The organism is Providencia rustigianii DSM 4541, assembly GCF_000156395.1.
Classification (GTDB): Bacteria; Pseudomonadota; Gammaproteobacteria; order Enterobacterales; family Enterobacteriaceae; genus Providencia; species Providencia rustigianii.
Genome location: NZ_GG703820.1, coordinates 173,827 through 231,497, shown reverse-complemented (window position 1 = coordinate 231,497; position 57,671 = coordinate 173,827). Strand labels below are relative to the sequence as shown.

General features: G+C 41.9%; 50 protein-coding genes (2 of these 50 only partly in view). 27 read left to right on the top strand and 23 right to left on the bottom strand.

What is annotated here, in order from left to right:
- On the bottom strand, positions 1-668 hold the 5' portion of the coding sequence (gene rdgC / locus PROVRUST_RS15395; RefSeq protein ID WP_006815800.1) for a recombination-associated protein RdgC. 238 nt of this gene lie to the left of the window's left edge; 668 of the gene's 906 nt are visible here — the first part of the coding sequence; its start codon is at positions 666-668; its stop codon lies beyond the left edge, outside the window.
- Between the two features lie 176 nt (positions 669-844).
- On the opposite strand from rdgC, the gene mak reads away from it, so the two are divergent.
- Both mak and PROVRUST_RS15385 read left to right on the top strand, forming a co-directional pair.
- Complete coding sequence (mak, locus tag PROVRUST_RS15390) at positions 845-1,741, top strand: fructokinase (RefSeq protein WP_006815799.1); 897 nt, start codon at positions 845-847, stop codon at positions 1,739-1,741.
- A gap of 717 nt (positions 1,742-2,458) precedes the next feature.
- Entirely contained in the window at positions 2,459-4,411 is a 1,953-nt protein-coding gene (locus PROVRUST_RS15385; RefSeq protein WP_039855612.1) for a bifunctional 2',3'-cyclic-nucleotide 2'-phosphodiesterase/3'-nucleotidase, read from the top strand.
- Between the two features lie 236 nt (positions 4,412-4,647).
- On the opposite strand, the gene PROVRUST_RS15380 is transcribed toward PROVRUST_RS15385, so the two are convergent.
- The 4 genes from PROVRUST_RS15380 to sbcD all read right to left on the bottom strand — a co-directional run bounded on the left by PROVRUST_RS15380 (position 4,648) and on the right by sbcD (position 11,084).
- Entirely contained in the window at positions 4,648-4,947 is a 300-nt protein-coding gene (locus tag PROVRUST_RS15380; RefSeq protein ID WP_006815797.1) for a hypothetical protein, read from the bottom strand.
- 446 nt (positions 4,948-5,393) lie between these two features.
- Entirely contained in the window at positions 5,394-5,993 is a 600-nt protein-coding gene (locus PROVRUST_RS15375) for a nitroreductase family protein (protein ID WP_006815796.1), read from the bottom strand.
- 190 nt (positions 5,994-6,183) lie between these two features.
- The gene (locus PROVRUST_RS15370) at positions 6,184-9,867 is read right to left on the bottom strand and encodes an AAA family ATPase (protein ID WP_006815795.1); all 3,684 of its coding nucleotides are present in this window, start codon (positions 9,865-9,867) and stop codon (positions 6,184-6,186) included.
- 2 nt (positions 9,868-9,869) lie between these two features.
- Positions 9,870-11,084: an exonuclease subunit SbcD gene (sbcD, locus tag PROVRUST_RS15365; RefSeq protein ID WP_006815794.1), complete on the bottom strand. Its 1,215-nt coding sequence runs from the start codon at positions 11,082-11,084 to the stop codon at positions 9,870-9,872.
- Positions 11,085-11,386: 302 nt separating this feature from the next.
- Here sbcD and phoB point away from each other — a divergent pair, with 302 nt between their 5' ends.
- From phoB to brnQ, 3 genes are all read left to right on the top strand, one after another.
- Positions 11,387-12,076 (top strand): phosphate regulon transcriptional regulator PhoB, encoded by a 690-nt coding sequence (gene phoB / locus PROVRUST_RS15360; RefSeq protein WP_006815793.1) that lies wholly within the window; start codon positions 11,387-11,389, stop codon positions 12,074-12,076.
- Between the two features lie 23 nt (positions 12,077-12,099).
- Positions 12,100-13,413, top strand: coding sequence for a phosphate regulon sensor histidine kinase PhoR (gene phoR / locus PROVRUST_RS15355; protein WP_006815792.1), 1,314 nt, complete (start codon positions 12,100-12,102; stop codon positions 13,411-13,413).
- Between the two features lie 492 nt (positions 13,414-13,905).
- Positions 13,906-15,234: a branched-chain amino acid transport system II carrier protein gene (gene brnQ, locus PROVRUST_RS15350; RefSeq protein WP_006815791.1), complete on the top strand. Its 1,329-nt coding sequence runs from the start codon at positions 13,906-13,908 to the stop codon at positions 15,232-15,234.
- 72 nt (positions 15,235-15,306) lie between these two features.
- On the opposite strand, the gene ggt is transcribed toward brnQ, so the two are convergent.
- From ggt to PROVRUST_RS15335, 3 genes are all read right to left on the bottom strand, one after another.
- The gene (gene ggt / locus PROVRUST_RS15345) at positions 15,307-17,073 is read right to left on the bottom strand and encodes a gamma-glutamyltransferase (RefSeq protein WP_006815790.1); all 1,767 of its coding nucleotides are present in this window, start codon (positions 17,071-17,073) and stop codon (positions 15,307-15,309) included.
- A gap of 233 nt (positions 17,074-17,306) precedes the next feature.
- Positions 17,307-17,909 carry a peroxiredoxin C gene (locus PROVRUST_RS15340; RefSeq protein ID WP_006815789.1) on the bottom strand — a complete coding sequence of 201 codons (603 nt, stop codon included), beginning with the start codon at positions 17,907-17,909 and terminating at the stop codon, positions 17,307-17,309.
- A gap of 206 nt (positions 17,910-18,115) precedes the next feature.
- Positions 18,116-18,727: an acyl carrier protein phosphodiesterase gene (locus tag PROVRUST_RS15335; protein ID WP_006815788.1), complete on the bottom strand. Its 612-nt coding sequence runs from the start codon at positions 18,725-18,727 to the stop codon at positions 18,116-18,118.
- A gap of 164 nt (positions 18,728-18,891) precedes the next feature.
- On the opposite strand from PROVRUST_RS15335, the gene queA reads away from it, so the two are divergent.
- From queA to pgpA, 11 genes are all read left to right on the top strand, one after another.
- Entirely contained in the window at positions 18,892-19,968 is a 1,077-nt protein-coding gene (queA, locus tag PROVRUST_RS15330; RefSeq protein ID WP_006815787.1) for a tRNA preQ1(34) S-adenosylmethionine ribosyltransferase-isomerase QueA, read from the top strand.
- An 82-nt stretch (positions 19,969-20,050) separates the two neighbouring features.
- Complete coding sequence (gene tgt, locus PROVRUST_RS15325) at positions 20,051-21,178, top strand: tRNA guanosine(34) transglycosylase Tgt (protein WP_006815786.1); 1,128 nt, start codon at positions 20,051-20,053, stop codon at positions 21,176-21,178.
- 216 nt (positions 21,179-21,394) lie between these two features.
- Positions 21,395-21,727, top strand: coding sequence for a preprotein translocase subunit YajC (yajC, locus tag PROVRUST_RS15320; RefSeq protein ID WP_006815785.1), 333 nt, complete (start codon positions 21,395-21,397; stop codon positions 21,725-21,727).
- A gap of 27 nt (positions 21,728-21,754) precedes the next feature.
- Positions 21,755-23,602, top strand: a complete 1,848-nt coding sequence (gene secD / locus PROVRUST_RS15315; protein WP_071599562.1) for a protein translocase subunit SecD — start codon at positions 21,755-21,757, stop codon at positions 23,600-23,602.
- Between the two features lie 10 nt (positions 23,603-23,612).
- Positions 23,613-24,581 (top strand): protein translocase subunit SecF, encoded by a 969-nt coding sequence (secF, locus tag PROVRUST_RS15310; protein ID WP_006815783.1) that lies wholly within the window; start codon positions 23,613-23,615, stop codon positions 24,579-24,581.
- Between the two features lie 112 nt (positions 24,582-24,693).
- Positions 24,694-25,143: a transcriptional regulator NrdR gene (gene nrdR / locus PROVRUST_RS15305; RefSeq protein ID WP_039855609.1), complete on the top strand. Its 450-nt coding sequence runs from the start codon at positions 24,694-24,696 to the stop codon at positions 25,141-25,143.
- Between the two features lie 5 nt (positions 25,144-25,148).
- On the top strand, positions 25,149-26,264 hold the full coding sequence (ribD, locus tag PROVRUST_RS15300) for a bifunctional diaminohydroxyphosphoribosylaminopyrimidine deaminase/5-amino-6-(5-phosphoribosylamino)uracil reductase RibD (protein WP_006815781.1): 1,116 nt from the start codon (positions 25,149-25,151) through the stop codon (positions 26,262-26,264).
- 102 nt (positions 26,265-26,366) lie between these two features.
- Positions 26,367-26,840: a 6,7-dimethyl-8-ribityllumazine synthase gene (gene ribH / locus PROVRUST_RS15295; RefSeq protein WP_006815780.1), complete on the top strand. Its 474-nt coding sequence runs from the start codon at positions 26,367-26,369 to the stop codon at positions 26,838-26,840.
- Between the two features lie 69 nt (positions 26,841-26,909).
- Positions 26,910-27,326 (top strand): transcription antitermination factor NusB, encoded by a 417-nt coding sequence (gene nusB, locus PROVRUST_RS15290; protein WP_006815779.1) that lies wholly within the window; start codon positions 26,910-26,912, stop codon positions 27,324-27,326.
- A 127-nt stretch (positions 27,327-27,453) separates the two neighbouring features.
- The gene (gene thiL, locus PROVRUST_RS15285; RefSeq protein WP_006815778.1) at positions 27,454-28,437 is read left to right on the top strand and encodes a thiamine-phosphate kinase; all 984 of its coding nucleotides are present in this window, start codon (positions 27,454-27,456) and stop codon (positions 28,435-28,437) included.
- Entirely contained in the window at positions 28,437-28,946 is a 510-nt protein-coding gene (gene pgpA / locus PROVRUST_RS15280; RefSeq protein WP_006815777.1) for a phosphatidylglycerophosphatase A, read from the top strand. Before thiL ends, pgpA begins: the two co-directional genes overlap by 1 nt.
- Before the next feature lie 66 nt (positions 28,947-29,012).
- On the opposite strand, the gene dxs is transcribed toward pgpA, so the two are convergent.
- The 3 genes from dxs to xseB form a co-directional block, all read right to left on the bottom strand.
- The gene (dxs, locus tag PROVRUST_RS15275) at positions 29,013-30,878 is read right to left on the bottom strand and encodes a 1-deoxy-D-xylulose-5-phosphate synthase (protein WP_006815776.1); all 1,866 of its coding nucleotides are present in this window, start codon (positions 30,876-30,878) and stop codon (positions 29,013-29,015) included.
- Positions 30,879-31,035: 157 nt separating this feature from the next.
- A complete protein-coding gene (gene ispA, locus PROVRUST_RS15270; protein ID WP_006815775.1) occupies positions 31,036-31,953 on the bottom strand; it encodes a (2E,6E)-farnesyl diphosphate synthase in 918 nt (305 codons plus the stop codon).
- Positions 31,954-31,956: 3 nt separating this feature from the next.
- The gene (gene xseB, locus PROVRUST_RS15265; RefSeq protein WP_006815774.1) at positions 31,957-32,208 is read right to left on the bottom strand and encodes an exodeoxyribonuclease VII small subunit; all 252 of its coding nucleotides are present in this window, start codon (positions 32,206-32,208) and stop codon (positions 31,957-31,959) included.
- Between the two features lie 220 nt (positions 32,209-32,428).
- Here xseB and thiI point away from each other — a divergent pair, with 220 nt between their 5' ends.
- The gene (gene thiI, locus PROVRUST_RS15260) at positions 32,429-33,880 is read left to right on the top strand and encodes a tRNA uracil 4-sulfurtransferase ThiI (RefSeq protein ID WP_006815773.1); all 1,452 of its coding nucleotides are present in this window, start codon (positions 32,429-32,431) and stop codon (positions 33,878-33,880) included.
- Positions 33,881-33,947: 67 nt separating this feature from the next.
- On the opposite strand, the gene yajL is transcribed toward thiI, so the two are convergent.
- Both yajL and panE read right to left on the bottom strand, forming a co-directional pair.
- Positions 33,948-34,541, bottom strand: coding sequence for a protein deglycase YajL (gene yajL, locus PROVRUST_RS15255; protein ID WP_006815772.1), 594 nt, complete (start codon positions 34,539-34,541; stop codon positions 33,948-33,950).
- The gene (gene panE, locus PROVRUST_RS15250; protein WP_006815771.1) at positions 34,504-35,415 is read right to left on the bottom strand and encodes a 2-dehydropantoate 2-reductase; all 912 of its coding nucleotides are present in this window, start codon (positions 35,413-35,415) and stop codon (positions 34,504-34,506) included. Before panE ends, yajL begins: the two co-directional genes overlap by 38 nt.
- Before the next feature lie 174 nt (positions 35,416-35,589).
- Between panE and PROVRUST_RS15245 the strand changes: the two genes are divergently transcribed.
- Positions 35,590-36,081: a YajQ family cyclic di-GMP-binding protein gene (locus PROVRUST_RS15245; RefSeq protein ID WP_006815769.1), complete on the top strand. Its 492-nt coding sequence runs from the start codon at positions 35,590-35,592 to the stop codon at positions 36,079-36,081.
- 57 nt (positions 36,082-36,138) lie between these two features.
- Here PROVRUST_RS15245 and PROVRUST_RS15240 read toward each other — a convergent pair whose 3' ends face one another.
- The 9 genes from PROVRUST_RS15240 to PROVRUST_RS15200 form a co-directional block, all read right to left on the bottom strand.
- Positions 36,139-37,500 carry an MFS transporter gene (locus PROVRUST_RS15240; RefSeq protein WP_039855607.1) on the bottom strand — a complete coding sequence of 454 codons (1,362 nt, stop codon included), beginning with the start codon at positions 37,498-37,500 and terminating at the stop codon, positions 36,139-36,141.
- Between the two features lie 366 nt (positions 37,501-37,866).
- Entirely contained in the window at positions 37,867-38,754 is an 888-nt protein-coding gene (cyoE, locus tag PROVRUST_RS15235) for a heme o synthase (RefSeq protein WP_006815767.1), read from the bottom strand.
- A gap of 12 nt (positions 38,755-38,766) precedes the next feature.
- Positions 38,767-39,099 carry a cytochrome o ubiquinol oxidase subunit IV gene (locus PROVRUST_RS15230; protein WP_006815766.1) on the bottom strand — a complete coding sequence of 111 codons (333 nt, stop codon included), beginning with the start codon at positions 39,097-39,099 and terminating at the stop codon, positions 38,767-38,769.
- Positions 39,100-39,714 carry a cytochrome o ubiquinol oxidase subunit III gene (locus PROVRUST_RS15225; protein WP_006815765.1) on the bottom strand — a complete coding sequence of 205 codons (615 nt, stop codon included), beginning with the start codon at positions 39,712-39,714 and terminating at the stop codon, positions 39,100-39,102. It abuts the gene before it with no gap.
- Positions 39,704-41,695 carry a cytochrome o ubiquinol oxidase subunit I gene (gene cyoB / locus PROVRUST_RS15220; protein WP_039855605.1) on the bottom strand — a complete coding sequence of 664 codons (1,992 nt, stop codon included), beginning with the start codon at positions 41,693-41,695 and terminating at the stop codon, positions 39,704-39,706. The genes PROVRUST_RS15225 and cyoB overlap by 11 nt, the downstream gene beginning before the upstream one ends.
- A gap of 4 nt (positions 41,696-41,699) precedes the next feature.
- Positions 41,700-42,692: a cytochrome o ubiquinol oxidase subunit II gene (cyoA, locus tag PROVRUST_RS15215; protein ID WP_039855602.1), complete on the bottom strand. Its 993-nt coding sequence runs from the start codon at positions 42,690-42,692 to the stop codon at positions 41,700-41,702.
- A gap of 426 nt (positions 42,693-43,118) precedes the next feature.
- Positions 43,119-43,910 (bottom strand): nucleoside-specific channel-forming Tsx family protein, encoded by a 792-nt coding sequence (locus tag PROVRUST_RS15210; protein WP_006815761.1) that lies wholly within the window; start codon positions 43,908-43,910, stop codon positions 43,119-43,121.
- 278 nt (positions 43,911-44,188) lie between these two features.
- Entirely contained in the window at positions 44,189-45,700 is a 1,512-nt protein-coding gene (ampG, locus tag PROVRUST_RS15205; protein ID WP_006815760.1) for a muropeptide MFS transporter AmpG, read from the bottom strand.
- Between the two features lie 157 nt (positions 45,701-45,857).
- Positions 45,858-46,439, bottom strand: coding sequence for a YajG family lipoprotein (locus tag PROVRUST_RS15200; protein WP_039855600.1), 582 nt, complete (start codon positions 46,437-46,439; stop codon positions 45,858-45,860).
- 316 nt (positions 46,440-46,755) lie between these two features.
- On the opposite strand from PROVRUST_RS15200, the gene bolA reads away from it, so the two are divergent.
- The 9 genes from bolA (at position 46,756) to PROVRUST_RS15155 (ending at position 57,587) form a co-directional block, all read left to right on the top strand.
- A complete protein-coding gene (gene bolA / locus PROVRUST_RS15195; RefSeq protein WP_039855596.1) occupies positions 46,756-47,094 on the top strand; it encodes a transcriptional regulator BolA in 339 nt (112 codons plus the stop codon).
- 341 nt (positions 47,095-47,435) lie between these two features.
- Positions 47,436-48,740, top strand: coding sequence for a trigger factor (gene tig, locus PROVRUST_RS15190; protein WP_006815755.1), 1,305 nt, complete (start codon positions 47,436-47,438; stop codon positions 48,738-48,740).
- Between the two features lie 457 nt (positions 48,741-49,197).
- Positions 49,198-49,818: an ATP-dependent Clp endopeptidase proteolytic subunit ClpP gene (gene clpP, locus PROVRUST_RS15185; RefSeq protein ID WP_006815754.1), complete on the top strand. Its 621-nt coding sequence runs from the start codon at positions 49,198-49,200 to the stop codon at positions 49,816-49,818.
- 118 nt (positions 49,819-49,936) lie between these two features.
- On the top strand, positions 49,937-51,214 hold the full coding sequence (clpX, locus tag PROVRUST_RS15180; RefSeq protein WP_006815753.1) for an ATP-dependent protease ATP-binding subunit ClpX: 1,278 nt from the start codon (positions 49,937-49,939) through the stop codon (positions 51,212-51,214).
- A gap of 233 nt (positions 51,215-51,447) precedes the next feature.
- Complete coding sequence (lon, locus tag PROVRUST_RS15175; protein WP_006815752.1) at positions 51,448-53,877, top strand: endopeptidase La; 2,430 nt, start codon at positions 51,448-51,450, stop codon at positions 53,875-53,877.
- Positions 53,878-54,116: 239 nt separating this feature from the next.
- Positions 54,117-54,392 (top strand): nucleoid-associated protein HU-beta, encoded by a 276-nt coding sequence (hupB, locus tag PROVRUST_RS15170; RefSeq protein WP_172459960.1) that lies wholly within the window; start codon positions 54,117-54,119, stop codon positions 54,390-54,392.
- A 169-nt stretch (positions 54,393-54,561) separates the two neighbouring features.
- The gene (ppiD, locus tag PROVRUST_RS15165; protein ID WP_006815750.1) at positions 54,562-56,430 is read left to right on the top strand and encodes a peptidylprolyl isomerase; all 1,869 of its coding nucleotides are present in this window, start codon (positions 54,562-54,564) and stop codon (positions 56,428-56,430) included.
- Positions 56,431-56,574: 144 nt separating this feature from the next.
- Positions 56,575-56,946: a ComEA family DNA-binding protein gene (locus PROVRUST_RS15160; RefSeq protein WP_006815749.1), complete on the top strand. Its 372-nt coding sequence runs from the start codon at positions 56,575-56,577 to the stop codon at positions 56,944-56,946.
- 212 nt (positions 56,947-57,158) lie between these two features.
- Complete coding sequence (locus PROVRUST_RS15155; protein WP_006815748.1) at positions 57,159-57,587, top strand: acyl-CoA thioesterase; 429 nt, start codon at positions 57,159-57,161, stop codon at positions 57,585-57,587.
- 50 nt (positions 57,588-57,637) lie between these two features.
- Here the strand turns inward: PROVRUST_RS15155 and queC are convergent, their stop codons facing one another.
- A protein-coding gene (gene queC / locus PROVRUST_RS15150; RefSeq protein WP_006815747.1) for a 7-cyano-7-deazaguanine synthase QueC crosses the window boundary here: on the bottom strand, positions 57,638-57,671 show its end. The gene runs 662 nt beyond the window's last position; the window shows 34 of its 696 coding nt (coding positions 663-696); the start codon falls outside the window, past its right edge — the gene reads right to left on this strand; its stop codon occupies positions 57,638-57,640.

The following is a 57,671-nucleotide window of genomic DNA, read 5'->3' as shown; positions in this document are numbered from 1 at the left end:
GCTTCGATATGTGTCGCAATTTCATCTGAGATCAAATCTTGTTTCTTACAGCGAATGATCCCACCTTCTTCTAGAATGGCTTTTAATTCAGCTTCATCCATTACTGCAAAACCTTGCGGTAATGATCCGGAGCGAACCCATTCAGTTAAAGTTAACTCAATAGGATCTTTAAAGGTCAATGGGACGACGGGCAGGGAGCCTAAACTTTTACGCAGTAAGGCCAAATTATCTTCAGCTCGTTTGGCACTCGCAGCTTCGACAATAATTAATTGGTTAACCGTATCAATCCAAATGTAGGTTTTACTGAACTTACTAAAAGCGCGCGGAAGAAGGTCATGAACCACTTCATCCTTTAACGAATCTTTTTCAGTCTTTTTCAGTTTGCGAGCTTGGTCGGCTTCCAGTTTTTCAATTTTATCTTGTAATGCTTGCTTAATCACTGGCGATGGCAGCATTTTATCTTCTTTTTTTGCACAAATAAGAATCTGATTATTGGCTGCATGGGTGAGTGCATCGCCTCCACGCATAGGTGGAACCCAGCCTGTTTTCATCATGTCCTGGCTTCCACATGGGGTATAAGCCAGCGGCGCAAGTTGTCTTTCCAGATCATCCGCGGAGAGTGCCAAGTCCCGATTCAGGCGATAGACCAATATATTCTTGAACCACATGAAAAACCTACCTTTGTCATTGAAAACATGTTTTGCAAGGGGGCTATGATAGCGAATTGTCGGTTATTAAGCGAAAAAAAATGCCTGTAACTTCATGGTGTTTTACTTTCTACCAAGGGAGCCTAATAATGTAGTGAGGTAATTAAATTTAAAATAGGTAATAAGCGAGTGCCATTATGAGAATTGGTATTGACTTAGGCGGTACAAAAATTGAAGTCATTGCGTTGGATGACGATGGGCAGATCTTATTTCGTCAGCGTATTGCAACGCCTCGTGGTGATTACGAAGCGACGCTGGAGGCGATTCAAGGCTTAGTGGGCGCAGCAGAGGCTGCGACAGGGCAAACAGGAAGCGTTGGGGTGGGTATTCCGGGAACCTTATCGCCAGTCACGGGGAAAGTTAAAAATGCTAACTCTACTTGGTTAAATGGCCAACCCTTTGATATCGACTTAAGCCAGCGTTTAGGGCGCCCAGTTAAAATGGCGAATGATGCAAATTGCCTTGCGGTGTCTGAAGCGGTGGATGGCGCAGGGGCTGGCGCTAAAGTAGTTTTTGCGGTGATCATTGGCACGGGATGCGGTGCGGGAATTGCGATTAATGGGCAAGTGCATTCTGGTGGCAATGGGGTTGCTGGCGAATGGGGGCATAATCCCTTACCTTGGCAAGATGACCAAGACCGGTTATTTCTCGCTGGCGAAACGTGTTATTGCGGGTTAACAGGCTGTACTGAACAATTTGTCTCAGGCACAGGGTTTATGGCGGATTATAAAAAACTCGCGGGCGAATCAAAAACAGGTGAAGAAATCATTCAGTTAGCCCAAGAAGGCAACAAGCATGCCATAAAAGCATTTGAACATTATCAAGACCGCCTAGCCAAAGCGCTAGCTCAAGCCGTGAACATGCTAGACCCAGATGTGATTGTACTAGGTGGAGGCATGAGTAACGTGGATGAACTGTATCAAAATCTACCAGAAAAAATTAGCAGATGGGTGTTTGGAAGAGAGTTTGATACGCCAATCTGTAAGGCGGAGCATGGGGATTCGAGTGGGGTGAGGGGGGCTGCCTGGCTCTAATTAATGCTCGTCATACTTCACGCCGTAGCTGTGTTGGCTACGTTCACTAACCCTAGTCACATACTTGTGTATGCTCCTAGGGTCTAGCGTCATTTACCGCCTAATAATGCTCGTCATACTTCACGCCGTAGCTGTGTTGGCTACGTTCACTAACCCTAGTCACATACTTGTGTATGCTCCTAGGGATTAGTTTCACTTGCCGCCTTGCTACAGCGCGAATTATTTAGAGCTTGTAAATAGGCAGTAGGTAAAAAATAATCTCAAATCTCAAATCTCAAATCTCAAATCTCAAATCTCAAATCTCAAATCTCAAATCTCAAATCTCAAGCTTTCTCAATCAACTGCTCGATGAAATAGAAAAAATCATTCTAAAAATAACTTAAAAGTTGCTTAGTTGATCAAGTGGAATATGAAATAGGTTCTGGTGAGTTATTTTGTGAATAGATTATTTTGTCGATAACTCAAATAATGAAGGGGGATATTTGAAGATAAATCTATTTTTGTGAGCCATATAAAACTCAGGATTCATAAAAAGACTAAAACCGTGATTTAGTCACAGAAAATGGTTACTGTTTGCAATGTATTATCATTAAAACTTGATATCTAACACACAGTAACCTGTTTTATTTCAATTGCAGTTGGAATTTTAGCCAACAGCCAATAAATGAATCTGGGATTTTCGAGAGGCATTCTCTCAAAAGGCAGCTAAGGGGATTTATCGTGAAAAAGGTTTTACAACTCTCATCTCTGGCATTGCTGGTGGCATTCAATGTCAATGCAGCAACCGTCGACCTACGTGTAATGGAAACATCCGATGTTCACAGTAACCTGATTGACTTCGATTACTATAAAGACAAGCCAACAGAACAATTCGGTCTTGTACGCACGGCAACACTGATTAAAGCAGCTAAAAATGAAGCCACCAACGCGATTTTGGTTGATAACGGTGACTTAATTCAAGGTAGCCCACTGGCGGATTACATGGCAAATAAAGGCTTAAAAGAGGGCGAATCTCATCCCGCTCATAGCCTGATGAACACCATGGGTTACACGGTCGGTAACTTTGGTAATCATGAATTTAACTTCGGATTAGATTACTTAAAACAAGCCATTGCAGGGGCTAAGTTCCCATACGTTAATGCCAATATCGTGGATGCTAAGACGGGTAAAAATTACTTCAATCCATACATTATTGTGGATACCCCAGTTAAAGACCGAGATGGCAAAACCCAGACTATCAAAGTGGGCTACATTGGTTTTGTACCACCACAAATCATGATTTGGGATAAACCTAACTTAGAAGGCAAAGTGAAGGTCAATGACATCACTGAAACTGCGAAGAAATTTGTTCCACAAATGAAGAAAGAGGGCGCTGATATTATTGTCGCGATCCCACATTCTGGTTTCTCTCAAGAGCCATACAAAGCGATGGCAGAAAACTCAGTTTATTATCTCAGTGAAGTTCCGGGTATCAACGCAATCATGTTTGGCCACTCCCATGGTGTGTTTCCAAGCAAAGAGTTCGCGGATATCAAAGGTGTCGATGTTGCTAAAGGAACCGTGAATGGTATTCCTGCTGTCATGCCGGGACAATGGGGAGACCACTTAGGGGTTGTTGATTTAGTTGTGAATAACGACAGCGGCAACTGGAAAGTGGTTGAAGCACAAGCTCATGCTCGCCCAGTCTATGATAAAGCCAATAAAAAGGCGCTGGTGGAGCGTGATGAAAGTCTGGTCAAAATTATTGAACAGCAACACCAAGGAACTCGAGATTTTGTCGGGCAGTTGATCGGTAAAGCATCTGAAAATATGTATAGCTATTTGGCATTGGTGCAAAGTGACCCTACCGTACAGATCGTCAATGATGCACAAATGGATTATACCCGTAACTTTATCCAAGGTGACCCTGATCTGGCAGATTTACCAGTATTAGCTGCGGCTGCACCGTTCAAAGCGGGTGGACGCAAAAATGCTCCGGCTGAATTTGTGGAAGTCGAAAAAGGGGATTTAACTTTCCGTAATGCGGCAGATCTCTATCTATATCCAAATACATTAGTGGTTGTTAAAGCAACCGGAGCCGATGTGGTTGAATGGTTAGAATGCTCTGCGGGAATGTTCAATCAGATTGATGCTCAGTCTACAGCGCCACAAAGCTTAATTAATTGGGATGGTTTTAGAACGTATAACTTTGACACAATTAGTGGTGTAAATTATCAAATTGACCTGACTCAGCCAGCGAAATATGACACTGATTGCCAAGTGGTTAATAAAGATGCTAACCGTATTAAACAGGTTACATACCAAGGCAAGCCGATTGATCCAAAAGCAACGTTCTTGATCGCAACCAATAACTACCGTGGTTACGGTGGTAAATTTGCCGGAACAGGCGATAGCCATATTGCGTTCGCTTCCCCAGATGAAAACCGTTCAATCTTAGCGGCTTATATTGCGAAAGTATCGAAAGAGAAAGGTGAAGTAGTCTCTAAAGCTGATAACAATTGGTCATTTACACCAATTAAAACAGATAAAAAATTAGATGTTCGTTTTGAAACTTCGCCAAGCGAGAAAGCTGCCGAATTTATTAAACAACATGCTCAGTATCCAATGAAGCAAGTCGCTACCGATGATATTGGTTTTGCTATTTACCAAGTTGATTTAACTGAGAAATAATTTAAGCAGTAAAAGTAAGTCTCTAAGCCTGTCTGAATGTCAGGCTTTTTTTTCATATGAATGTTTTGCGGATGACATTTATATGAAAAAAATAATTTAAGGGAGTAATGGATGTTTATTGACCATTTAATGTGCCAATAAAATAGACTTTAGATGTTAAATAGAGCTCGAGGAGCTAAAGCAATGGAATAATATCGACTCCTCGAGCATACAGACTTATTTTCTCGGTAGTTAAATTATTCATAACGCACGTTCAACATTGGTAATTTACTGGATTTGTCATATTCGACTTTGACATACTCAGATTCAACTTGTTGCCCATTTTTTAATGAACCCGAAGCGGAAACTGTTTTGCCGTTACGATAACACTCAACATTAACATTCGTTTTCTCTGAGACATTAACTTGGCATTGCGGTTCATAAACATAACCACTAAATGAAACTGCTCCTCCTGACGACTGGCTTGTATTATTGGCGAAAGAACAGCTGGAAATGAATATTGCAACAACAGTTGTTAATAAAGATAAACGTTTCATAGTCCACCCCCTTTATAACACTGACCCACCATCCAATGGTATTTTGTGCTCTCATTTTTAGTGTAGTTCAAATATCGATGATGCAAAAAGAAAATTTTAATCTATACGTAAATACTAGTATTTTTAGAATATAACATATTGATATCAATCAAATTAAAGTTTGGTTTTTATTTCATGCTATTGATTAACAAATTTAATTGTTATAAATAAATGACCAAAATATAAAATATAAATATTATTTTTGAATAGGGTTGGTTAATTTTTATTAATATATTCTATGGCAGATTTAAATGTAGATATATTCCTAATAGGTTGGAATTTTATATTGTTAATAAATTAATGATAATATGGTTTGGTGAATAGGATTATATGACAGGGAAATGACGGAAAATAAAAAAGGTTTCTGCGAATGCAGAAACCTTTAAGTAAAAATCTTTCAGGATAATTTATTTAAAAACTTTGAAACGAACATCATCGTCCATAAAGTCTTTATCACCAGCAGGCTGTTCAATTGAACCAAATACCATTTGAGCACGTAAAATCCAATTAGCTGGAATATTCCACTCTTTTTGGACTTGATTATCAATTAATGGGTTATAGTGCTGCAGTGATGCTCCCACATTTTCCTGGGATAAAGTCGTCCATACTGCCAGTTGCGCCATACCGCTCGCTTGTTCTGACCAGATAGGGAAATTATCTGCATACAGTGGGAATTGTTCTTGTAAGCCAGTTACAACATTTTCATCTTCAAAGAATAAAACGGTACCTGCACCGGCGATAAAACTATTAATTTTTTGCTCAGTTCCAGCAAAAGCCGCTTCTGGTACGATAGCGCGTAAAGCTTCTTTGGTGATATCCCACAGTTTTTTATGTTCTGCGCCAAATAACACGACAATACGTGAAGTTTGTGAGTTAAATGCGGATGGAGAATGTTTGACGGCTTCTTTAATCAGTTCAGCGACTTTCTCTTCTGAAATTGGTAATTTATCGCCTAAGTTGTAAATAGTGCGACGATTTTTAATCATTTCGATAAATGCATTAGACATTTTTGTCCCCTTGCTTTTGTGTAGAGCACGGCAATTTATTGAATAACTTCAGAAGCCGTAACTTGTTTTGTTGTTAACAACTATAGCGCTATCAATTCGAAATCATAGAAAAAAAATTTAACCTATATATTCAAATTTTTGCAATAAGCACTAAAAAATCAATTAATTCATAATGATATGCTATTTTTTGTCAATTAATACGATATTGACTAGGAAGCTCACTAACACCAAGACCATTGGTTTTTTTTACGAGAATTTGAACGGGTATACGCTCTTTCATGGCTTCCACATGGCTGATGACACCAATCGTTTTTCCCGATGCATTAAGGCTTTCTAAAGCATCAAGGGCAATGTCTAAAGTCTCAGCATCTAAAGTGCCAAAACCTTCATCTAAGAAGAGGGATTCTAGTTGGGTTCGATTACTAACCATATCAGACAGCGCAAGGGCTAGGGCTAAACTTACCAAGAAGCTCTCTCCCCCAGATAACGTCTTTATATCGCGTACACTATCAGCTTGCCAACTGTCGATCACTTGCAGTTCAAGGTTCGCTAAGTGACTACGTTGGAGTAGGTATCGACCATGTAATTTATCGAGTTGTTGATTTGCCAATGAGACTAAACAATCGAGAGTAAGCCCTTGAGCATAACGGCGGAATTTATCCCCCTCAGCAGACCCAATTAAACTGTTTAAATAACTCCAATCATCGTAACTTAATTGGCTCTGTTCAATTTTATTCAATAACTCTCGTTGCTGATGGCGCTGTTGTTTATCCGCATCTAATTGACTGATTAGCCGTCCTTGCTGCTGATTTATCTCTTTAATTTCTATATCTAATTGGTGCAATGCCTGCTGAATTTGTTCCAATGATAATTCAGAGAAATCACTAAGTTGTTGTTGTTCATGGTTAGTGATTGCTAACTGACATTCTTTATAACGCGTTTCGCTCTGCAGTAATTGCTGGGAAACTTGTTGTTTTAATTGCTCCAACTGCATTTTTTCTTCTGCTGGGAGCAAAGCTCTAAGAAATTGTTCCTGAGTATCGAATGGGCTACTGGCCAGTGATTCAGAGAATTGATTTTGTACTTGCTCATATCGATGGGTTAACTGTTTAACGAGTTCGTTAAGTTCTTTCAAGCTACCTTGTAAGGCTGCCATGCTCTTCTCAACATGGCTGATTTGTTGAGTTAGTCCCTCTATAGCAAGGGAGAGCTGAGTTTGTTTTTCCTGCATTTGGGTGACAAACGCATTCACTGTCTGCCCTTCCAATAAAGTACGGCGTCGAGCCTGCTGCTGTTCCAATTGTTGGCTTAGCTGTTGTAATTGCTGTAAATCTAAAGTGATTTTTTGCTCCAACTGACTTTTGTGGACGGTTTCAACGGTGAGAGCCGCAGTATTGACGTCAATTTTTTGAGTGAGTTGCTGAGCTATCATTTTTTGTGATTCGTAGCGTTTCGCACGCTCTTCAATATCCATAAACCAAGGCTCGAACTGCTCTTGGGTTGGTCGTGCTAACTTGAAGGGCGCGAGGGACGCTTCTAATTGTTGAACTTGCTGTTCATAACGCTGTTGTAGGGTTTGGTGCTCTACTTGGTTTTCAGTTAGCTGTTGTCGTTGATGTTTTAAACGTTCATCCAGTAAGGCTAACTCAGCTTGCTGTTGCTTGGCTTGAGTTTGCTGCTCATGCAATTGGTTTTTGGCATCTTGGTATTGGCGCTCTAATTGGGCAAATTCATTGAGCATAGCTTGCTGGCTTGTTAGCTGGTTTTGTAATTCTGTTTGTAGCTGCTCAACAGCGAGTAATTCTTTGGCTAATTCAGGTGTAAGTGCTTGCTCACAGATCTGCTGCCATTGTAGGTCGAGTGCACTTAATTGTTCAGTTAATTGCGAGCTTTGCTGGAGATTCTCTTGCTGGCGCTGTTTTTCGGCTTGTAGAGATGCTTGTAGCTCAATAACATGCTTTTTTTCAGACTCAATTTGGTTAGCCAGTGCTTTTAATTGCTGCTGAGTTTGATTGACGGTTATCCCTTGATATTCATGTACGGCAGGATGCTCCAACGAGCCGCATAATGGGCAAGGGGTGCCTGCTAATAATTGTTGGCGCTCTTGCTCTAAGCTAACAATTTTTTGCTCAAGCTGTAATTTCTGCTCTAAAATTTGTAATTGTGGTTGTAACTGAATGACACGTTCTTGGACGGTTGTACTTTGTTTTTCTAGCTGAGTAATGGTTTCAATTAATTGATTTTGTTGATGTTGTAGTTTCTGTAATTGCTGTTTTTTATCGGCGTGCTGGGTGATCAGCATCGGAAGTAAGCGAGCATGTTGTAAGCGAGTTTGTAGCTGAGAAATGGCAAGGTTGGTTGCGGCAATATCTAGCTTAGCTTGGTTTTCTTGGAAATGTTTTTCGAGCTGAGCAAAAAGATGTGTTTGTTGCTCAAGCGCTTGTTGAGTTTTCAAAAAAACAGATGATTTTTGTTGCTGGTCAAGTTGTATAACACTCTGTTCTTTTGTGATAATTCCCTGTTTTTTTATGTTTTTCTGTAGAAGCTCTTCCAGTTCATAAATGAATTTTCCTTGTTGTTGCCAGCTTCCTAGATGAGAGCTTATTTGTGCATCTTGCTGATGCTCCAGTAGAAAGTTATTTGTTGAGGATAATTCACGACTGAATTGTGCAATTTGGTTCGTGGTATTGTCGACTAACAGCTGTTTTTGTTGATAGTCAGATTGCAATTTATGGAGGTGCTCAGTGAGTTCATTTTTTTGCAGACTAAGTTGAGTGAGTTGGTTATCTAATGGGCGAACTTCATTATCGATCACAGAAGTCATTTTTTTTACCCACTCAATATGTTGAGTATGGTTCAGCTGAGCTTGTGTGAGTTGAATTAGCAGCGGTTCGTGCCGTTTTTGCTCTGTTTCTAATGCATGAGCCAGTTGTTGCTGTTTTTGTGTCTGTTCTTCAAGTGAATGTTGAAGATTTTGGACTTCTTGCCATAGTGGGCGCAGTGATTCTGCTGGAGTGCTTGCGGCTAATTTCTGTAAACTTGGTTCTGCCGCTTGGTATTGCTGCTGAGCCTGTTGAAGTTCAGATTGTAGACGTTGTAAATTCAGCGAAAGCTGCTGATGCTGCTGATACCACGTTAGCGCTTGCTGATGATGGTTTTTATTCTGACTGATTACGCGCTCTTGATCGGCTAATTGTTGCTGTTTTTCAACAATATCTTGGTGCTCCGATTCGGTTAGCAAATTTATACTACTGGCTTGTGCGCGTAGTAGGTCGAGATCAGTTTTGGCTTGTTTGTGTTGGTTATAAATATAAACCGAAATCTGGCTATAAATTTCAGTTCCTGTAATTTCTTCAAGCAGATCGGCGCGTTCTTTTTCTGACGCATTCAAAAAGGCGGCAAAATCCCCTTGGGATAGTAAGATTGATTTCGTGAATCGACCAAAGTCCAATCCGGTTATTTGGGCTATTTTTTCACGGACTTCGCTAATTTTTTCTGCAAGAATTTTACCATCAACAACGGTAGCCAATTCGGCTTTTGGTGGTTGCAGTTTACCATCTGCTTTATTGCCTGCTCGTCTTTGACTCCAAAAGGCGCGATAAGCAATACCTTTAACTTCAAATTCGACCTCAGCTAAACAGTCACCAGTATGGCGAGTCATTAATTCGTTTTGCCCAATGGATATTTGACCTAAACGTGGAGTTTGGTGATATAGGGCAAGACAAATAGCATCTAAGAGAGATGTTTTCCCTGCGCCGGTTGCGCCAGTAATGGCAAACAAGCCATGACTCGCAAATGGTTCTTCGGTGAAATCAATTTTCCATTCGCCTTTCAGGGAGTTAATATTTTTTAAACGTAAACTTAATATTTTCATTTTTATTCTCCCTGTCCAGAACGCAGTATGGCATAGGACTGTTTGAATAGTTGTAGCAAACGTTGCTCTAATTCTTTGTCTTCTAAAGACTCTTGTGCTAAGCGGCGAGAAAAAACTTCTTCGGCAGTCAGCTCGCTTAGTGCTTCATTTGATTTTGTATTACTTTGCTCTTGAAGGAGCCTTCGAGCTCGGCGCAGGCGAACGACTTCCACAGAAAGTGGTTGGGTGATTTCTTCTATGCGCTGCTGAATATCCCCCAAATAGTCTTGAGGTGCGACTTCAATATCTAACCATACTGGTTGGTCACTAACTTGTTCTTTTAGTGCGTCAAGTTGTTGCTCAAGCTCTTTTAATGAGCCCTTTAAGCTTTGAAGCGGTTGTAAAACCGGGATAGGCAGTAGAGTGACATCGACAAAACGGTGACCATCAAATTCAACTAAACAAACACTTTTTTGCTGTTGTGCTTCATCAAAACTTAATGCAATTGGTGAGCCGCTATAACGAATATGCGGTTGCCCACCAATCACTTGGGAGCGATGAATATGCCCTAGTGCAATATAGTCAGCGGGAGGGAATGCGCCTGAAGGAAAAGCATCCAGCGTACCGATATAAATATCGCGGACAGAATCAGTAAGAGCAGCTCCCACGACGGTTAAGTGCCCTGTGGCAATAATTGGGATATCTAATCCGAGGGATTTACGCAGCTCAACAGCACGTTGGTAGCAATGTTGGTAATAATCATGAATTGCAGTTTGTAGTGAAAGTTGTTTTTCTTCGCTGGTTTGCCCTGCAACACTGGTTTGAATATCCCTAGGACGTAAAAAAGGGATGGCGCAAACTAGCCCTGTGGGTTGGCCATGTTGGCCTTTCAACGTAATGATGTGGGGTTCGCCACCTGAAGTAATGACATGGGTATTAAGGTAGCGTAATAATTCACTCGACTCATTTAGCACGGAAACTGAATCATGGTTACCGCTCAATATCACGAGTTGGCAACCTGTCTGCTGTAAATCAACGATAAATTTATTATATAGCTCACGGGCGTAACTTGGTGGCGCGCCAGTATCGAATATATCCCCTGCAACAATCAGTGCATCGACGTGGTGTAATGTTATTTGCTTAATCAACCAATTCAAAAAGTGTTGGTGTTCTGCCGCTCGGCTTTTGGTGAAAAAGTATTGTCCGAGGTGCCAGTCCGAAGTGTGGATGATACGCATGAGCTGTCATTTCCTATGATTATTACACTTTTTACTATACTAAGATGCAATGTGTTTATTGGAGAACAGTATACCCTATAGGGATAATATGATGACAAAGTCCGATAAAATAGTTGCGAAGCGCTTCGCAACGAAGGCAGGAATGTGTCACTGTAGAGGGGGTTTATGTTGCACTTAAATGACATTTAGTTGTTAATCTAGCGATGGATCTGAGTTTTGCATTGAGGCATTCATATTTCTGTCACAAAACTGACGCATAATGCGTTCACATTAAAAATCTCTTCTTATTTACAGGAACAATCATGGCAAGACGCATTCTAGTTGTTGAAGATGAGGCGCCCATCCGAGAAATGGTTTGTTTTGTATTAGAACAGAACGGTTTCCAACCGACAGAAGCCGATGATTATGATTCTGCAATCGCACAGTTAGTCGATCCTTTACCTGATTTAGTCCTTCTAGATTGGATGATCCCTGGAGGTTCTGGGATTCAAGTTATCAAACACATGAAACGCGATAGTGCGACGCGTGATGTTCCTGTCATGATGCTCACTGCGCGTGGCGAAGAAGAAGACCGCGTAAAAGGGCTTGAGGTGGGAGCCGATGACTACCTTATTAAACCTTTCTCACCAAAAGAATTAATTGCTCGGGTGAAAGCTATCTTGCGTCGCATTTCGCCAATGGCAACGGAAGATATTATTGAAATGAACGGGTTAGTGTTAGACCCCACTTCTCACCGAGTCACAAGCAATGAAACTCCCATTGATATGGGACCCACTGAATATAAATTACTCCATTTCTTTATGACGCATCCTGAACGAGTTTATAGCCGTGAACAGCTACTTAATAATGTATGGGGCGCAAATGTTTATGTTGAGGATAGAACGGTGGATGTGCATATTCGTCGTTTAAGAAAGGCACTTGAGCAGGAAGGGCATGATAAAATGATACAGACGGTACGTGGTACAGGCTATCGCTTCTCTGTTCGTTATTGAGAAACCATTAGGGAGAAACATGGGTGCTTGAACGCTTATCAATAAAACAGCTGGTTTGGGGGCTGTTTTTATTTATTTTACCCGCATTAATATTGTCTATTTTTATCGGTCATCTTTCATGGCTGCTGGTGATTTCATTGCTGGCTGCTTTATTATGGCACGGTTATAACCTCTTAAAATTATCTGACTGGCTATGGCTTGATAGAAGTATGCTTCCACCAGAAGGGAAAGGCGGATGGGAGCCTATATTCTACGGTATTTATCAGATGCAGCAGCGTAACCGTAAGCGTCGCCGTGAACTTGGGCAATTGATTAAACGCTTTCGAAGTGGGGCTGAATCACTTCCCGATGCTGTCGTGATGATGACGACGGAGGGAAGTATTTTCTGGTGTAATCGGCATGCTCAGCAACTTCTGGGTTTTCGTTGGCCTGAGGATAATGGACAACATATCTTCAATTTACTGCGTTACCCAGATTTCAGTCGTTACTTTACTGTCAAACAGTATGAACAAGCGTTGACCATCGAATTGAACAGTGGGGAAATTGTTGAGTTTCGTATTTTACCTTACACCAGTGGACAGTTATTAATGGTTGCTAGGGATGTGACTGAAAAGCGCCGGCTGGAAAAAGCGCGTAGAGATTTCTTTGCTAACGTCAGCCATGAGTTACGTACGCCACTGACCGTTATCCAAGGGTATCTTGAAGTCATGGATGATCAAGACGGAATTTCACCAATCAATAAAAAAGCGCTCACGGTGATGCAAGAGCAAACCCATCGAATGGATAACTTGGTGAAGCAGCTGTTGCAACTATCGCGTATTGAAGTTGCACCACATATCAATCTCGATGAAGAGATTAATATGCCGGTGATCCTCAAAATGATTGAGCAGGAAGCGATTAGCTTAAGCCAAGGGCGCCACGAGTTTGAATTTAATATTGATGAAAAACTACGGGTGTATGGTAATGAAGAACAGCTACGCAGCGCCGTAGCAAACCTTGTGTATAACGCAGTGAATCACACTCCAGAAGGCACTAAAATTAAGGTGACTTGGCAGAGAAACAGCAGTGGTGCACGGTTTAGCGTGAGTGATAATGGTTCAGGGATCCCTGCAGAGCATTTACCTCGATTAACTGAACGATTCTATCGCGTCGATAAGGCTCGCTCTCGTCAAGGCGGAGGTGGTACAGGGTTAGGCCTTGCAATTGTCAAACATGCCGTTCAGCACCATAGCAGTCAATTATCGGTGACGAGCCAATTAGGCAAAGGAAGTGAATTCGCATTTACCCTACCGAATGTATTTATTGTTACTGATAAAAAGTTGATAGAGAAAAAATAAGATAAAAACAAACCTTGGTAATTAAATCATATAATTACCAAGGTTTTTTATCTTGTTGCTCGTCTAAAATTGGCGTAAAAATTAACGGTTACACTATATTTTTGTTTTAATCCTGCAATTTTCTTCATCTTATCCTGCTAGTTTTCATCTTAAGTGACTAAATAATGTTTTATTGTTTAATTTTTAAGCTGAATATATAGTGGATATTGCAATTTTACTGATAGTAATCACTGGTTCTTAAATTTAGTTTGGTTGTTTGTTCTTGTTTTAAGGTTTGCTATTGCCTTTTTCCCCTATAAAAGTTTTACTTGTCGCCAGTTATTGGCGATTTTTACTGTTTTTTGATGTTTAGTATTGCAAAGCTAACTAAGACATGCATTTTATATTGTTAATGCCATGTTAATCAGAACTCTATTTCGTCATATATGTTTCAATAGGTTATTCTTGAAATACCCTATTTTGTCTCCGTAAATTACTAAAAATTAACATATTATGGCTCATCGTTTATCATCCAGAGATATTATTGCTTTAGGTCTTATGACCTTTGCATTGTTTGTTGGTGCTGGAAATATCATTTTCCCACCAATGGTTGGCTTACAAGCAGGGGATCAAGTGTGGACTGCGGCACTGGGTTTCCTTGTTACTGGGGTCGGTCTTCCCGTTCTTACTGTTGTTGCTCTCGCTAAAGTTGGCGGTGGTATTGAAGCCCTCAGCACGCCGGTTGGTAAAGTGGCTGGGCTTTTATTAGCTATCGTTGCGTATTTATCTGTTGGTCCACTATTTGCGACACCTAGGACGGCAACTGTTTCCTATAAAGTCGGTATTGCTCCATTGCTGGGTGGCGAATCAGAAATTTCGCTACTTATTTATAGTGCGATTTATTTCGTTTTAGTGGTCGGAATTTCTCTGTATCCAGGCAAATTATTGGATAGTGTTGGGCATATTCTTGCACCGGTTAAAATTTTAGCGCTGGCGGTATTAGGTATTGCTGCTGTCATGTGGCCTGCCGGTGAGCCGATTATGGCGACTCAGGCATACCAAGAGATGGCATTCTCCAATGGCTTTATTAATGGTTATCTGACAATGGATACCTTGGGAGCCATGGTATTTGGTATCGTCATTGTTAACGCCGCCCGTTCCCGAGGAATTGAAAACTCATCATTACTGACTCGCTATACAATGTGGGCTGGTTTGATTGCTGGTGTATTACTGACCTTAGTTTATCTTTCTCTGTTTAAATTAGGTGAAAATAGCGGCTCGCTGATCCCTAATCCTGCTGATGGCGCAGATATCTTACACGCATATGTCCAATATACATTTGGTGATTATGGAAGCTTCTTCCTTGCGGTATTGATCTTTGTTGCTTGCATGGTAACGGCGGTCGGCTTAACGTGTGCTTGTGCTGAGTTCTTCAGTCGCTATGTATCGATTTCTTATCGTAAATTAGTCTTAATTCTCGGTGTATTCTCCATGGTTATTTCGAACCTTGGATTAAGCAAATTAATTGCGTTTTCATTACCTGTACTTGTTTCGATTTATCCACCTTGTATTGTGCTGATTTTAATGAGCTTTACATTGAGATGGTGGCGTAATCCGACGGTTGTCATTGCTCCAACAATGTTGACGAGTTTTGTGGTTGGCTTGATTGGTGCAGTGAAAGCAACTGAGAGTTTGAAAGCGTATATTCCTGATTGGATGACTTCAATTCCACTGTATGAGCAAGATTTAGCATGGTTGTTACCATCGCTGGTAGTGCTAGTGATTGCCGCCTTGTGCGATAGATTGATAGCCCCATCTTCTGAGCAGCATAAGCATGCTTAATATTTTGTGAGTGCTCAATGAAATGCCAGCTGGCGATAAATCAGCTGGCATTTTCGCTATTACGGTAGCAAACTAATTCACACCAACAGCGCTGCCCGCAGGGCGACGAACATCATTGGAACCGTAGATAAATCCTTCACGAACCTTACCTGAGACCGCAGAGTCATTACCTGACGATTTAGCGCTGACGCCTGCACCATCTGGAATACCAATCATAATCAGCTCTGCTGCACCCCATGGGGTCTGCTCTACCATTTTGTAACCCATCTTATCTAATAGGGCTAATGAGTCTTTAGAAACGCCTCGCTGCTCATAATAAACCTCATCAGGTAGCCATTGATGATGAATTCGTGGCGCATTGACGGCTTCTTGAGGTGGCATACCATGGTCAATAATATTCAAGGCAGTTTGTAGTGTAATGGAAATAATCCGTGAACCACCCGGAGAACCAAGCACCAAGAATACTTTTCCATCTTTAGTCACAATTGTCGGGCTCATCGATGATAGTGGGCGCTTACCGGGGGCGATTGAGTTACGCTCTCCTTGAACTAACCCATACATATTCTTCTCCCCCACTTTAGTGGTGAAATCATCCATTTCATCATTGAGGAAAAAGCCTGTTCCAGGAGGGATGACGACAGAGCCAAAACGACCATTTATGGTATAAGTCGTGGAAACGGCATTGCCTTTATCATCAACGACAGAATAGTGGGTGGTTTCTGGTTTTTCGTGGGGCCCCATACCGGGTTGGACTTGAGTGGATGGCGTCGCTTTATTTGGAACAATCTCTTTGCGCAGATCAGCGGCGTACTGCTTGCTGAGCAATTTGTCCGTTGGATTATTAACGAATGCTGGGTCACCCAAGAAGGTATTTCTATCCATATAGGCGTGGCGCATGGCTTCCGTCAAAGTGTGAATATATTCGGCGGAGTTAAAGCCCATTTCTTTCAGATCGTAACCTTCTAAGATATTTAATGTTTCACAGATAGTCACTCCGCCAGAGCTTGGTGGTGGAGCCGAAATAAATTTATAGCCGCGATAAGTGCAGCTCACAGGTGTAGTATCCGTAATGGTGTAGTGAGCGAAGTCTTGGGCCGTGAGGATACCGCCATTTTTCTTAGAAGCCTCTTCGACAATTTTGGGGATCTCTCCCTCATAGAAAGCGACGGGGCCATTATTTGCTATCTTTTCTAATGTGTTAGCCAAATCAGTTTGTACAAGACGATCTCCAGGTTGGTAAGCACTCCCATCTGGTTTTAAGAAAATACGTGCGACTTCTGGATCTTGTTTGAATCGTTCGGTTGTTGTATCCAAAACATCGGTATCAGCCCGAGTTAGGATAAAACCGTCTCTTGCTAGCTTAATGGCGGGTTTCATGACCTGCTGACGATCCATTGTTCCGTATTTTTCCAATGCGTAATCTAAGCCTTTCACTGTTCCGGGAACCCCAGAGGCTAGATAGCCATACAAGCTAGCATCTTTAATTAACTGACCATTTTTGTCCAAATACATATCGGCACTAGCGGCTTTTGGTGCAGTTTCTCGGAAATTAATAAAAATATCTTTTCCGTCAGCCAAGTGGAGGGTCATAAAACCACCGCCACCAATATTGCCACAGCAAGGGTTGACGACAGCTTGGGCATAACCCACAGCAACGGCAGCATCGATGGCATTTCCTCCAGCTTTGAGAATATCTGCGCCCACTTGTGAAGCGAGATGTTGAGATGAAACGACCATTCCTTTTTGAGCTTCTACTGCGGGTTCAGAGGCCGCGTACAATTGTGTGGAAACCAATAAGGACAGCAGTAATACAGAAGGACTCCATGATTTTTTTATCATTCGTATCTCCCGATTGTGAAAAAGGATATTGGGCTAATTATGATATACAGCTAATTAATGAATTGTTAATTATTTGTATCAAATATGTATATCATGATTTATTCAAGAGACTGAGGGATAAGAGTGAAAAGTGTTAACAAGGTAGAAAAAAATTTGAGATAGGGTGTGGGGCTTATGGGGTGAAAAACAAAAATGCCGGCATAAAGCCGGCACTTAAAACTGACTGGATTGAATTACAGACCAGTTGCGTTTTTAGTCAGGAATGCTGCAACGCCTTTTGGAGATGCATTCATGCCTTCTTTACCTTTTTCCCACTGAGCTGGGCAAACATCACCGTGCTCTTCGTGGAATTGCAGCGCATCAACCATACGCAGCATTTCGTCGATGTTACGGCCTAATGGCAGGTCGTTAACCACTTGGTGACGAACAACACCGTTTTTATCAACTAAGAAAGAACCGCGCAGAGCAACGCCTGCTTCTGGGTGCTCGATGCCGTAAGCTTTCATGATTTCACGTTTGATATCAGCAACCATCGGATATTTAACTTCACCGATACCGCCGTTATCAACTGGCGTTTTACGCCATGCGTTATGAACAAATTCAGAGTCAAAAGAAACACCAACAATTTCTACGCCGCGTTTTTTGAATTCTTCATAGCGATGGTCGAATGCAATCAGCTCTGAAGGACAAACAAAAGTGAAGTCCATTGGCCAGAAAAAGATCACAGCTGGACGACCATTCAGGTGGCTTTTCAGGTTGAAGTTATCAACAATTTCACCATTACCAAGAACAGCAGCAGCAGTAAAGTCAGGGGCTTGACGTGTTACCAGAACCATAATTTACTCCTATGAGTTTTAAGGGTATCTATCTCCGCAATGACCGTAAAGCCTGCGGGAAAATCTCTCCATAGGATAAAGATTTATCTTATGGGAATAAAGGCATTAAAACCGATTAATATGATAGTTTTTACCTATCAATTGTACTCATTTAATAAATTAATATCAATAAGATAGTTTTATTCCATTAAAGTGCAAGTTTTAATTTATTCCGATGCACGTAATGTGAACTCTTGGGCAAAAAATTGTTGCTTAGCATTGTCGATCATCAGTGGATAAAATTGAAAGAAAATGTCTTCAAGTTCCACGTAATTAAGTAAAAAATCATCGAAAGACCCACTTAACGCACTTAGCTTTGGACGTCGCCTTGCCATGCCATTTAAGGATTTCCCTATGTACTCCTTTTCGCCGTAGCGAGTTAGCCATTGTTGTGACCAGAGATACTCATTTAACTCCTGAAATTTTTCAGGGGTATGACATAAATGGGGTTCAATGATTAGCCGGGCAGAATGTAAAAATTCAGGGAGTGAAATATGTGTTTCAATGCGATGCCAATATCGGGAAAGAAAATGATCCCAAACGAGATCTAAGGTAATAGGTGCGACTCGGCGGTATTCTTCTCTAAATAGCGCACGCGCTTGTTTAACCAGCGGGTGGGTATCAGTGATCCTATCCACCGCTCTGTGCATTCGGATCCCCGCCACAATTTCTGGTGAATAGTTCCCAGCAGGATTGCCGCGTACATAGTCAGCCATCATGTTACCCAAAAGTGAACTTTTGGCGAGGTGTGCGAGGTGAAGATGAGCAAGATAATTCATGCGGTTACTATAAACTAAAAAGTTAACAGATACAGCTTGAGCTATTTAATTAAATATTTACCCATTATTGCTGTTTTTTTGAACTAAATGGCGCTTATTTCTTGCGCCAGAGGCAGTGCAGCACTAGACTAGTCGCCTTATTTTTTTAGATTGAAGTCAATACAATGCGTGTATCCGATTTTACTTTTGAATTACCTGAAGAACTTATTGCCCATTATCCTCAAGCAGAGCGTAGCTCATGTCGCTTGCTAAGCCTTGATGGTGCCACGGGGCAGCTCACGCATGGTGTGTTTACCGATATCCTTGAAAAATTGGAGCCGGGTGATTTGCTGGTGTTTAACAACACTCGCGTGATCCCTGCACGACTGTTTGGTCGCAAAGCGAGTGGCGGTAAAATTGAGGTGTTGGTTGAGCGCATGCTGGATGAACACCGAGTTTTAGCCCATGTTCGCGCATCAAAAGCACCCAAAGAGGGCGCAGCTCTGTTGCTTGGTGAAGATGAAAGCGTGAATGCTACAATGGTTGCTCGTCATGGTGCGTTGTTTGAACTGCGTTTTGATGATGCGCGGGATGTGTTAAGCATCCTGAACCAGATTGGACATATGCCGCTGCCACCGTATATTGACCGCCCAGATGAAGAGTCTGATAAAGAGCTTTATCAAACGGTTTATAGTCAACGCCCGGGAGCGGTGGCTGCGCCAACAGCAGGGTTACATTTTGATGAGCCACTGTTAGAAGCGCTACGTCAAAAAGGCATTGAGATGGCTTTCGTGACACTGCATGTTGGCGCAGGAACATTCCAGCCAGTACGTGTGGATTCGATCGAAGACCATATTATGCATTCTGAATACGCTGAAGTTCCTCAAGATGTTGTGGATGCAGTTCTGGCGTGTAAAGCACGCGGAAACCGAGTCATTGCAGTAGGAACGACATCTGTTCGCTCATTAGAAAGTGCGGCCAAAGCCAGTCAAGATGCGCTAATTGCTCCATTTTTCGATGATACTCAGATATTTATTTATCCGGGGTACCAATATCAAGTGGTCGATGCATTGATCACTAATTTCCACTTACCTGAATCCACATTAATTATGTTGGTCTCTGCGTTTGCGGGATATAAAAACACCATGCAAGCCTATCAAGAAGCCGTCGAGCAAAAATACCGTTTCTTTAGTTATGGCGATGCCATGTTTATTACGCCGAATGCTAATGCTCGTTTCGAGTCAATTGGCGAGGCAAATTAATGAGTAAGTTACAGCGAAGCTGTTTGCTTATACCGAGTAACCAATAGCACCAGACTGTTTTTCTGATGCTAGGAGATAAAACGTGAAATATGAATTACAGACAACCGATGGCAATGCTCGTCGTGGTCGCCTGATTTTTGAACGCGGAGTGGTGGAAACCCCTGCATTCATGCCAGTTGGAACTTACGGTACGGTGAAGGGGATGACCCCTGAAGAAGTTAAAGAAACTGGCGCTCAAATCCTGCTGGGTAACACTTTCCACCTGTGGCTACGTCCAGGCCAAGAGATCATGAAATTACACGGTGATTTACATGATTTTATGCAATGGCAGGGACCGATTTTAACGGACTCCGGTGGTTTTCAAGTCTTTAGTCTTGGCGCAATGCGTAAAATTAAAGAAGAAGGTGTCCATTTCCGTAATCCAATTAACGGTGAAAAAATATTCTTAAGTCCTGAAAAATCGATGGAAATTCAGTATGACCTCGGTTCAGATATCGTCATGATATTTGACGAGTGTACGCCATATCCAGCGGATTGGGACTATGCAAAGACATCGATGGAAATGTCTCTTCGTTGGGCTGCGCGTAGCCGCCAGCGCTTTGATGAACTGAATAATAAAAATGCATTATTCGGTATTATTCAAGGCAGTGTTTACGAAGATTTACGTGATATTTCTGTTAAGGGGCTGGTAGAAATCGGCTTTGATGGGTACGCTGTAGGCGGTTTGGCTGTGGGTGAACCTAAAGAAGATATGCATCGTATTTTAGAGCATGTTTGTCCACAAATTCCAGCCGAAAAACCTCGCTATTTAATGGGCGTTGGTAAGCCTGAGGATTTAGTCGAAGGTGTTCGCCGTGGTATCGATATGTTCGACTGTGTTATGCCAACGCGTAATGCTCGTAATGGTCATTTATTTGTGACTAATGGCGTGGTAAAAATTCGTAATGCTAAGTATAAGTCAGATACATCAACCCTTGATGCGGATTGTGACTGCTATACTTGTCGCCATTACAGCCGCGCATATCTACACCATCTTGACCGTTGTAATGAAATTCTGGGTGCGCGCCTCAATACCATTCATAATTTACGTTACTATCAGCGCTTAATGGCCGGTATTCGAGAAGCCATTGAAGCTGGAAATTTTGAACAGTTTGCCTCTGATTTTTACGAGAAGATTGGGAAACCTCAGCCTTCATTAAATAGAGAGTGAATTTAAGTGCGAAGTTAGCCCTTTCTGTGTAGCATATCGGGCTGTATCCTTTGTTCTTTGCACTGTTTTCAAATTATTGGTATCAATAATTTGAATTATTTAGTGTAAATAATAGTTTTTATTTCTAGTTACAGAGCGGTTTGATGTATTTTATGTAACTTGAAGTAGTTAATATGTATGTTTGAAATTGCTTTCAATAACAATGAGGAAAGTTGAATGAGTTTTTTAATTTCTGAAGCTGCGGCATCTGCAGGCGCACCAGCACAAGGTAGCCCATATTCACTGATTATCATGCTGGTTGTTTTCGCACTGATTTTCTATTTCATGATCCTGCGTCCACAACAAAAACGTGCTAAAGACCACCGTAAGCTGATGGAATCCATTGCAAAGGGTGATGAAGTTTTAACCACTGGCGGTTTAATCGGACGTGTAAATAAAGTTTCTGAAACGGGTTATGTTGTTCTTGAACTGAGTGAGAACACTGAAGTAACTATCAAACGTGATTTCGTTGCTGCTGTTTTACCTAAAGGCACAATGAAAGCAATTTAATTCTGAATTTTCCCGAAGGGAACTGCCGTGCTAAACCGTTATCCTTTATGGAAGTATCTGATGTTGATCACTGCGATCCTCGTCGGTTTACTGTATGCACTTCCAAACCTATATGGTGAGGATCCGGCTGTTCAGATCACTGGCGTGCGGGGAACCGCCGCCAATGAACAAACGCTGATCCAAGTCCAAAAAGCTTTAGAAACAGATAAAATTCAAAGCAAATCTGTTGCTCTTGAAAATGGGGCAATTTTAGCCCGTTTCAACAACTCTGATGTTCAGTTGCGTGCGCGTGAAGTTATCATGAATGCGCTGGGCGACCAGTATGTTGTTGCATTAAACCTAGCACCTGCTACGCCTAAATGGCTCGAAGCCCTCGGTGGGGAACCAATGAAACTTGGTCTCGACTTGCGTGGTGGGGTTCACTTCCTGATGGAAGTCGATATGGACACTGCATTAGGTAAATTGCAGGAACAAAACATGGATGGTTTGCGTAATGACTTGCGCCAAGCAGGTATTGCGTACTCTTCTATTCGTAAAGGCAGTGATTATAGCGTTGAAGTTCGCTTCCGTAATGCTGATGATCGCAGCTTAGCTGAGAAAACGCTGGAACGTAAATATCCAGACTTAGTGTTTTCCGATGGCAGCGATAATACCATGATTGCTGTTATGACGGATGAGCGCTTACGTGAAGCTCGTAACTATGCCGTCTCCCAGAACATTACTATCATTCGTAACCGTGTTAACCAATTAGGGGTCGCTGAGCCTCTGGTTCAACGTCAAGGTGCGGATCGTATTGTTGTTGAATTACCGGGTATCCAAGATACTGCTCGTGCAAAAGAAATTTTAGGTGCAACTGCAACATTAGAATTCCGTTTAGTGAATACCAGTGTTGATAGTGCTGCGGCTGAAAGTGGACGAATTCCGGGCGATTCCGAGATTAAATATGACCGTGATGGCACGCCATATGTGCTGTACAAACGTGTTGTATTAACGGGTGACCATATCACTGATTCCACATCGGAAACAGATGAAAATGGCTATCCACAAGTCAGTATCGGTCTTGATAGCCCTGGTGGCTCTATCATGTCTGACTTTACTCGTGACAACCAAGATAAGCTGATGGCAACCCTGTTTGTTGAATATAAAGACAGTGGTAAGAAAGATGCAGCGGGTCGTGCGATTTTAGTCAAAGATGAGAAAGTGATTAACGCTGCACGTATTCAAGCGCGTTTTGGTAGCAAATTCCGTATTACAGGTATTGATAACGCGAATGAAGCTCGTCAGCTTTCATTATTGTTACGTGCCGGTGCGTTAATTGCGCCAATCCAAATTGTTGAAGAGCGTACAATCGGCCCAACTCTCGGTATGCAAAATATCGAACAAGGTCTGAAAGCGTGTATTGCTGGTCTATTAGCATCAATCCTATTTATGATTATTTACTATCGTAAGTTTGGTCTGATTGCGAGTAGCGCACTGATGGCAAACTTGGTGATGATTGTTGGTGTTATGTCCCTATTACCGGGAGCAACATTAACCATGCCGGGTATTGCAGGTATCGTCTTAACCCTTGCGGTTGCCGTCGATGCCAACGTTCTGATAAACGAGCGTATCAAAGAAGAGTTACGCAATGGACGTTCGGTGCAGCAAGCGATCCACGAAGGGTATAAAGGCGCCTTCTCAAGTATTACCGATGCAAACTTAACCACCTTAATCACCGCAATTATTCTCTATGCAGTGGGTACTGGGTCGATTAAAGGCTTTGCAATTACGACAGCGATTGGTGTCGCAACCTCTATGTTTACAGCTATTGTTGGTACGCGTGCAATCGTGAACCTGCTTTACGGCGGTAAACGTATTAACAAGCTGTCAATTTAAGGAGCACGTTGTGGCACAGGATTATACTGTTGAACAATTGAACTATGGTCGTAAAGTCTATGACTTTATGCGCTGGGACAACGTTGCCTTTGGTATTTCTATCGTATTACTGATCGCTTCTTGCGTGATTATCGGGCTCAAAGGTTTTAACTGGGGCTTAGATTTCACGGGCGGTACAGTTATCGAAATCAACTTAAGTCAGCCTGCTGATTTGGATAAAATTCGTGATAGCTTGTCTAACTCGAATCATAAAGATCCCTTAATCCAGAACTTTGGTAGTAGCCGTGACATTATGATCCGCTTACCGCCAGTTGAAGGTGTTGCGGGTCAAGAAGTTGGTAAAGAGATTATCACCATCATCAACCAAAATGTTGATGATCAAGCAACCGTTAAACGTATTGAATTCGTGGGACCAAGTGTAGGTGCAGAACTGGCGCAAACGGGAGCATTAGCTCTGTTAACGGCATTGATCTGTATCTTAATCTACGTTGGTTTCCGTTTTGAATGGCGTTTAGCGGCGGGTGCGGTATTAGCACTTGCGCATGACGTTGTCATCACATTAGGTATTTTGTCTCTATTTCATATTGAAATCGACATGACAATTGTGGCGTCATTGATGTCAGTTATCGGTTATTCCCTTAACGATAGTATCGTAGTTTCTGACCGTATCCGCGAAAACTTCCGTAAGATCCGTCGTGGTACACCTTATGAAATTATGAACGTCTCTTTGACCCAAACATTAAGCCGTACCATCATGACTTCAGCAACGACCCTTTTAGTGGTTCTGATGCTGTATCTGTTTGGTGGCGCAATGTTAGAAGGCTTCTCACTGGTTATGTTAATCGGTGTGACTATTGGTACTATCTCATCTATCTATGTTGCTTCTGCACTGGCACTGAAGATGGGAATGAAGCGTGAGCATTTACTTCAGACGAAAGTCGAGAAAGAAGGTGCTGACCAAGAGTCTTTATTGCCTTAATTTTTGATGGGTATAAAGCATTGAAAACACCTTGTGAGTTCCACCTTGCAAGGTGTTTTTCATTTCAGTCTGAGTTACACTACCTACCTATAGAAAATAATCAGGAATCGCTATGCATTGCCCATTTTGCTCAGCTGTAGATACGAAAGTCATCGACTCGCGTCTGGTTGGTGAAGGCTCACAAGTGCGCAGACGCCGCCAGTGTTTAGTTTGCCATGAACGTTTTACCACGTTTGAAGTGGCGGAATTGGTTATGCCTAGGGTTATCAAAAGTGACGAGGTCCGCGAACCTTTCGATGAAGAAAAACTGAATCGAGGTATGCTGAAAGCCTTAGAAAAACGGCCAGTGAGTTCTGATGCTATTGAACAAGCGATTATTTCTATCAAGTCCCACCTAAGAGCAACGGGTGAGCGTGAAGTCCCATCAAAACTGATTGGGAACTTGGTAATGGATGAATTAAAAAAGCTCGATAAAGTGGCGTATATTCGCTTTGCCTCTGTTTATCGTAGTTTTGAAGATATACGAGAGTTTGGTGAAGAAATCGCTAAACTACAGGATTGATATCAATGCTTGAACAAGACCGCATATATATGGCTCGTGCTTTTGAATTAGCACGAAAAGGGCGTTTTACTACCTCACCCAATCCGAATGTAGGCTGTGTCATTGTCCGTGATGGTGAAGTTGTCGGTGAAGGCTATCACCAGAAGGCGGGAGAACCCCATGCTGAAGTTCACGCATTGCGTATGGCGGGAGACAAAGCTAGAGGCGCAACGGCCTATGTGACCCTTGAGCCTTGCAGTCATCATGGACGCACGCCACCTTGCGCAGAGGCCTTAATTAAGGCTGGGGTAAGCCGTGTGGTTGCCTCAATGCAAGATCCCAATCCCCAAGTCGCAGGTCGCGGGCTATATATGCTCTCCCAGGCTGGGATTGAGACATCCAGTAATATTCTATTGGAACAAGCCGAAGCTCTAAATCGTGGCTTCTTAAAACGTATGCGTACCGCTTTCCCCTATATTCAATTAAAGCTGGCCGCGTCATTAGATGGCAAAACAGCATTAGAATCAGGGGAAAGTAAGTGGATCACTAGCCCAGCGGCACGCAAAGACGTGCAGGTTCTCAGAGCCCAAGCAAGTGCAATCCTCAGTACCAGTAATACGGTGATTGCCGATGATCCGGCTTTAACGGTTCGTTGGAGTGAATTACCGAGTGATATCCAGCAAGAATATCCAGAAGATCAACTGCGTCAGCCGATCCGTATTGTGTTAGACCGCCATAATAAAGTGACCCCTGAGCACCAAGTGACTCAGTTAGCGGGGGAGTGTTGGTTAATACGCCCAACGCCAGATAATGAAGTCACATGGCAAGGTCAAGTGGAGCAAGTTCCGATCCTTGCGGATGAAAATGGCATTGATTTAGTGATTTTGATGATGCAGTTGGCTAAACGTAATATCAATAGCATTTGGGTTGAAGCAGGACCAACGCTTGCAGGCTCACTACTAAAGTTAGGTTTAGTTGATGAACTTATTGTGTATATTGCCCCTAAATTGCTAGGGGATACCGCGCGTGGATTAGTCAATTTCCCTGCATTGAAATCTCTTTCAGATGCGCCAAACTTTGAATTTACTGATGTGGAAAAAGTGGGAAATGACTTGCGGGTAAGACTGCGTCCCGTATGGTAAATGTGTTTTTTTAGCAGTTTGCTAAAAATCACTCATACGATTAATGAAAGAATGTGATAAAATCCGCGCCCCGCGGGTTATAATTAATATTTGAGGAAGACTATGAACGTAATTAAAGGTGTTGTTGCCGCGCCAAAAGCGCGTGTTGCTATCGCTATCGCTCGTTTTAACAACTTTATTAATGATAGTCTGCTGGACGGTGCAATTGATGCATTAGATCGTATTGGTCAAGTTGCTGAAGAAAACATCACCGTTGTTTGGGTTCCAGGTGCTTATGAATTACCGCTTGTGGTTAAAGCTCTGGTAGAAACCAAAAAATATGATGCAGTTATCGCATTAGGCACCGTTATTCGTGGCGGTACTGCGCACTTTGAATATGTTGCTGGTGAGTGTAGCTCTGGTCTGTCTCATGTAGCAATGAACAGTGATGTTCCTGTGACTTTCGGTGTATTAACCACTGAAAATATCGAGCAAGCTATTGAGCGTGCTGGTACTAAAGCAGGTAACAAAGGTGCAGAAGCTGCACTGACTGCTCTCGAAATGATTAATGTGATTAAAGCTGTAAAAGGCAAATAATACAGTCGTTATTTAGGGCGTCAGACGCTCGAAATAGGCTGTGTAGTTTTTTTATTTAAGGGGAATCTTGTGAAACCTGCTGCTCGTCGCCGCGCTCGTGAGTGTGCTGTACAGGCCATCTATTCATGGCAATTATCCGGCAATCCTATTGCTGAAGTGGAATATGAGTTTTTAGCCGAACAGGACATGTCTGACGTCGACGTTAACTATTTCCGTGAACTGATCTCGGGTATTGCGAGTAACGCAACCAAGCTGGATCAACTTATGTCACCGTATCTTTCTCGTCAGTTGGAAGAATTAGGTCAAGTTGAAAAAGCGATTTTACGTGTATCAATGTATGAACTAAGCTATAGACAAGATGTTCCGTTTAAAGTTGCAATCAATGAAGGTATTGAATTAGCAAAAGTATTTGGAGCTGAAGATAGCCATAAGTTTGTCAACGGTGTGTTAGATAAAGCAGCACCTGTAGTTCGTCGTAAAAAATAATATAATCAGGTTCCCTCCTGTAATACTTTAGATGTGATGGGTAGGCTGGGGTCCAGTCTACTCTAGTACTTATGTCTGTATTTTCAGTTTATTGAGAATCCGGCATAGCGAAAACGGAAAATCTACCATGTCTTATGGCGAATTTGACCTCATCGCGCGTTTTTTTAATCGTCAAACAGTAAACCGACGTGATGTAAATATCGGTATTGGTGATGACTGTGCGTTGATGACCATCCCTGAAAAGCAGCAACTTGCTGTGAGTACGGACACTTTAGTTTCTGGTATTCATTTCCTACCCGACATTTCTCCTGCTGATCTCGCCTATAAATCCTTAGCCTCTAATTTAAGTGATCTTGCTGCAATGGGTGCTGATCCTGCATGGGTATCTTTGGCAATTACATTGCCAACAGTTGATATGGACTGGTTACAGGCTTTCAGTGACACTTTATTTGAGCAGCTTAATTACTATGGAATGCAGTTAATTGGTGGCGATACCACTCGTGGACCAATGAGCTTAACCTATACCGTTCATGGTTTGATTCCAATAGGAAAAGCGCTATCGCGCTCGGGTGCGAAAAATGGTGACTGGATTTATGTGACTGGAACTCTCGGCGACAGTGCTGCTGGGTTTGCTATACTTCAAGATAAACTACATCCGGAAAGTACGGAACATGCACAGTGGTTAATTGGGCGTCATTTACGTCCGCAGCCACGGATATTACAGGGGCAAGCGCTACGTAATTTAGCCTCATCGGCCATTGATATTTCTGATGGCTTAGTTTCTGACCTTAACCATATCTTAAAAGCCAGTGGTTGTGGGGCGAGGATCAATCTGGATGCGCTGCCTCAATCAGAAGCATTAAAGCAAAATTGTTCCGTTGAACAGGCTAGAATTTGGTCATTAAGTGGTGGTGAAGATTATGAATTATGCTTTACTGTTCCTGAAATGAATCGCGGCGCTTTAGAAATGGCATTAGCCCATACCGGCGCTGGTTTTACCTGTATTGGTCAAATTAAACCGCAATCGGAAGGGATCCGCTACTTTTGTCATAACCAAGCTGTAGATGTGGATCTCAAAGGTTTTGACCACTTTGTACAAGAAGGTGCCTAATGGCAAGTGCTCAAGAAAAAGCAGAAGCAAAAAAACGATTGAATATGCGTAATCCGTGGCACTTATTGGCGACGGGTTTTGGCAGTGGTTTATCGCCAATTATTCCTGGTACGATGGGTTCTTTAGCCGCGATCCCTTTCTGGCTGCTAATGGATAAATTACCCGTTTGGAGTTGCTGGGTGATTATTGTGGTGGGTTTCTGGTTTGGATGCTGGATCTGCGAGCGCACCTCCCATGATATGCGGATCCACGATCATGGCAGTATCGTTTGGGATGAGTTTATCGGAATGTGGATCACGTTGATGGCGATCCCTGTTGTCAGTGTACAGTGGGTACTTGCAGGGTTTGTGATCTTCCGTATCTACGATATGTGGAAGCCGTGGCCGATCCGTATTTTTGATCGCCGAGTTGGTGGCGGTTTTGGCATCATGATCGATGACATTATTGCGGCGATTTTTGCTTATGTCACTATTTGGTTACTGGTTCACTATCAGGTCATGCCATTCTAGTTTAATAGAGTGATATGTAAAAAAAAGACCGCCTAGGCGGTCTTTTTTCATATATAAAACAGTGAATTATTTTTGCTGATAGTCAGTAATTGATTTCACAATGCCAGCCGCATCCAAGCCAAGGTCAGCCAATAATTCTTCTTGAGTTCCCTGTGGGATAAAGAAGTCAGGCAAGCCAAGATTGAGTATCGGCAGAACTTTTTTCTCACGCATTAAGAATTCATTCACGCCACTACCCGCGCCGCCCATAATGGCATTCTCTTCAAGGGTCACCAGCATATCGTGGCTGTTTGCCATGTCGAGAATTAAGGCTTCATCCAATGGTTTTACAAAGCGCATATCGACAACGGTTGCATTGAGCTGTTCAGCGGCTTCTAAGGCATTGCTTAGTAGTGTACCAAAACTTAAAATTGCAACTTTCTCACCTTGACGGCGTACAATTCCTTTACCAATTTCTAATGGCGAAAGTGGCATAAGTTCAGCGCCTACACCCGCGCCACGCGGATAACGTACTGCGGTAGGGCCTTCCTGATAGTGATATCCGGTATGCAGCATTTGGCGACATTCATTTTCATCACTCGGTGCCATGATTACCATGGTTGGGATACAGCGTAAGAATGAAATATCAAATGAGCCTTGGTGAGTTTGACCGTCAGCACCGACAATACCGGCACGGTCAATAGCAAACATAACCGGTAACTTTTGGATTGCTACATCGTGGATAACTTGGTCGTAGCCACGCTGTAAGAATGTGGAGTAAATTGCGACAACTGGGTTATAGCCACCAATCGCTAAGCCAGCAGCAAATGTCACGGCATGTTGCTCTGCGATGGCCACGTCAAAATATTGGTTTGGATACTCTTTAGAGAAGCGAACCATACCTGAACCTTCGCGCATTGCCGGTGTGACAGCCATTAACTTGTCATCATTTTTAGCTTCTTCACATAGCCAGTCACCGAAAATTTTAGAGAATGTCGGTCTAGTATCTTTGCTTTTTGGTAATGTGAATGTGGCTGGATCAAACTTAGGTACAGCGTGCCAGCTGATTGGGTCTTTTTCTGCTGGCTCATAACCGCGACCTTTTTTGGTCATAATATGCAGGAATTGAGGACCTTTTAGGTCACGCATATTTTTCAGGGTTTGGATCAGTGCGACCACATCATGCCCATCAACAGGTCCGATATAGTTAAAACCGAGCTCTTCAAACATGGTGCCGGGAACGACCATACCTTTGATATGTTCTTCAGTTTTTTTCAGTAATTCTTTGATAGGTGGGATATTTGAAAATACTTTTTTGCCACCTTCACGCAGAGTTGTATACAGTTTGCCTGAGAGTAAATGTGCTAGATGGTTATTTAACGCACCGACATTTTCGGAAATCGACATTTCATTATCGTTGAGGATCACCAACATATCCGGTGCGGCGTCCCCTGCATGATTCATGGCTTCGAAAGCCATTCCAGCTGTGATTGCACCATCGCCAATCACGCAAACGGTTTTACGATTTTTATCTTCTTTTTCAGCAGCAATCGCCATGCCTAAACCCGCACTAATGGAGGTTGAGGAGTGACCAACGCTTAAAATGTCATATTCACTTTCTGCACGCCATGGGAATGGATGCAACCCATTCTTTTGGCGGATGGTATCAATTCTGTCACGGCGTCCTGTCAGAATTTTATGTGGGTAAGCTTGGTGACCAACATCCCATACTAAGTTATCAAATGGAGTTTTGTAGACATAGTGTAGGGCGACGGTAAGCTCTACAGTGCCCAGCCCTGATGCAAAGTGGCCGCTAGAGCGACTAACGCTATTCAGTAAAAATTGTCTGAGTTCATCACAAAGCTTTGGCAAGCTTTCCTTTGGCAGTAGGCGCAATTCATCAGGCGTCTCTGCAAGTGCCAGCGTTGGATATTTAGCGGTATCTATACTCATTAGGTGCTCACTACTTAAATTAATTAGGGTATTCCCTGTCTACTTCCCGTTATTGCTGAGTCGGTATTATTTTTCATTCATCGCAATACGTCAAAGTGGCTCGGGTAATGATGTTATAATTATCGGTCTTATGCATACCAAAAGGCAAAGCATATTGTTAGCTTTTACGTTCAATAATGAAATTGGCTAATGCTCTGAGTAATTCAGTATTGTAACCTTGAGATTGTAATAATTCTAACGCGGTGATCGCATCTTGATATAGCTCTTTAGCCTTCTCTTGAGCGGCTTCAAGGCCGAGTAACGACGGATAAGTGCTCTTTTCATGCTGTTCATCCGCACCTTGGCGCTTGCCCGTAATTTCACTGTCGCCGATGACGTCTAGAATATCGTCTTGGACTTGGAAGGCAAGCCCAATAGCATTGGCATATTGATCTAAAATAGCGATGGATTGACGTCCTTTTTCTCCTGCTGCGTAAGCGCCTAAGCGGATCGCGGCACGGATAAGTGCGCCTGTTTTATGCTGATGAATACGCTCAAGAGCGGCAAGATCTACACGTTTTCCTTCAGCGTCGAGATCTAATGCTTGCCCACCACACATGCCGGCTAAACCGCTGGCATAGGCGAGTTCAGAAATCATTGCAATGCGATCTTTATCTGAAACCTCTGGCATCGCAGCGCTGGACAGTAGCTGGAATGCAAACGTCTGTAATGCATCTCCCGCTAAAACAGCGTTGCCTTCACCAAATTTAATATGGCAAGTGGGTTGCCCTCGGCGTAAATCATCGTCATCCATAGCAGGTAAATCGTCATGAATTAATGAATAAGCATGGATACATTCGACGGCTGCCGCAGGTGCATCTAGGTTATCTTGGCTAACGCCAAGCATTTCGCCAACTGCGTAGGTTAAGAACGGACGTAGGCGTTTTCCACCCAGAAGCGTGCCATATTTCATCGCCTGAGCAAGGGGAAGATCGGCAAAAGGTAACGTCTCTAATGAGTTTAATAAATACTGATTAACTCTATCATGGGCTTGGCGTTGCTGATGCGCGAAGGCATCTTGGTGTTGTTCGGACATAATTTATTCTGTATCAGGTGAAAAATCGTCAAGGGCTTTGTTTTCATCATCGCTCAGCAAAATTTGCACACGCTGTTCTGCTTGCTGGAGGACTTTTTGACCTTGCTTAGCAATTTGGACGCCGCGTTCAAATTCATTTAATGCGTCTTCCAAAGGGAGCTCTCCAGACTCAAGGCGAGCGACGATCTGCTCAAGCTCTGTGAGGGAGTTTTCAAAACTAACAGTTGGAACTTGCTGGGATTTTTCTTTAGCCATAATCGTTAATCACTAATGTTAAATCACTTAAAAGGGGGAGTTTTAATTATGGAGCAGACTAACTTAGTCTCGCCGTGGTTACAATTTATTATTGGTGTTTTTAGATTCAGTACGCAAGATAGTGCTATAATACGCCTCTTTATTGACAATTGGTAAAGTGTACGTGTGTCACTTTTAAACAACGTCCGTTTTCCCCTCTAACCAAGAACATGCAGCTATTATGAAGTTTATTATTAAGTTATTCCCTGAAATCACGATCAAAAGCCAAACAGTTAGAATCCGTTTTATTAAAATTTTGACTAGCAGTATCCGCAATGTCTTAAAAAGTCTTGGCGAAGAAGTCTCGGTTGTCCGTAATTGGGATAACATTGAAGTGCGTGTTAAAGGGGATTCGAAGCACGACGAAATCTGTGACATGCTTAGCCGTATTCCAGGTATTCACCATATTCTAGAAGTGGAAGAAAAACCTTTTACTAGTTTACACCATATTTTTGAAATGACGTTGGAATCTTATGGTGCGTCATTAGAAAACAAAACATTCTGTGTAAGGGTGAAACGTCGTGGTAAACATGAATTTTCATCTATTGACGCTGAGCGCTATATTGGCGGCGGTTTAAACCAACATATTGCTTCAGCAAAGGTCAAGCTAAAAGACCCTGATACCACTGTTCATTTAGAGATTGAAGATGAAAATCTGATCCTCGTTAAACGACGTATCGAAGGGATCGGCGGTTTCCCAATTGGGACTCAAGAAGATGTTTTATCGCTGATTTCTGGTGGATTTGATTCCGGTGTTTCTAGCTATATGTTAATGCGTCGTGGTTGCCGTGTGCATTACTGCTTTTTTAATTTAGGCGGAGCGGCGCATGAAATTGGCGTTAAACAAATCGCTTACTATTTATGGAATCGTTTTGGTAGCTCCCATAAAGTACGCTTTATTGCGGTTAACTTTGAACCTGTCGTCGCAGAGATCTTAGAAAAAATCGATGACGGACAGATGGGTGTTGTCTTAAAACGTATGATGGTACGAGCAGCCTCTAGAGTGGCCGAGCGTTATGGTGTACAGGCGATAGTCACAGGTGAAGCCCTTGGTCAGGTCTCTAGTCAAACTCTGACTAACCTACGGTTAATTGATAATGCATCCGATACCTTAATATTACGTCCGCTAATTTCCCATGATAAAGAGCACATCATTAAGCTGGCGCGCCAAATTGGTACGGAAGATTTCGCAAAAACAATGCCGGAATATTGCGGTGTTATTTCGAAGAGCCCAACCGTGAAAGCCGTGAAAGCGCGCATTGAAGCGGAAGAAGCTAATTTTGACTTCAATATCTTAGATTCTGTGATTGAGCAGGCGAAAAATATCGATATCCGCCAGATTGCGGAAGAGAGCCGCGAGCAAGTTGCTGAAGTTGAGATGGTTAGTGAGTTATCTGCGGAAAATGAAGTGATTTTAGATATTCGTTCTATCGATGAGTTTGAAGATAAACCATTGAAAGTAGATGGCATTGAAATTAAACATATTCCATTCTACAAATTAGGTACTCAGTTTGGTGATTTACCGAAAGAAAAAACCTATTTGTTGTATTGTGATCGTGGTGTGATGAGTCGCTTACAAGCGCTGTATTTGAAAGAACAAGGTTTTGATAATATTAAAGTTTATCGCCCATAATGTTTAGTGAAAAATAATTTTTGATAAAAAAGCGAGTTGCAATAGCTCGCTTTTTTCTTTCAATTTTTTAGTCTTCTAAGTAATCATTAATGCCCGGTGGCAGCACTAATTGTGCTGCGACGTTCGCGGCAACGGCTCGCCCTTCTAATAATTCAATCAGTTTTAATGCGAAATCAAAGGCGGTTGCAGGGCCTTGGCTGGTCAGCAAGTTAACTCGTTCATCAAAATAAACGCGTCTATCCACCCACTTATGGCTCGGGATTTTATCTTGCATCGTTGGGAAACCGGTCATATTTCCTAACGGGAATAGCTGATGGTATTCCAAAACCAGGGCTGGGGCAGCACAAATTGCCGCAACAATTTTTCCATCCAAGTGCATGCGCCTCACTTTTTCTACGACAAGAGGGCTATCGCGAAAAGTTTCAGCTCCAGCTAATCCTCCCGGTAACACAATTGCATCGAACGGTTCATCCGCAACATGGATTAGCGGTGTGTCTGCGATGAGTTTTATTCCTCTAGAACCGGTAATGTCTAACGAACCGTTTTCTGTGACACTGGCCAATGTCACTTGGATACCAGCTCGAATCAGTAAGTCAGCAGTAGTGACGGTTTCGATCTCTTCGCTACCATTGGCGATGCAGATTAGAACGGAAGCTGTCATGTTGTTGCTCTCTATTTTTAACTAAATGATATAGACGGTCATTTTCGGGGGTATGCAGACCATGGGCTCGGGCTTGTTTGATTAAATACCCGGTAATGTAATCAATTTCAGTGCGCCGGTTATTTCGATCATCTTGTAGCATGGAAGAATAATTATCGGCGGTATTGTGAATAATACTGTAGATGTATTCGGTCAGTTCAGCCTTATCAATATGCAGCCCTTCGGCGGTCATTACTTGGCAGCATTCATCAATCAGCTTAGTAATTTGTTTTGGATAATTGATGAGTTGACCATTGGGGCATTGATGTTCAATGGTCAGGGGATTAATGACACAATTTACTGCCAGTTTTTTCCAGCTAGTGCTTAAAATTTTATTATGCCATGCGACATCGGGTAAGGCTTCGTGAAGGATATCGGCAATCGAGGAATACGCTTCTGCTTGGGAGTTGGCTGCTCCAATATGAGTGACGCCATTGGCAACGTGGAAAACTTGATTGTTATTCTGCCAAGCGGCATGGGTTGTGATTCCACATAAAAAAGGATGACGTAGCACTCCGAGTTCTTCAAGTGTGCCTAATCCGTTGTGCAATAATAAAATAGGGCAATTTTCAGGGATCGTTGCAAGTAGCGGGAGCAGGGCATCCGAGACTTGCCATGCTTTCAAGCAAACAATCACGAGTTCACTGGCGTGAAGGTGGTGGATATTATTACAGGGAATTAACTCTCGAAATGTGCTTCCATCAGGTTCATTGACGTCCACAAATAGGTCTGGCTGAGCGACTCGTAACCAACCTTGGGTATCATGTCCCTGTGAGGTGAGCGCAGCAAGCCATAACTTGCCAATTGCGCCACAACCAATTAGGGTTATTTTCATATTTTTTCCCGGCTATCTGAGAGACGTAGATTTTCATTCTTCCCTATTATCATAGCGGTTTTATGATGATATTCGAAATAATTCGCGGCGTTATATCGTGTCAGGCTCTGACAATTTGGAGTGTCAGGAGCAAATAGGCTATTATAAGCCGATTGATTATAGGAGAGCTTTAACATGCCATCATTTGATATTGTATCTGAAGTTGAAATGAGTGAAGTCCGCAACGCGGTCGAAAATGCTCAGCGCGAACTGACCACCCGGTGGGATTTTAAAAATGTTGCAGCCAGTTTTGAACTGAACGATAAAAATGAATCTATCAAAATTACCAGTGAGTCAGATTTCCAAGTTCTACAATTAGTAGATATTTTACGGGAAAAAATGGCGAAGCGGGGCATCGAAGGGGCGGTTTTGAATGTGCCTGAAGAGATTATTCACAGTGGTAAGACTTACAGTGTTGAAGTGACCTTAAAGCAAGGTATTGATGCTGCGATTGCAAAGAAAATTGTTAAATTAATCAAAGACAGTAAGCTGAAAGTTCAGGCTCAAATTCAAGGTGAGCAAGTTCGTGTTACAGGCAAAGCTCGTGATGATTTGCAGTCGGTCATGGCGTTAGTGCGTGGTGGTAATTTAGGTCAGCCATTCCAGTTCAATAACTTCCGCGATTAATCAATTACCCTCGCGGTTATTTGAATTTAGCCCGCGTCGCTGCGGGCTAATGTCTTTCTAGCGCCGAACGATGGCTTCAAGCTGCTCTCGCGTAATGATTTTTTTATCCATCTTAATATAGATACTCATTTCATCAGCAATAATCACTACATCTAACACACCATCTAATCCAGCAAGTTCTTGCTGAAGTTTATCGACATTTTTAAATCGATGAGGCAAAACAATACGGATGCTACTGACGTAAGGCGGTTGTTTCATGGTTAAGCTAATCAGGAGCCACACTGCACACAGAATGAGTCCCCCAATGAATACCGTATTGGCGCCTTCAAATTTATACAACCATCCCCCTAAAATACCACCAATAGCGACCCCAAGGAATTGGCTGGTGGAGTAGACTCCCATTGCGGTTCCTTTATAACTTGCGGGGGCTTCTTTACTGATGAGTGAAGGCAAAATGGCTTCCATAACATTAAAAGCAATAAAGAAGATTTGAATGCCTAAGAATATGATCCACAGGTTATTACCTGAACGCCAAAGTACGATTTCAGCGATAGCGAGTAATAAAATACAGAACAGAAATACCTGCTTCATTTTACGCTGCTTTTCAGCATAAATAATGAAGGGGAGTACACAAACAAAGGCCACCAGCATGGTGACTAAGTACGCTTTCCAGTGATCTTGGGCTAGATAACCCGCATTGATCATAATCAGGGGCAGAGCAACAAAGCTCGACATGAGTAAGGTATGTAAGCTTAAAATCCCAATATTGAGTTTGAGTAATTGAGGATTGAGCAGTACCGCCCTTAAGTTACTTTTTACAAAAGCCGATTCACGGTTCATGACGTGGTGAGTATTATTGGGTACGACAAATAGGGTAACCAAAATAGCCCCAACAGCGAGTAGGGTAATCCCCCAAAATAGACCACTTAGGCCAACGGCATGGGTAATAATAGGGCCTAATACTAGTGCGATAGCGAAAGTGATACCGAAACTTATGCCTAAAAAAGCCATGGCTTTAGTCCGATTTTGTTCACGGGTTTGATCGGATAATAACGCCATTACAGCCGCAGAAATTGCGCCAGCACCTTGGATTGCACGTCCAATAATAATTCCCCAAATTGAATCACTTAGAGCTGCGACGACGCTACCAATAATAAAGATGAGCAATCCAAAGATAATAAGTGGCTTACGTCCAATTTTGTCAGACATCAATCCAAAAGGAATTTGGAAAAGTGCTTGGCTTAAACCATAAATGCCAATAGCGACACCAACGAGAAATTCGCTAGCGCCTTGCAAGTGCATTCCATAGCTGGTGAGTATAGGTAGAACCATAAACATGCCGAGCATGCGTAGGGAGAATACCGACCCCAATCCCCAAGTGGCACGGAGTTCTAGGTGGGTCATTTTATTATCATTCATAAAAATACTCGTTATATTTTGAGCTGTAGCGGTGTTGGCTACGCTCACTAACCCTAGTCACGTAGTTATCTACGTGACTAGGGATTAGCTTCACTTGCCGCCTTGCTACAACCCAAACTATTTAGAGTATTAAATCTTAATGAGCTTAAATTATTCTTTTTATTTCGGGCTGTAGCTGTATGGGTGTTAATTCAAATTTAAATCAATAAGTTAAATTATTTTGCTATATGACAATATTGATTTATTGATAGCAGGCGGCTATTTAACCATAAAAATCATCACAAAAATATTCGAGAATAAAATAAAAACGGCGGGAAGTTTTCACTCCCCGCCGTTGAAGGCATTCATCGTCAATAATGCGATAAATTATCTGACTAATGCTATAACAGTATCACTTGAAACCGTTGGATCAACTGACATCATCACACTGAGCGACGTGATCGCTACAATGGAGAAGATAAACAGTTTACGAGCCCATACGCGGTCATCATTTTCAGTTTTGAAACCGGAAATTGCCATGCCGAGCCACCATAAGCTGACGGCTGCCCCAACAATCAGATATTTATAACCCGTGTATCCGCTGATAGCGAGCATTAAAGTCGCAACCATAAATGCAAGGATATACAAGAAGATATGTGTCTTAGCGACAGAGATACCTTTGATTACCGGTAAAACAGGAATGTTTGCGGCTTTGTAATCCTTGAAACGGAAAATAGCGATGGCATAAGAGTGTGGCATCTGCCACAAACTGAAAATCAACAGCAGGATCAATGCTCCAGCGTCAAATTCGTTTGTGACAGCGCAGTAGCCGATAACCGGTGGTGCTGCGCCTGATAGACTGCCAATCAATGTGCCATAAACTGATTTACGCTTCATATATAGGCTATATAAGCCTACATAAACAATGAAGCCAATGAGTGCAAGGAGCATTGCCAGTGCATTGGCCGCTACGAGTAGCAGCACCATACCAGCAATACCCAATACAGTTGCGTAAATCAGGCTAACTTTCGGGTCAATCAGCCCTTTGACTAAAGGGCGATTCTTGGTTCTTTCCATGATACGGTCAATATCACGGTCGATGTAGTTGTTAAAAACACAACCAGAGGCAACGACCAATGATACACCCAGCAAAGTCGCAATAAACAGCGGGTAATCAATCGACCCTTTAGAGGCCAGCAGAAAACCGCCGATCACAGAAATCAGATTTCCGAAAATAATTCCTGGTTTGGTCACTTGCAGGTATTGCTTAAACATATCGGCAACTCTTTAGTCGAGCATCATATTGATGTTCAGGTTGTACATAATCCACAGAGAGCCAATAACAACGATACCGACGATTAGCATAGTGAACAAGAATGCTACGAGGTTCCAGCGCTCATCTGATGATGTATTCATGTGTAAGAAACAGACTAAGTGTACAAGGATTTGCACGACAGCCATTCCAACAACCGTCGCCAGAATAACGCCTTGTGAAGCTGTTCCATTCATCACCATCCAGAAAGGAATTACCGTCAGGATAACTGACAGAATAAAGCCAATCAGGTATGTTTTTACGCTACCGTGGCTTGCTCCAGTGTGAGCATCTCTTTCATGACTCATTTAAATCGCCCCCAGCAGATAAACGACGGTAAATACGCAGATCCAAACCACATCTAAGAAGTGCCAGAATAAGCTCAGGCAGTTCAGACGTGTTTTGTTCACCTCGGTTAGACCGCGGCGAGAAATTTGAATCATCATAATGATGATCCAAACCAGACCTGCAGAAACGTGTAGACCGTGTGTTGCAACTAAAGCAAAGAAGCCAGATAAGAAGCCACTGCGATCCGGACCGAAACCTTCAGCGATGAGTTCATGGAACTCATACACTTCCATAATAACGAAGCCAAGACCTAATAGGAAAGTCGCAAACAACCATACATTAACGTATGCGATTTTTCCTTTATGCATCGCTATCATCGCGAAGCCGTAGGTAATACTACTGACTAACAGTAAGAAGGTTTCGCCTAATACGAATTTCAGACTGAAGATATCTTTACCTTCAGGGCCGCCAGCGGTTCCATCAGCCAAAACAACATAAGTGGCAAATAAACATGCAAACAGAATCAAGTCGCTCATTATGTAGAGCCAGAAACCGAATACTTTGGTTCCGCCTGCATCATGGTGCCCATGTTCTGCATGGGCTAAGTTTTGATTAGTCACTGTATTAGTTGACATCGTTCACACCTGCCTTACGCAATTCTTCAAAGTGCTTATTCTCGATTTGTTCGATTTCAGCCACAGGTACGTAGTAATCAACATCTTCGTCGAAGCTTTTAACAATCCAAGTTACGATCATTCCACCGAAACCTACAATTGCCAGCCACCAGATGTGCCAGATCATTGCGAAACCAAGAATCAAGCTAAACCCAGCGATAATCACGCCTGCGCCTGTATTTTTTGGCATATGAATTTCTTCATATGAAGTTGGTTTCTTGTGAGCGATACCTTTCTCTTTCATATCCCACCAAGCATCGCGAGTTTGAACCTGTGGTTCAATAGCGAAGTTGTAGAATGGAGCCGGAGAAGATGTTGCCCACTCAAGAGTACGTCCACCCCATGGGTCACCGGTTAAATCGCGGTTTTCATGACGGTCACGGATACTCACAATAATTTGGATAACTTGGCAAGCGATACCCAGTGCAATCAGACCTGCACCACATGCAGCTGCAACCAGCATTCCGTGGTAAGCAGGGTCAATATTCTGGCTCAAGCGACGGGTCATACCCATAAAGCCCAGAATATATAACGGCATGAATGCTAAGAAGAAACCAGTAATCCAGAACCAGAAGGCACGGACACCCCATTTCTCATTCAGCGTAAAGCCATAAGCTTTCGGGAACCAGTAAGTCATACCTGCGAAGCAACCGAATACCACACCACCGATAATGACGTTATGGAAGTGAGCAATCAGGAATAGGCTGTTATGCAGAACGAAGTTAGCACCTGGAACTGCTAATAGAACACCCGTCATACCACCAACAGAGAAGGTGATGATAAAGCCGATAGTCCATAGCATTGGTGATTTAAGTTCGATACGACCTTGGTACATAGTGAACAGCCAGTTGAAAATCTTAACCCCAGTTGGAATAGAGATAATCATTGTGGCGATACCAAAGAAGGCGTTGACGTTTGCACCAGAACCCATTGTGAAGAAGTGGTGTAACCAAACAACGAATGACATCACGGTAATCGCGATGGTCGCCCATACCAATGAGGTATAACCGAACAGACGTTTTTTGGAGAACGTCGCTGCAACTTCCGAGAAGACACCAAATACTGGAAGTATCAGGATATAAACTTCTGGATGACCCCAAGCCCAAATTAGGTTGATGTACATCATCATGTTGCCACCCATATCATTCGTGAAGAAATGGGTGCCTAAATAACGGTCTAAAGTCAGCAGGGTGAGTGTTACAGTCAAGATTGGGAATGCAGCAACAATCAGAACGTTCGTACAAAGCGCTGTCCAGCTAAATACAGGCATTTTCATCATCGACATACCCGGTGCACGCATACGGATAATAGTCGCAATGAAGTTAACCCCTGTTAAGAGTGTACCGATACCGGATATCTGGAGACTCCAAAGCCAGTAATCGACCCCGACCCCAGGGTTGTACTCCAAGCCTGACAGTGGCGGATATGCTAACCAACCTGTTTGAGCGAATTCACCTATCCCTAAAGAGATGTTGATAAGTACAACACCGACGACAAAGAACCAGAAGCTCAATGAGTTTAGGAATGGGAAAGCAACATCGCGCGCACCAATTTGCAGTGGAACGACGAGGTTCATTAAACCAACCACAAATGGGGTTGCCATGAAGAAAATCATGATAACGCCGTGAGCGGTAAAGATTTGGTCGTAGTGATGAGGGTTTAAGAAACCTTCTTGACCCGCAGAAGCCAGTACTTGCTGACCACGCATCATGATGGCATCGGCAAAGCCACGGAACAACATGACCATTGCAACAATGATGTACATGACACCAATTTTTTTGTGGTCAACTGAGGTTAACCACTCTTTCCACAACCATTTCCACTTACCGAAATACGAAATTGCACCGACTAAGCCAAGTCCACCGAGGACAATAGCAATCAGTGTAACCACGATAATCGGTTCATGGAGTGGAACTGCATCCAGTGTTAATTTTCCAAACATGCCCTTATTCCTCAGCGCCTGCATGAGCATTATGGCTCATTTGCATTGTATGACCTGTAGATTCTTGTGCCTGAGCATTGTTGCCCATATGCATAGAATGATTTGCTTCATTGTTTGTATCTACAGGAGCGTGACCTTTATGGTGTTCATGACCAAACTTCAGAATGATGTCTTCATACAGTTTAGGTTTCACGCTAGAAAAATAGGTAACAGGAACGTCGATGCTAGGTTTAGCAACTTCGTCAAATGCCTGCATCGTATCCATAGTTTTAGGAGACGCTTTTACCTTTTGAACCCATTCATCAAAGCCTTGGCGATCAGGTGTTGCGATAGCATTGAACTTCATATCAGAGAAACCTTTACCACTATAGCTTGCAGAGAAGCCTTTGTAGGTACCCGGTTCGTTTGCGATTAAGTGAAGTTTAGTCTGCATACCCGCCATTGCGTAGATTTGGCCACCTAAAGATGGAATGAAGAATGAGTTCATTACCGAATCAGACGTAATTTTGAAGTTTACAGGAACACCAGTAGGGAATGCGATTTCGTTGACTGTAGCAATACCTTGCTCTGGGTAGATAAAGATCCACTTCCAGTCAGCTGAAATAACTTGAATGGTAATTGGTTCCTGATCACTGACTAATGGCTGATACGGGTCCAGCTCATGAGTTGTTTTCCAAGTGATAGCACCCAGAATGATGATGATAATGATAGGAACAGTCCAGCAGACTAACTCAATTTTATTTGAGTGGGCCCAGTTAGGACGGTAGGTAGCTGACTTATTGGATTCACGATATTTTACGGCAAAGATAAATGCCATAAAAATAACCGGAATAACAACAAGGAGCATTAAGCCGATTGCGATAAGAATCAGCTCTTTTTGTTTAACGCCGACGGCGCCTTTCGGATCCATCAACACCATATCGCAACCGCCTAATAATAAGGCTGCTACAACGAGTGAGATTGCTCCAATGCTTTTTTTGTAGTTCATATGTCTCATCCACGACCCCAAATGACAAGATTCTAATTGTCGTTTCATCAGTGCGGGCATTTTACGGTAAGGTTATGCGAGTGTAAATGATTGTAAGGTAAAGAAACGGAAATGTTAGCTCTTTATGTTAATATGATCACATGTAAAGCTTTTATATCTAAAAGGTTAAAATTGCTACTGGTTATAGGTATATATTGATAAAACAGTATGAATACTAAATTATCTTGGTAATTTTTCAAAGAAAAATATAGACAAAATTGACAAAAAAATGACGAAACTGATTCGATTGTTAAGAAATGCCGTAAGGGAATGTACTAAATTTGTTACCGATAAAGCAAATTTGATTGCTTTATCGGCAAAAAAGAGACAGAGAATTGCTATTTTTTTGAAATTAAAGGAAATATATTAAAAAAATATACAAAAATCCTTTAGTCACTAAAAGTTATACTTTAATGTGTAAATGAGTCCATCTTGATAGAAATCATCACCTAATTTATTGTCAGCATAACGGTATTGAAGACCTGCTGATAAATGTGGTGTTGCATTCCACCAGAATGCTAAAGCACCATTCACACCGTCACGACCGCCATTTCCATAGCGTTTATGGCGCGCGAATTCCATTTCATGCCAGTTGGTAACCATGAAATCTTCTTGGAACATTTTAAAGTTATAACCTGCAACCCAGCCAACAACATAACCGTTGTTACCAGAATAATAGGTTTGATCGACATAATGTAATGCAACGAATGGTTTAAACCATAAGTTACCAATTGACGTGTTGTAGCCTACCCCATACAGCGTGTTAACTTCATGGAAGTTGCCGCCATGTTTATCACCGGGTAGTGACCAAGTTCCATAAACGTGACCATACAGGTTGAATCCAGTATCTGCTAAATAAACTCTAGCGGTTGTTTTTAGCGTGTAACGTTGGTTTTTGCCTGGGTCTTCATGTTGTTTATTGAACGGATTTTCCACATCGAAGAATCCATATAACTCTCCCCAATTGAAATTAGCGCCACCTTCTAATTCAAAGTAAGCAAAATCTTCTTTATGAGTCGTATTTTTAGATTTGTTCTCAGTATGGCGGGACCAATCCAAATAGTTCACATTGATGTCAGCAAAACCATTTTGGTATCCAAGAAAATTTTCAGTATTTTCAGCACTTGCAGTTCCTGCTAAAGACGCCAAAGATGCTAAAGCAGCAGCGCAGAGTAGATTTTTTTTCATGATATATTATTTTCGTTTATACATTAATAAAAATTAGTTGCTACGCAAATTTTTAGCTTGTCAACTAACCATCCTCAAACGTGTGATATATTAGGCTTTAGATTTGCAATTAAAAAATATCTTTCAGTAAATGAGTGATCTTGTTCACGATTTTCTTGATCTTTAAGCGATATTTGCTAGGGAGATCTAATTTGTATTAATAGAAAGGATTCCCCAAATTAATCTGTTTAATTTGGGGGGAGTAAATTTTTGAATGGTTTGAAAAATAACCTAAAATATTATGCTGGCTTATGTTTCGTTGCTTTGCGTACGGCGAGGTAGTCAAGGGTTCCACCGACAATCAGACTAATAGCACCAATACCTATCCCTATGTTAAATATAATATTTTGATATTGAGGTAGGGATAGCCACAGCGAAAGATGGGAAGTAAATAGGTAAACTTTCACGCTTGCAAATGATGTGATAAGTAAACTGATTAACCAAGCGGATAGAATCGATGTTGCCACGATTAAGGCATAAACAGCGATTTTGTAGCCATTAGCAAATAGTTCACGGCGCTGAAATAACCCTGTGGTTTGGGTGTAAACCAAAGATGTGCGGCAGGCGAGTAATAATAAAACGCCGGGAACAGCCACGCCGATGGATATCAGATAGAACATTGGCCAGCCGTAGGTGCTGACAAAAATACTGGCGACAGGGCCAATATAGACTCGGCCTACCGCAGATAAAGCAGAAAGCAGAGCAAATTGTGTTGCAGATAATGATTTATTACATAAGGTCATGAGTAACGCGACAAATGCAGCTGTACCCATTCCAGAGAAGATATTCTCAAGGAAAATAATGGAACCCATGCTAATGATATTCGGCGGAGTAACAGCAAGGAACCAGTATCCAATATTGGAGCCGCCTTGTAATATGCCAAAAACGAGTAGAGCTCTAAATAAGCTCATATTTTTCATTAAATAACCACCAAATAGCGCACCAATAATTGTGGCTGCCATTCCAACGGTTTTATTCACTGTTCCCACTTCACTGAGACTGAAGCCAAGTGCATTAAGCAAAAAATTAGTATTCAGAGCCATGACAAAAGCATCGCCCATTTTATAAAAAATAAGTAGCAGCAAAACGAGCCAAGCATTGTTACGACTGAAAAATTCAGCGAGAGGGGCGTAGATAGCGTCCTTTAATGAGGCTGGGGGAGCAATATTATCTTTTGGTTCTTTGGCAAAAAGAGTCGCGAATACGCCAATCAGCATTAAACTTGCCATGACTAAATACAGTTGTTGCCAAGTGAGGAATTTATCCGCTAACCAAAGCGCTAATCCCCCAGAAACCAACATACTGATTCTATAGCCCATGACTGAGGTTGCTGCCCCGATTCCGCGTTCTTCTGCACTGAGTAAATCAGTTTTATATGCATCAAAAACAATATCTTGAGAAGCAGAACAAAAGGCGACAGTGACCGCTAATGCCGCGAGCCACCATAAATGTTCAGAGGGATTCATGAAGCTCATCCCCGCAATGCTGATAATTAATAATATTTGAGTGGTCAGTAACCAACCGCGACGACGCCCTAAAAAAGGAGGAGTGTAGCGATCCATCATCGGAGACCAGAGGAATTTTAATACATAAGCTTGACCAACTAAGGAAAAGAAACCGATGGTTTTGATGTCAATATTTTCAACGGTTAGCCAAGCTTGTAATGTTCCCGCAGTGAGTGCTAGAGGTAAGCCAGAGACAAAGCCTAGCAGGATTAAAGTAACATTATTGGGTAGTGTGAAACGTGGCATTATTCCCTCATAGCCTATGTTGGTTCTGCAATATTACGCGGGAGATATCTGAGATGAATAAGCAACCCAAATAATAGGTATTGTTTGGGTTGCTGGATTTAACTGTAGCTTGTCACAACTTGAATGATACTAATATGAAACCATTCATTTTGCCTGACTAATATCGTGAATTTTGTCTGATAAAATCCGTGAGTTCTTGGTCTTTAGCCATATCCGCAATTAAGTCACTCAGCGCTAGGTTGATTGCTTCAGTAATTTTTTCATTCGTAGCACCCAGAGCACCTTGGGTATTGTAATTACGAGTGAAGGTACGGCTTTTGGTTGAGCCATTAGGCGCTGTTGCATTCACAGCAACGCTTGAATTAACCGTAATATTGTGGCGCAGGCTACCTTCGCTGACTTGAGTACTTAGTTTGTTTAATTGAACAACTAAGTTGATATTCGCGGGAGATGTCACCATAAAACCACGAGCTGCCATTTGTTTTTCAACCGCTTCTTGCATTAAATAACGTGGATCCCTTGATGGATTAAGTACCACCAAGCTGCCATTGCGGTTAACTTCAGCTAACGACCTATTCGGACGATTATCAACACTACTGACGCTAATGGACGTTGCATTAAGCGTTGGGTTTTTAGCCGGTAAAGCAATTTTCGGCTCAAGAGATAACGTATTACTTGGTGCTGTACAGCCCGCAAGTAAAAATAGTGCAAAAAGTGGAAAACACAGTTTTCTTAACATAATTCTTCCCAGTTCATCTTTCCTAATTGAAAATGTTCCGTTATGGTTCGGGTAACGATAGCTAATGTTATTAGACAACAGTTTGAGAAAAAATTCGCATAAATGTATATCACATGGGACATTTCGCGTTTTCGGCGCCAAATTATCAATGATGCTGACGTTATTATCCGCTATTTCTATAATAAGAAGATAGTCGTTACGCAGTGTAATTGAGCGCTTTTTTCAATGCTAGAGGCTGTTGGATATTCAAGAACAATCTTTAATAAGTATAGGCTATCAACCCACATTGGGTTTCCCATTTTATCAAGGAGCTTTTATGGACGCCAATACACCACCAACAATGCAGTCCCGCGTGAGTGAAAAATTGCAGGCGGCTTTTAAACCAGATTATCTGGATGTGATTAATGAAAGTCATCAGCATAATGTTTTGCCTGGCTCTGAAAGCCACTTCAAAGTTGTTTTGGTTAGCGAAAAATTTGAAAATATGCGTATGATTGGGCGCCATCGCGAGATCTATGCTATTTTGGCTGACGAATTAGCTGGTGGGATCCATGCATTAGCCCTACATACCTATACGCCTAAAGAATGGGACGAATTAGCGAGTACGGTGTTAAAATCGCCAGCTTGCCGTGGTGTAGGTGGTATAAATCGCTAATTACTGGTCTAGAATTGATTCTGCCACAGCGAGTGGGATCTAATTAGCCTCCATGTAATGGATACTTTTTCCCCAATTTGATAAGGGAAAATGAAATTTTAGCCAGAAAAGTCACAAATAAAGAGGAATAATAGCTTCTTTTATCGGCTTTTCTCGACTCTGGGCGCATGCATCGGTATAATGTTGCGTCTAATTTTCAGTAAGGTTTCGGGACGCTTCTGATATCAGGGATGACCGTTACGAAAGTAACGACCCCGGTTCTGGAAGGGAGATGGTCATTATGATTTAATGACATAGCTCTGGAGTAGACCGATCACTAAGATTTATTTTGAGGTAAGAAGATGCAAGTTTCTGTTGAAACGACTCAAGGCCTTGGGCGTCGTGTAACAATCACCGTTCCTGCCACTGATATTGAAAAAGCGCTGAACAGCGAGCTGGTTAACGTTGCTAAAAAAGTTCGCATTGATGGTTTCCGTAAAGGAAAAGTACCAATGCATATCGTTAAACAACGTTATGGTGCGTCTGTAATGCAAGACGTTCTGGGCGATGTTATGCAACGTAACTTTATCAATGCAATCATCGAACAAAAAATTAATCCAGCTGGCGCACCAAGCTATAAGCCAGAAATGTTCGAAGATGGTAAAGACTTTGTTTTCTCTGTTGAGTTCGAAGTTTACCCAGAAGTCGAATTAAAAGGTTTTGACGCTATTGAAGTTGAAAAACCAGTTGTAACCGTGAAAGACGAAGACCTCGACAACATGCTGGAAACTCTGCGTAAGCAACAAGCACAGTGGAAAGAAGTTGAAGATGCAGCAACTGCTGATTCACGTATCACTATCAATTTCTCTGGTTCTATCGATGGTGAAGAGTTTGAAGGTGGTAAAGCTGAAGACTTCGCACTGGTTATGGGCGAAGGTCGTATGATCCCTGGTTTCGAAGACGGTATTGTTGGTCACAAAGCTGGCGAAGAATTCGACATCGAAGTTAACTTCCCAGAAGATTACCATGCAGAAAATCTGAAAGGTAAAGCAGCTAAGTTTGCTATCGTCCTGAAGAAAGTAGAACAACGTGAACTGCCAGAATTTACTGAAGAATTCGTTAAGCGTTTCGGTATTGCCGACGGTTCAGTAGAAGGTCTGCGTGCAGAAGTTCGTAAAAATATGGAACGTGAGCTGAAAAATGCAATTCGTAACCGTATTAAAGCGCAAGTTCTAGACGGTCTGGTTAACGCTAACGAAATCGATGTTCCAGCAGCGGTTGTTGATGGTGAAATCGATGTTCTGCGTCGTCAAGCAGCACAACGCTTTGGTGGCAACGAAAAACAAGCGATGGAATTACCGCGTGAACTGTTCGAAGAACAAGCTAAACGTCGCGTACTTGTTGGTCTGCTGTTAGGCGAAGTGATCAACAAAAACGAACTGAAAGCTGATGAAGAGCGCGTTAAGGCACTGATCGAAGATATGGCATCTGCTTACGAAGATCCGTCAGAAGTTATCGAATACTACAGCAAAAATGAAGAGCTGATGAACAGTGTTCGTAACTTAGCGTTAGAAGAGCAAGCTGTTGAAACTATTCTTGCTGCTGCAAAAGTAACTGAAAAAGAAACTAACTTCACTGAACTGATGAACCAAGTTCAAGCAGGTTAATTTTTCTTTTTAGCAGTACAAAACAAAAACCCGTAGTTATTGCGCTACGGGTTTTTTGTCAATTAGAGCCGTTAAATTTAGACTTTTCATAAATCATCTTGAAAAAAATATTTAAACCCTAATTATAATAAGAGTTCGTTGGATATCACAAATAGGGCGATGGAATTATTTTGTACTGAAATAATTTTTCAACAGCATAAAACCGTGTAACTAGATAGACTTGTGTTAAACTCTTGTATAGAGCGGCTTGCTCACCACAGCACTCTGGACTGTATTTTAGAATTATTTTTCAAGTGATTTGTTTGAAAAGTGACTAAAATAATCAAGTAAGTGCGGATATCGAGCAGGCAGATACAAGAAATTTAAAGGCAATTGTTTGTAGTACATTCCTGCCCAAAATGGCGGACAGACAGCAAATTAGGCGCAAGCACCAGAAAGTTTTTAATAGGAGATTTCGATGTCACATTTTGGCGGTCAGGAGCAGTTAGCATCCCAAATGGCACTTGTGCCAATGGTTATCGAGCAAACCTCTCGAGGTGAGCGCTCATACGATATTTATTCACGTCTATTAAAAGAACGTATTATCTTCCTTACTGGCCAAGTAGAAGATCATATGGCGAACTTAATTGTCGCTCAGATGCTATTTCTTGAAGCAGAAAATCCAGAAAAAGATATCCACTTGTATATCAACTCACCAGGCGGTGTGATTACTGCGGGGATGTCAATCTATGACACCATGCAATTTATCAAGCCTGATGTTAGTACGATTTGTATGGGGCAAGCTTGTTCTATGGGAGCATTCTTGTTAACCGCGGGTACTAAAGGTAAACGTTTCTGCTTACCAAATTCTAGAGTCATGATCCACCAACCATTAGGTGGCTATCAGGGACAAGCGACTGACATTGAAATCCATGCTCAAGAAATCTTGAAAGTGAAGTCGCGTATGAATGAGTTGATGGCTCATCATACTGGTAAATCCATCGAAGAAATTAGTCGTGACACAGAGCGCGATCGTTTCTTATCCGCGAATGAAGCGAAAGAATATGGTCTAGTTGACCATATTTATACTAGCCGTTAATTTGCGTAATTTTTTGATATAACAAATTATATCCGAAACTATTTGAGAAATTTTTTGCCTTGTTTTTCTGACTTACACGGATAAAACAAGGCATGATGAATATAAGTGAGGTCTACTGATGACAGATAAACGCAAAGAAGGGGCAGGTAAATTACTGTACTGTTCTTTCTGCGGAAAAAGTCAGCATGAAGTACGCAAGCTGATTGCCGGTCCGTCAGTCTACATTTGTGATGAATGCGTGGATTTATGCCTCGATATCATCCGTGAAGAAATCAAGGAACTGGCTCCGCATCGTGAGCGCAGTGAATTGCCAACTCCCCATGAGATCAGACAGCACCTTGATGATTATGTAATCGGTCAAGAAAAAGCTAAAAAAGTATTAGCGGTAGCAGTTTATAACCACTATAAGCGCCTACGTAATGGTGATAAAACCAGCGATGGTGTGGAGTTAGGTAAAAGTAATATTCTGTTAATTGGTCCTACTGGTAGCGGTAAAACGTTATTAGCGGAAACGTTAGCACGCTATCTGGATGTGCCATTTACGATGGCAGATGCAACCACATTAACTGAAGCGGGTTATGTGGGAGAAGACGTTGAAAATATTATCCAAAAGCTCCTGCAAAAATGCGATTACGATGTAGAAAAAGCGCAACGTGGAATCGTTTATATCGATGAAATTGATAAAATTTCACGTAAGTCGGATAACCCATCCATTACCCGTGACGTCTCTGGGGAAGGGGTTCAGCAGGCATTACTGAAATTAATTGAAGGTACGGTTGCTGCGGTTCCGCCACAAGGTGGTCGTAAACATCCTCAACAAGAATTTTTACAGGTTGATACCTCTAAGATCTTGTTCATTTGTGGTGGCGCATTTGCTGGGTTAGATAAAGTCATTGGTCAGCGCTTGAATACACGTTCAGGTATTGGTTTCGCAGCTGAAGTTAAAGGTGAATCAGAGAAAGCCACCGAAGGTGAGTTATTAACTCAGGCTGAGCCAGAAGATTTGATTAAATTTGGTCTGATCCCTGAATTTATTGGCCGTTTACCTGTTGTTGCGACACTAACTGAACTGAGTGAAGACGCACTCATTCAGATTCTAAAAGAGCCAAAAAATGCGTTAACTAAACAGTACCAAGCGTTGTTTAGTCTTGAAGGTACTGAATTAGAGTTTCGTGAAGAGGCTTTGGTCGCAATTGCTAAAAAGGCAATGGCACGTAAAACAGGAGCTAGGGGTTTACGTTCTATTGTAGAAGCAGCCTTACTCAATACGATGTACGATCTACCTTCAATGAGTGATGTTGAAAAAGTCGTTGTCGATGAAAATGTGATTAATGAGCAGTCAGAACCGTTGCTGATTTATAGTAAGCCTGACGCTCAGGCTTCTGGCGATAACTAATCCCACAAAGATGTTCAATAAATAATCAAACAAAATGAGGGGCAACCCTCATTTTGTTTTTTATGCTTAACTACCCATTGAATGCTAAAATCTTGTCCCCATATAGTTTATATTCTTAGTTGTGGTTTCCTTATTTTGAAATAACATTGTTATAGTGCAGTGTTTTAAAAGAATATTTTCCTTTGATAAGAGACAACCCTTAACTGGCGTGTGCTAAACGAAGAGAGAGCTTTATGAATCCAGAGCGTTCCGAACGCATTGAAATACCAGTATTGCCTCTGCGTGATGTAGTGGTATACCCACATATGGTGATCCCACTGTTTGTTGGACGTGAAAAATCCATTCACAGTCTGGAAGCAGCAATGGATCATGATAAGCAAGTGATGCTGGTTGCGCAAAAAGAAGCCTCAACCGATGATCCTGGGGTAAATGATTTATTTGCTGTTGGGACTGTTGCGTCTGTTATTCAGATGCTTAAATTACCCGATGGCACTGTCAAAGTTTTAGTCGAAGGGCTTAGACGTGCTCGTATCACAAGCTTAACTGACAATGGTGAATATTTCTTAGCGCAAGCAGAATACTTGCTAAACGATGACGCTAAATCAGCAGCTGCCTATGATGAAACAGGAACAGTGCCAACGGCAGAATTGGTTGATGAAAAAGAGCAAGAAGTTTTATATCGCACAATTGTTAGCCAATTTGAAAGCTATATTAAGCTGAACAAAAAAATTCCACCTGAAGTCCTGACTTCACTGCATGCGATTGAGCAAGATCAGTTGGATAAACTGGCTGATACGATTGCGTCACATATGCCATTAAAATTAGCGGACAAACAACGCGTTCTTGAAATGGCAAACATTGCCGAGCGTGTTGAGTTCCTGATGGCAATGATGGAATCAGAAACAGAATTACTGCAAGTTGAAAAGCGCATCCGTAATCGCGTGAAAAAGCAGATGGAAAAAAGTCAGCGCGAATACTATTTGAATGAGCAAATGAAGGCCATTCAAAAAGAGCTGGGCGAAATGGATGATGCGCCGGATGAATACGAGTCGCTGAAACGTAAAATCGAAGAAGCGAAGATGCCAAAAGAGGCACAAGAGAAAGCAGAAGCTGAATTGCAGAAGCTGAAAATGATGTCTCCAATGTCAGCAGAAGCGACAGTGGTACGCAGCTACATCGATTGGATGGTTCAGGTACCATGGCATAAGCGTAGCAAAGTCAAAAAAGACTTAGTGAAAGCTCAGGAAGTCCTTGATACCGACCATTATGGTTTAGAGCGTGTTAAAGACCGTATTCTTGAGTATCTGGCGGTACAGAGTCGTGTGAGTAAAATTAAAGGCCCAATCCTGTGCTTAGTGGGGCCTCCTGGGGTTGGTAAGACATCACTGGGGCAATCTATTGCCAAAGCGACAGGTCGTGAATACACCCGTATGGCATTGGGTGGTGTACGTGACGAAGCGGAAATCCGTGGTCACCGTCGTACCTATATTGGTTCGATGCCAGGTAAACTTATCCAAAAAATGGCAAAAGTTGGGGTGAAAAACCCGCTATTTTTACTGGATGAGATCGATAAAATGTCTTCCGACATGCGTGGGGATCCGGCTTCTGCATTATTAGAGGTATTAGATCCAGAGCAGAACGTCGCATTCAACGACCATTATTTGGAAGTTGATTATGACTTGTCTGACGTGATGTTTGTGGCGACATCGAACTCGATGAATATCCCTGCACCATTATTAGACCGTATGGAAGTGATTCGTCTATCTGGTTACACCGAAGATGAAAAACTAAATATTGCGAAGAGACATCTGTTATCTAAGCAAATTGAACGTAATGCGTTGAAAAAAGGTGAACTATCTATCGATGATAGCGCTCTGATGAGTATCATTCGTTACTATACTCGTGAGGCGGGTGTTCGTGGTTTAGAGCGTGAAATCTCTAAACTGTGCCGTAAAGCGGTTAAAGCACTGTTAATGGATAAAAAATTGAAGCACATCAGTATCACCGCAGATAATCTAAAAGATTATTTAGGTGTTCGTCGCTTCGATTATGGACATGCAGATACAGAAAACCGTGTAGGACAGGTAACAGGTTTAGCATGGACTGAAGTTGGTGGTGACTTACTAACTATCGAAACCGCATGTGTACCAGGTAAAGGGAAATTAACCTATACCGGCTCTCTGGGTGAAGTCATGCAAGAGTCGATTCAAACCGCATTAACGGTTGTACGTGCTCGTGCAGAAAAACTGGGTATTAATGGCGACTTCTACGAAAAACGTGATATTCACGTTCACGTACCGGAAGGCGCAACACCGAAAGATGGTCCGAGTGCAGGTATTGCAATGTCAACCGCACTAGTTTCTTGCTTAACGGGTAATCCAGTTAAAGCGGATGTAGCGATGACTGGGGAAATTACCCTACGAGGCTTAGTGCTACCAATCGGTGGATTGAAAGAGAAGTTATTAGCGGCGCATCGTGGTGGAATAAAAACAGTTTTAATTCCTGAAGAAAACAAGCGGGATTTAGAAGAAATTCCTCAAAATGTGATTGCTGATTTGAAAATTCATCCAGTAAAAACCATTGAAGAAGTCTTATCTCTAGCTTTAGTTAATCCTCCTTTTGGGATGGAAGTAGTAAAAAATAAAGCGAAAAAGGTGAGCTAAGTCATAAAGCTCGTATAAAACTAAGGCTGACAGCTAATTAAGTGCTTGTCAGCCTTTTTTTTCATCGCTACTTTTAGCGAAGATTCTGATAATGGTTCGCATGCTATTTGTTCTCTTGCCATTGATATTCAGGATTGATATAACGGCTGCATCATTAATTAACCATACTTACTATTGTTAACTATACTGTAATTGGTTAATTAACCGATCAAGTCAAAACTAATATGGGGATGATAATAGTGAATAAGTCTCAACTGATTGAAAAAGTCGCTTCAGAAGCGAACATTTCTAAAGCCGCAGCAGGTCGCGTAGTCGATGCTTTCGTTGCCTCTGTAACGGGTTCGCTGAAAAAAGGTGATGATGTTACTTTAGTTGGCTTTGGTACTTTTTCTGTACGTAAACGCGCAGCGCGTATTGGTCGTAATCCGCAGACAGGTAAAGAAATTAAAATTGCCGCGGCTACAGTACCTGCTTTCCGCGCCGGTAAAGGTCTAAAAGACGCTGTTAATCGTTAATTGAGTTTTAGTCGCGTCTTTCACGCTTTTTTGCGAAAACTCAAACTGACGTAATGTCTTTAATCAGATAATATATAAGCGCACCATGGAAATGGTGCGCTTTTTTTCCTATCTGGGTTAGAATTAGCGCATTATTAAGAAATTCAACAAAGCGGAGTTAAGCCTTTTTATGATGGAAGATCTACGCACGAAGGCGAACAGTCCTTTTATTAAAGTGTTGTTAGCTATTATTATCCTGTCATTCGTGCTGACAGGTGTTGCTGGCTATGTGATCGGTGGTTCAAGTAATGATGCCGCTGAAGTCAATGGGCAGCCAATAAGCAGGGAACAATTACAGCAGGCTTTTCAACAGGAACGCCAATCATTACAAGAATACTTAGGGGATAAATTCGCTGAAGTAGCCAGTAATGATGAATATATGAAAGAGCTGCGTACCCAAGCTTTGAATAACTTAATCAATACCCAATTGATTAATCAATATGCGAATGAATTAAATCTCTCTGCAAGTGATAAGCAAATTGAACAGGCTATTTTTGCTATGCAAATTTTCCAAACTGATGGAAAGTTTGACAGTGAAAAATATCGTGAAATCTTAAGCCGTTACAATATCAATGCAGACAGCTTCGCCGCACAAATTCGTCAAGACTTAGTCCGTGCGCAATTAGGCAAATCCTTTACGGGGACTGAGTTTGCACTGCCTTCTGAAGTGAAAGCTTATGCTGAGCTATTTATGCAGCAGCGTGAAGTTCGCACTGCAATGCTGCCACTAGCTGAAGTTCAAGCTAAACAAACCGTCACAGAAGAAGAATTGAAAGCGTATTATGACGCTAATCAAAATAGTTTTATTTCACCTGAACAAGTTCAAGTGAGCTATGTAGAAATGGATGCTGCATCAATGCCGAAAGCAACGGTAAATGATGAAGAAATCACAACCTACTACCAGCAAAACCTGAAAAACTTCACTAAAGCAGAGCAAAAACTCTATAGCATGATTCAAGTTGCATCAGAAAAAGATGCGCAAGCTTTAGAAACTGAACTGAAAAATGGTGCTGATTTTGCTGCGTTAGCAGCTGAAAAATCAACAGACAAATTCAGTGCAAGTAATAAAGGTGTGATTGGTTGGATGGAAGCTGCATCTACACCAAGTGAAATCATCAGCGCGAACCTAACTGAAAAAGGTCAGGTTTCTGCACCAATTAAAGTTCAAGACAATTATGTTCTGTTCCGTTTGGATGATATTACGCCAGAAGCAATTAAGCCGTTAGATGAAGTTAAAGACAGCATTAAAACAAGCTTAACTCAAGATAAGAGCATCAAGCAGTTTTATGATTTACAACAGAAAGTGAGCGAAGCTGCAACAAATGATAATGAATCATTGGCTTCTGTTGAAAGCGTTTCTGGACTGAAAGTTAGCAATACCGAATGGTTTGATCGTAAAAATCCACCAGAAGCACTGAACTTCCCTAAAGTCATCAATGAGATTTTCAGTGAACGCTTAATTGATAAAAATGGCGCTACAGGTATTAACTCTGATGTGATTAACGTTGAAGGTGACCGTGCCTTTGTTGTTCGTGTCACTCAGTACAAAGCGGAAATGACAGAGCCATTTGATCAAGTTAAATCTGAGATTGCAACGCTGGTGAAACGCCAAAAAGCCTTCACTCAGTTAAAAGCAGATGGCGACAAACTAATTACTGAGTTAAAAGCGGGCAAGGGTGATGAGGCTCTGAAAGCTGCTGGTACTCAATTTGGTTCTGTTCAGACCGTATCTTTCATTGCACCGGCTACCGATGTCACTGATGTTGCAATGAAAATGACTCCGCCAATTGATGGCAAACCAACATACTCAATTGCTTATGATAAACAAGATAACTTACTGGTTGTTCAGCTAGATAAAGTGACTTTAGGTCAGCCAACTGCAGAAGAGCTGAGCCAACTTGGAAGTCAGTATCAAGCGATGATGAGCTCTGTGGTTAATGAGTCATTGATGCAAAACTTGCGCGCTAATGCAAAAATTGAAATTCAAAATATTGAATAATTGAGAAGCGCTTCGCAACTGAGATTGTAATCTTGGTAATAAAAGGCCACCTTTGGGTGGCCTTTCGCATTGTATAAACAAGCAAAAAGCATTGAGTGACAGCCTCTGGCATTGTGATGTTTCTACACATATAGGAGAACTGAAATGAAATGGAATAAAAATATTAAACAGGGATTAGGGACGTTATTTATGGCTGCCATGTTGTATTCAACATCGGGAGCTACATTTGCCAAGAAAATAGAACCAGAAAAATCTGTGGTTGCGGTGACTCAGCCAAAAGAAATGATAGAAACTAAGCCAGCGACGGGTTTAGTCAGCCCTGAACAAGTTAATATCAATCAAGCAAGCGCTGAAGAATTAGCAAAGATCCTCAGTGGAATTGGTAAACAAAAAGCTCAGGCAATAGTGGAATATCGTGAAAAATATGGGGCATTTAATTCCATTGAAAATATTCTTGAGGTTCAAGGTATTGGTCCTGCATTTTTAGAAAAAAATCGTAGTAAGTTAGTGTTGTAACGATAAATAAGCTCATCAGTAAGTGATGAGCTTATTTCACTTTGGTATTTTTAACTGAAAGAGTCAAAAAAGAAGTGAAGGTTTTTTATTCTAAAAATAATTTTGTAGAGCTTAATATGAGAGCTAAGTCTTATAAGTGATATTTTCTCAGCAAGCTATCTAAAGATTTGTTATTTTTATGTTATCGATAAAGTTGACTGGTCGGAGTAGTTATGGCGATAAATATTAAAGTACTTGGGTACCACATTGATGTATTCCAGCATGTAAACAATGCTCGTTATTTGGAGTTTTATGAGGCAGACAGATGGGAGTGGATGGGAAAAGCGAATCTGATTGAATGGGCAATCCAAAATAAAATTGTGATGGCAGCTGTAAACATTAACGTCAATTATTTTCAGGCAGTGGGTTTGGGTGATGAACTCACAGTAATATCCCGTATGGATAAAATTGGTGTTAAAAGCGCGGTTTGTTATCAACAGATTATCCGTAATAGTCATGGGCAATCTGAAGTTGTATCAGATGCTTATGTTACTTTTGTTTTTATTGATGGAAAAACGAATAAAGCCATGGTGATTGCAGATGAACTGCGTGAAAAAATTGAGGCGCTCAATAACAAAAAAGATTCTTTTATTGAAATGTAGCCAACCGAAATAAATAACTCTTTGGTTGGCTTTTTAAAATTAACGATAAACTACGGTTTTAGCTGCTCGAGAAGAGAATTCATT

Coding starts and splice junctions, on each gene's coding strand:
- mak (WP_006815799.1), top strand. CDS start 845: ATGAGAATTGGTATTGACTTAGGCGGTACAAAAATTGAAGTCATTGCG.
- PROVRUST_RS15380 (WP_006815797.1), bottom strand. CDS start 4,947: ATGAAACGTTTATCTTTATTAACAACTGTTGTTGCAATATTCATTTCC.
- PROVRUST_RS15375 (WP_006815796.1), bottom strand. CDS start 5,993: ATGTCTAATGCATTTATCGAAATGATTAAAAATCGTCGCACTATTTAC.
- PROVRUST_RS15370 (WP_006815795.1), bottom strand. CDS start 9,867: ATGAAAATATTAAGTTTACGTTTAAAAAATATTAACTCCCTGAAAGGC.
- sbcD (WP_006815794.1), bottom strand. CDS start 11,084: ATGCGTATCATCCACACTTCGGACTGGCACCTCGGACAATACTTTTTC.
- phoB (WP_006815793.1), top strand. CDS start 11,387: ATGGCAAGACGCATTCTAGTTGTTGAAGATGAGGCGCCCATCCGAGAA.
- brnQ (WP_006815791.1), top strand. CDS start 13,906: ATGGCTCATCGTTTATCATCCAGAGATATTATTGCTTTAGGTCTTATG.
- ggt (WP_006815790.1), bottom strand. CDS start 17,073: ATGATAAAAAAATCATGGAGTCCTTCTGTATTACTGCTGTCCTTATTG.
- PROVRUST_RS15340 (WP_006815789.1), bottom strand. CDS start 17,909: ATGGTTCTGGTAACACGTCAAGCCCCTGACTTTACTGCTGCTGCTGTT.
- PROVRUST_RS15335 (WP_006815788.1), bottom strand. CDS start 18,727: ATGAATTATCTTGCTCATCTTCACCTCGCACACCTCGCCAAAAGTTCA.
- queA (WP_006815787.1), top strand. CDS start 18,892: ATGCGTGTATCCGATTTTACTTTTGAATTACCTGAAGAACTTATTGCC.
- yajC (WP_006815785.1), top strand. CDS start 21,395: ATGAGTTTTTTAATTTCTGAAGCTGCGGCATCTGCAGGCGCACCAGCA.
- nrdR (WP_039855609.1), top strand. CDS start 24,694: ATGCATTGCCCATTTTGCTCAGCTGTAGATACGAAAGTCATCGACTCG.
- ribD (WP_006815781.1), top strand. CDS start 25,149: ATGCTTGAACAAGACCGCATATATATGGCTCGTGCTTTTGAATTAGCA.
- ribH (WP_006815780.1), top strand. CDS start 26,367: ATGAACGTAATTAAAGGTGTTGTTGCCGCGCCAAAAGCGCGTGTTGCT.
- thiL (WP_006815778.1), top strand. CDS start 27,454: ATGTCTTATGGCGAATTTGACCTCATCGCGCGTTTTTTTAATCGTCAA.
- pgpA (WP_006815777.1), top strand. CDS start 28,437: ATGGCAAGTGCTCAAGAAAAAGCAGAAGCAAAAAAACGATTGAATATG.
- dxs (WP_006815776.1), bottom strand. CDS start 30,878: ATGAGTATAGATACCGCTAAATATCCAACGCTGGCACTTGCAGAGACG.
- ispA (WP_006815775.1), bottom strand. CDS start 31,953: ATGTCCGAACAACACCAAGATGCCTTCGCGCATCAGCAACGCCAAGCC.
- xseB (WP_006815774.1), bottom strand. CDS start 32,208: ATGGCTAAAGAAAAATCCCAGCAAGTTCCAACTGTTAGTTTTGAAAAC.
- thiI (WP_006815773.1), top strand. CDS start 32,429: ATGAAGTTTATTATTAAGTTATTCCCTGAAATCACGATCAAAAGCCAA.
- yajL (WP_006815772.1), bottom strand. CDS start 34,541: ATGACAGCTTCCGTTCTAATCTGCATCGCCAATGGTAGCGAAGAGATC.
- panE (WP_006815771.1), bottom strand. CDS start 35,415: ATGAAAATAACCCTAATTGGTTGTGGCGCAATTGGCAAGTTATGGCTT.
- PROVRUST_RS15245 (WP_006815769.1), top strand. CDS start 35,590: ATGCCATCATTTGATATTGTATCTGAAGTTGAAATGAGTGAAGTCCGC.
- PROVRUST_RS15240 (WP_039855607.1), bottom strand. CDS start 37,500: ATGAATGATAATAAAATGACCCACCTAGAACTCCGTGCCACTTGGGGA.
- cyoE (WP_006815767.1), bottom strand. CDS start 38,754: ATGTTTAAGCAATACCTGCAAGTGACCAAACCAGGAATTATTTTCGGA.
- PROVRUST_RS15230 (WP_006815766.1), bottom strand. CDS start 39,099: ATGAGTCATGAAAGAGATGCTCACACTGGAGCAAGCCACGGTAGCGTA.
- PROVRUST_RS15225 (WP_006815765.1), bottom strand. CDS start 39,714: ATGTCAACTAATACAGTGACTAATCAAAACTTAGCCCATGCAGAACAT.
- cyoB (WP_039855605.1), bottom strand. CDS start 41,695: ATGTTTGGAAAATTAACACTGGATGCAGTTCCACTCCATGAACCGATT.
- cyoA (WP_039855602.1), bottom strand. CDS start 42,692: ATGAGACATATGAACTACAAAAAAAGCATTGGAGCAATCTCACTCGTT.
- PROVRUST_RS15210 (WP_006815761.1), bottom strand. CDS start 43,910: ATGAAAAAAAATCTACTCTGCGCTGCTGCTTTAGCATCTTTGGCGTCT.
- ampG (WP_006815760.1), bottom strand. CDS start 45,700: ATGCCACGTTTCACACTACCCAATAATGTTACTTTAATCCTGCTAGGC.
- PROVRUST_RS15200 (WP_039855600.1), bottom strand. CDS start 46,439: ATGTTAAGAAAACTGTGTTTTCCACTTTTTGCACTATTTTTACTTGCG.
- bolA (WP_039855596.1), top strand. CDS start 46,756: ATGGACGCCAATACACCACCAACAATGCAGTCCCGCGTGAGTGAAAAA.
- tig (WP_006815755.1), top strand. CDS start 47,436: ATGCAAGTTTCTGTTGAAACGACTCAAGGCCTTGGGCGTCGTGTAACA.
- clpP (WP_006815754.1), top strand. CDS start 49,198: ATGTCACATTTTGGCGGTCAGGAGCAGTTAGCATCCCAAATGGCACTT.
- clpX (WP_006815753.1), top strand. CDS start 49,937: ATGACAGATAAACGCAAAGAAGGGGCAGGTAAATTACTGTACTGTTCT.
- lon (WP_006815752.1), top strand. CDS start 51,448: ATGAATCCAGAGCGTTCCGAACGCATTGAAATACCAGTATTGCCTCTG.
- ppiD (WP_006815750.1), top strand. CDS start 54,562: ATGATGGAAGATCTACGCACGAAGGCGAACAGTCCTTTTATTAAAGTG.
- PROVRUST_RS15160 (WP_006815749.1), top strand. CDS start 56,575: ATGAAATGGAATAAAAATATTAAACAGGGATTAGGGACGTTATTTATG.
- PROVRUST_RS15155 (WP_006815748.1), top strand. CDS start 57,159: ATGGCGATAAATATTAAAGTACTTGGGTACCACATTGATGTATTCCAG.